The organism is Nocardia pseudovaccinii, assembly GCF_050942345.1.
In the GTDB taxonomy this organism is placed as follows: Bacteria; Actinomycetota; Actinomycetes; order Mycobacteriales; family Mycobacteriaceae; genus Nocardia; species Nocardia pseudovaccinii.
Genome location: NZ_CP192074.1, coordinates 3325859 through 3382720, shown reverse-complemented (window position 1 = coordinate 3382720; position 56862 = coordinate 3325859). Strand labels below are relative to the sequence as shown.

The following is a 56862-nucleotide window of genomic DNA, read 5'->3' as shown; positions in this document are numbered from 1 at the left end:
GCTTCGACGTCGTCATGGGTGATGACCAGTCCACGCCGCAGGGCGCGTTGACCGCGGCGCAGAAGTTGGTGCAGCAGGATCACGTCTACGCGGTACTGCCGGTGAGCACGTACTTCTACGGCGCGGGGCAGTACGCGGGCACCCAGGCGAGCAAGACGCCGTTCCTCGGCGCCGGCTTCGACGGCGGCGAGCAGTGGTTCAACCCGAAGTACGACAACCTATTCGCCGCGACGGGTGGTACCGACTACAACAAGACCGCGACGACCCTGGGTGACTACTGGAAGAAGATCGGCGGAACCAAGGCCGCCGTGCTCTCCTACAACACCCCGAGTGCCACGAAGTCGGCGGAAGGCGCGGCACTGTCGGCCGAACATGCTGGGCTGACGCGCGGTTATGTCAACATCCGTATTCCGTTCGGGACCACCGATGTCGGTCCCTACGTCCTCGGCATCAAGGAATCCGGTGCCGATGTGCTGTACGCGCCGGTCATTCCGGATACCGGGTTCGCGCTCATGACCGGACTGCGGCAGGCCGGAGTCGAGATGAAGTCCGTGCTGCTGGCCACCGGCTACGGGGCGGATCTGCTGAAGTCGCCGCCCGCGATCGCGGCGGGCCAGGGCGTCGGCTTCATGACTTCCTTTGCACCGACGGAAATGAATACCGAAGCGACCCGGGCGTTTTCGGCGGCGCTGAAGCAATACGCGGGCTCGGAGACCGGTATCCCGTCCTTCTCGATGGCGGTGGGCTGGGTCAGCGCCGACCTGCTGATCGAGGGGCTCGAGAAGGCCGGTTGCAACGCCAGCCAGGAACAGTTGATGTCCGCGCTGCGTACCGACAAGACCTGGACCGCCGGTGGATTGTTTCCGAAACCTGCCGATTTCGAGAACCGCGGCTCCTACTCCGTCGGCTCCCCGGGCAACTGCACCTTCATCTCCATCCTGCGCGGCGACAAGTTCGTGCCGGACACGAATGGCGCTCCGGCCTGCGGCGAGCAGATTCCGGATCTGAAGGTCGTGCCGAAGTAGACGTCCCTCCACATCGAAGTCCGAGGGATCCGAAAGAAAGAGAAACACAGGATGAGGAAAACCGCAGCCGCCGGTGTGTTACTGGCAACCGCGCTCGCTGTCACCGCACAGGCCGGTGTCGCCGCACCACAGGCCGACGACGGCGTCCATTACACGGCGAACGTCACCGACAAATCGACGATCATCAGCACCGATGCCGGTTCGATGGCCGTGGAGGACGGGGTATTCAAGATCAAGGCAGCCAATGGGGTCACCCTCGCCGGTGCCGAATTGGCTTTCCGGGTGGACGATTTCGTCTTCCCCATCGCCGCGGAGATCACCGATCGCACCGCCACACTGACCCCGCAGTTCGATCGTGAACACGCGGTGTACAAGCCGGTCGCCCTGCCCTACGAGGACCAGGCCCCCTGGAAGACCCAGTACGACCGGGAACAGGCCGCGTTCGGCCGAATGTTGGGCACCGTCACGATGGGTGCGACCATCGGCTCATTGGTCGGCGGCATCAGCGGCGGGGCCGTCGGCTGTGTCCTGGGCGGCATTGCCGGTGCCACCGTCGCCTCGGCGACGATCGTCGGATTGTTCGGTGCGTTCATTCCCGCCGCGGCCATCGGCTGTCTCGGCGGAATCGTGGCCATCGGCGCACTGGGCACCCTGGCCGGACAGATTCTGGTGACCGCGCCGATCGCGATCATGGCGGCCGTCCAGTACTTCACCACGATCAACTCGCCGATGCCCGCACCGAAGTAGCCCGAATCGGGAAGACCTGACAGGGACGCCCGCATCGCTACAGCGAGCACTCTGGCCGCCACAACCAGAGTGCTCGCTCGATCGATGAGATCGCTCAGTCAGCATTCCAAAGCGCGGATGATCGCCGTGGAGTGTTTGTGCGTCCAGTCCAGGCGGGTATCACGCACGACGGCGTGAGCCTTCGCCACCTTGACACGTGCCTTGTCCCGGTTGCAGCTGCCTTTCTGTTTGCGGCTCAACGCTTTCTGCGCCGTCCGGAGACGACGTTCGGCGCGCCGGAAGAACCGTGGGCTTGCGATCGTGGTGCCATCGGACAGCACCGCGAACGTTGTCAGTCCGAGGTCGATCCCCACCTCTGTATCGACTTCGGGCAGCGGCTGATCACTGGTTTGCACGACGAACGATGCGAAATACCGTCCAGCGGCATCTCGGATGATAGTGACCGACGATGGTGTCGACGGCAGCTCCCGCGACCACCGCACCGCGATATTGCCGATCTTCGGTAGCCGCAGCTTCCCACCATCAGTGACCGCGAAGCGAGCGTTGGTGGTGAACCGGATGCTCTGCCGATTGTCTTTGCGGGACCGGTAGCAGGGCCGGGAAACCTTACGCCCCTTTCGTTTCCCGCTGAGTGAGGCGAAGAAGTTGCGGTATGCGGTGTTCAGGTCCGCCAGCGCTTGCTGCAACACCACCGCCGACACCTCACCAAGCCACGACCGCTCCGGGGTTTTCTTCGCAGCGGTAAGCCCGCGAGAGCGTGGCATCGCTCAGATACGGCTCGCCTGCGGCTCGCGCATCCTGCCGTGCGCGTAGCGCGTCGTTGAACACCACTCGCGCGCACCCGAATGCCCGTGACAGCGCTTGCTGCTGTCGGGGTGTCGGGTATACGCGAAAGTTGTACCGCAACTGCACATCTCACACGTTACAGATGGCTGGGCTCGTATTTCGCGGGTTCGATCTGTGACACGCCGCTGTCGATGTTGACACAGGCCCTCCGCGCTCGGCGGTTCGACGCCCGACCCCCGCAGCGCCCAGTCCTTCGTCCGGCCTCTCGATCACGGCCACTCAGACCGTGATGACCAGTGCCGACCCCATGCCGCCGCCCGCGCACATGGCCGCGACCGCGGTACCGCCGCCGCGACGGCGCAATTCATGGGCCAGGGTCACCACCATCCGGGTGCCGGTGGTCGCGATCGGATGGCCGAGGCTGCAACCGCTGCCGAACGGATTGACCCGCTCGGGATCCAGGCCCAACCCACGCACGGCGGCCACGGTCACCGATGCGAAGGCCTCGTTGATCTCGAACAGATCCACATCGCCGATGCCGATTCCGGCGCGGTCCAACGCCTTTCGGATCGCCTCGATCGGCGCGAGGCCGGTGCGCACCGGATCGACGCCGACGCTCGCCCACGACCGCACGGTGGCCAGCGGTGCGAGCCCGTGTTCGGCCGCCAGTTCGGAACTGGCGACGACCACCGCGGCCGCACCGTCGTTCAATCCGCTGGAGTTACCGGCGGTGATCGAGAAGCCCTCGATCTCCGGATGCAGCGGCTTCAGCGCCGCGAGTTTCGCCATTGTGGAGCCGCGGCGCGGATGTTCGTCGACGTCGAAAACCGAGACCCCGCCGTCCCGATCGGTGACCTTGACCGGGACGATCTCGTCGAGGAACCGTCCGGCGTCGATCGCCGCGATGGCCCGCTCGTGCGAACCGAGGGCCCAGGCGTCCATCTCCTCCCTGGACACCCCGGCCAGCCGCGCCGTATTCCAACCGACGAGCATCGCCATATCGTTGCTCGGCGCCTCCGGCGTCGACACATGCGACGGCGAACTCCACGGGTCTTGCCAGTCGTCGGTACCGGGAATCCGCCGCCGCGAAACGGGAGCGGTCGAGAACGACTGGGTCCCACCGGCGATCACCGCACGATCCATCCCGGCCAGCACGCTCCCGGCGGCGGTCGCGATACTCGCCAATCCGGAGGCACAGTGCCGGTTGTGCGCCAAGCCGGGAACATGTGTCAGCCCGGCCTCGATCGCGGCATATCTGGCGATATCGCCGCCACCGGCCACCGATTCGCCGAGCACGACGTCATCGATCAGCTCCGGCGGCACGCCGCTGCGTTGCGCCGCCTCCCGAACAACGACGGTGGCGAGATCGAAGGCGCTGGTGTCGCGCAGGGTGCCCTTGCGGGCGGTGCCGATGGCGGTACGGCAGGCGGAGAGCAAAACGGCGTCAGTCATATAATTCGTTGTACTCTATTACCGCGCCGCCTGAAAGATGCGCGGCGAAAAGCGTGGTGAATCTCGACTCGAGATGTAAAAAAGGATACCTTCGCAATGACGTTTATGTCTTCGGCATCGGGTGGTGACTGATGAACTTCGAGCTCAGCGACGAGCAGACGATGTTGTGCGCTGCCTCGCGCGACCTACTGTCGGACCGGGCGCCGATCGCGGCGTTACGGACCTGGATGGAGCGCGACGAAGACGTCGACCCGCAGCTGTGGCGGCTCACCGCCGAGCTCGGTTGGCCCGGCCTGGCGCTACCCGAGGAGTACGGCGGTGCGGGCCAGGGGCTGGTCGAGCTGACACTGGTTGCCGAGGAGATCGGGCGCGGGCTCGCACGCGGCCCGTTCATCTCGACCGCCGTCGTCGGTGCCGCGATCGCCGCGGCGGGTGCACCCGCACTGCGGGCCGAGGTGCTGCCCGCGCTTGCCGATGGATCCGGTTGGGCCACGTGGGCTTTCGCGGAACCGCGGGCACCGTGGACCCTGGACGGGGTGCATGCCGAAGCCCGCAGCGACGGGGACGAGTTCATTCTCGATGGGGTCAAGACCGCGGTGCAGGATGCGGGCGGCGCCCGCTGGCTGCTGGTCACCGCGCGGCACGAAGGCGTTCCGACATCATTTCTCGTCGACCGGGACAGCGCCGGGGTCACCGTGCGGCGTCAGCAGGTCCTGGATCTGACGCGCGCGTTCTACGAGGTCCGGCTCGAGCGGGTGCGCGTCCCGGCCCAGCGCCGCCTCGAGGTCGGGCCCGCCGAGGTGCAACGGCTGCTCGACTACGCCTCCGTACTGCGATGTGCCGATGCCGTCGGGGTCATCGCGCGCATGCTCGAACTCACCGTCGAATACACCGAGGCCCGCGTGCAATTCGGGCGGCCGATCGGCACCTTCCAGGCCGTCAAGCACGCGTGCGCCGACATGGCGATGTTCGTGCACGGCGCCCGCGCGGCCACCTACTACGCGGCGATGGCCGCCGATGCCGATGACGCCACGCGCGCGGCCTGCGTCGCGGCCTCCTATACCTCTTCCGCCGCTGGGGAAGTCACGGCCCGTGCCCTGCAATTACACGGTGGCATCGGCTTCACCTGGGAGCACGACCTGCATCTCTACCTGCGCCGAGCCGAGACCGACGCCGTCCTCTACGGCGGCGTCACCGTCCATCGGGACCGGCTGTGCACCCTGCTGCAACAGTCCCCCGCATCCGTCTGAACGAGAAGGAATCCTATGGAAATCAAGGGTAAGAAGGTCGTCGTATTCGGCGGCGCCTCCGGTATGGGCCGGGCCAGTGCCGAACTGCTCGCGGCGCGTGGCGCCGATGTCGCCGTGCTGGACCGTCCAGGTACGGCGGGCGCCGAGGTCGCCGCCGCACTCGGCGCCAGCTTTTACCCCGTCGACATCACCGACTTCGCGGCGACCGAGCAGGCACTCGCCGACGCCGTGGATTCCCTTGGCGGACTCCATGTCTCGATCACCACGGCGGGCGGCGGCAAGGCCAAGCGCACGCTCGGCAAGGACGGTCCGCACGATCTCGAGACCTTCCGTCAGGTGCTCGACCTCAACGCCGTCGCGACCTTCAATATCAGCAGGCTCGCCGCGGCGCATATGAGCCGCAACGAGCCGGAGGATCCGGAGGACACCGGCGAACGCGGCGTCATCATCAACACCTCCTCGATCGCGGCCTTCGAAGGTCAGATCGGTCAGGTCGCCTACACCGCCTCCAAAGCCGCCATCGCGGCTATGTGCCTGACCATGGCCCGTGATCTCGGCTCCCTCGGCATTCGGGTACTCGCCATCGCGCCCAGCCTGTTCGAAACCGGTATAACGGCCAAGATCCCGGACGAGGCGCGGGCGCAGCTGGTCAAGGACGCCGCCTTCCCCAAACGGCTCGGCCGTCCCGAGGAGTACGCCAAACTCGCCCTCGCCATCATCGACAACCCGATGCTGAACGGCCAGTGCCTGCGTCTCGATGCGGGCCAGCGGTTCGCCCCGAAATAGTCGCGGTTTCGAACACGAAAGTTCAAGTCGGGCATCGTATTACGGTGCCCTGTTCGAAGGAGGGACGCGATGTCCGAACATGAGGGCAAGATCGCGGTGATCACCGGAGGTGGCCGCGGCTTCGGTAAGGCATTCGGCACCGCATTGTCGGAACTGGGCGCGCACGTCGTGCTCGCCGATATCGACGGCGAGGTCGCCGAATCCGCAGCCGCGGAACTGATCGCGCAGGGCCGCAATGCGACCGGCGTGGCCTGCGATGTCGCCGACGAGGACGGCGTCGCCGCGATGATCGACGCGGTCGCCGAACGCCACGGCGGTATCGACATCCTGGTCAACAATGCGGGCCTGCACGCCGCATACAACAGGCCGTTCACCGAACTCGGCCTGGCCAAGGTCCGGCGAGTGTTCGATGTCAATGTCATGGGCGTGGTCAACTGCACGCTCGCGGCACACAAGGCGATGACCGGGCGCGAGGGCGCATCGATCGTCAATATCTCGTCGTCGGCGGCCTACGCCAACCGCACCGTCTACGGCGTCTCCAAACTCGCCGTGCGCGGCCTGACCATGTCCTTCGCCCGCGAATTCGCCCCCGACGGCATCCGTGTCAACGCGATCGCACCCGGTTTGATCTTCACCGAAACCATTCGGGCCGAACTCGCTCGCGACGAGGCCGAGCGCGTCATGGGTCAGCAGATTCTCCAGCGCGAGGGCGAGGAGCGCGACATCGTCGAGGCACTGCTCTACCTGGTCTCGTCGAAGGCGTCCTTCGTCACCGGTGAAACACTCCGTGTGACAGGCGGTTTCGCACTTTCGGTCTAACGTTGCGCCGAATTGTTCTGCGCATCAACAACTGTGGCCGGGTCTCGCAATACTTATTGCGAGACCCGGCCGCGGTTTCGGGTCAGCGCGCCGCCCAGTGCTCGTCGACGAATCGTCGGATTTCCCCGGCCCTTTCCCGGTCCTCCGGTGCGGTCCCGAGGAACATGCCGTGACCCGCGGCTTCGAAGACATGCAGGTCCGCTCCGACACCGGCCGCGCGCAGCTTCCGGTGCAGGCGCACGGTGTCCGACAACAACACATCGCGGGTGCCGCTCAGCAGCAGGGTCGGCGGGAAGCCCTTCGTGAAATCCCCGAACAGCGGCGACAGATACGGGTCACGCAGATCGTGCCCCGCCGCGTACAGCAGGATGGCGGGCATCAAGCTCCCGATCTGCACATTATCGAGGCCCTGGTTGGTCTGCCACGTGTCACCCGACTCGGTGAGATCGACTGCGGGCGTACCCAATACCGCCGCGGCGGGCAGTGGGAGACCTTCGTCGCGAGCCCGCAGGATCAGCGCGACAGCCAGATTCGCTCCGGCCGAAGTGCCGCCGACGATGATCTCCTCCGGACGATATTCCTTCAGCAGGGCGCGGTAGGTGGCCAGACAGTCGTCGAGCGCGGCCGGAAACGGGTGGTCGGGCGGCATCCGATAATCGACCGACCAGGTCCGGGCCGCTACCGAAGCGGCCGCGCCGACACCCATCGCGCGGCAGATCTCGCCGCCGCACAGGATCCAGGACCCACCATGGAGATCGAGATACACCCGACGGTCTTCATCGGCGACTGCCTCGGGGGTGATCACATAGACCTTGGCGCCGCCGGTATCGATCTCCGATACCGAAGGACCGGGCGCATCGGTCGCCCCGCCCCGCATCGCCAGCATTCCGAGCACTTCGGCGTCCGTCGATGCGATCATGTCCCGCCAGCCCTGGACGTCGTTCAGCGCCGGATATTCCGGCGACGGCCCGAGCATGCCCCGCGCCAGTATCGTTCGCGCCTGCTCGCTCACCGACGTCGGCACCGGTATATCCCGCGCCGGTACGTGCAAGGTCGGCCGCGAATCACGCACCTGTATTCCTCCGACTCGTCATCGATCGAGTTGAACGGTACCTACCGATAAAGACGCTGCCGGTTTCGTGCAACCCGCACGAAACCGGCAGCCGCCACCAGAGTTATGCGGTCGCAGGCTCCGCCTCGACAGCTTCCTTCGCGGCGAGTTCGGCTTCCTCACCCTTGATCGCCTTCAGCAGTACCAGCGGCGTCGCGACCTTCCAGACGAGGTAGGCGATCGCCGGAATGCCCTGGGCCAGAATGCCGTTCCACGCGAACGGGCCGGTCTTGTTCAGGAAGACGAAGGCGCCCGAGATGAGCAGGACACCCAGGAGCATGCTCAGGTGCGCGTACCAGCGCGGGAAAATCGGCTTGTCGCGCTGGTCGAAGTAGGAAGCGAACCCGATCGACCAGACCTGCAGTACGAAAATACAGGCGTTGCCCACATACATCAGCCAGAAGATGTCGGTCATCGCGGACAGGACATCAGGGGAATGGCTTTCCGGCCGATATGCGGCGGCGGCCAGAATCGCCAAGGGGTAGAAGAAGCCAGTCGGCGCGACGACGCCGGTGGTCAGCTGAACCATCGACAGCCAGCCCCAGCCGCCCTCGACCCGCTTCATCTGCATGCTGGTCGCGACGACGTATGGATATTCGAATGGCACGGTCAGCACCATGATGGCCACACACAGCAGAATCCCGTGCTGATGCTCGACCAGGAAGTCGCGAACCTCATTCGCGGACATCGTCGGACTCATGGGCGAGAGCAAGTCGCCGACACCGTAGGCGACCAGCATCAGTACGAGGACCAGGAATCCGCTCCACGCCGACCAGCGCTGTAATCTGAAATAGATTGATTTCTTCAACGGATCTCCTTCGATCTCTGCACTCATCGCCAGCAATTCCGTCCCGAGGACGAAAGCTCCCCTAGTGTGATGACCCGCACATTCGACCGTCGGCGAACTTCCGCAGAGCGGGACGGCCGCACAGCCGCCCCATCGTCGGAGCCGCGCATTCCCGTTCAGCGGCAGCCGCGTGCGAGCCGGTCGTGTTCCGGCTGGAGTACGCGGTGCTCAGGGCGCAGGATTACGGCATGGACAACGATGTAGCCGAGGCGGTGCGCGGGCTGCTGCCGGAACTGGCCGAACGCGCGGCGCAGGTCGACGTGACCGGCGAAATACCGGAACAGACGATGACCGACCTCATCGCCGCAGGCGTCTTTCGGCTGCTGCAACCGAAGTGGAGCGGGGGCCTGGAAGCCGATCCGAATCAGTTCTACGACGTGGTCCGGATGATCGCGGGCGTCTGCGGCTCCACCGGATGGGTGGCCTCGGTGCTCGGGGTAGTTCCCTGGCATGTGGCGCTTTTCGACGAGCGCGCCCAACGCGAGGTGTGGTCGGGGGGATGGCAGCCGACGGAGTCGGCGGGGCGGGTAAGCCCAGATCACCCCAACGCGCTGATCTGTCCGTCCTATGCGCCGGTCGGCCGGTTGACGCCGGTCGAAGGGGGCTACGAACTCAGCGGACGGTGGCGCTTCGCATCCGGCTGCGCACACGCGTCATGGGCGGTACTCGGCGGCACCGTCTACGCCGAGAACGGTGATCCGGTGGATATCGTGTCCGCGCTGGTACCGCGGACGGATTACCGCATCGACAAGGTGTGGGACTCCGTGGGCCTGCGCGGCACCGGCAGCCATGACCTGCACATCGATCGCATATTCGTCCCGGAATACCGGACGACGCGCAACTACGACGTCACCCACCGGCGTGGCCCGGGCCAGAAACTGAATACCGGTCCGCTGTATCGCATGCCGTTCGGCACGATGTACAGCTATTCGGTCACCGCGCCGATGATCGGTTTGGCGGAAGGCTGCCTGGAGAAATTTCTCACACGCATGCGCAATCTCAACCGACCGAGTTTCGGTGGCGGCAGCCTCAGCACGGACCGGTCCGTGCAGATCGCCGTGGCGCGGGCCGAATCCGATGTCGACGCCGCCGTCCTGCAGCTGCACCGGAACCTGCAGGACCTGTACGAACGTGCGCGCCGCCGCGAGGACATCCCGATGGAGTTGCGGCTGCGCGGCCGCCGGGATCAGGTGTGCGGCACCGAGCGTGCGATCACCGCGATCGATCTGGTTTTCCAGGCCGCGGGCGGCATGTCACGACGCCGTGGCAACCCGATCGAACGGGCCTGGAGGGACGCGCATACGGGCAGTATTCATGCCGGTAACGATGTCGAATCGTCGCTGGCGCTGTGCGGCCGCGGCTCGTTCGGGTTGTACGTCGACGACATGCTGGTCTGAACAGACGACGACCCCAATGGCCTGCCCTGCCATTGGGGTCGTCGAATTGCGCACTGCTACATCGGGTTCAGGTGACTACCAGCCGACGAGCTGGTCCATCACCAGCGACGCGCTGGCGAGGTAGTCGCCGTACCCACCGCGGAAGAACAGCAGCGGAGTACGCACCGACTCCACCCGCAGTTCGTGCACCTGCCCGACGACCAGAACGTGGTCACCGATCTCGACGATCTGGGCAACGGTGCAGTCCACCCACGCGACAACGCCGTCCAATACCGGATTGCCCAATGCGGACGACTGCCACGTCACACCCTCGAACCGGTCGCCACCCCTGGACGCCATTCGCCGCGACACATGTTCCTGGTTGCCCGCCAACGCATTTGCGCAGAACCGCCCGGTCTCGCGGATGCGTTGCAAGGTTGTCGACGACGTGTCCACCAGGAACGACACCAGGGGCGGGTCGAGCGAGACGGAGGTGAACGTCCCTACGATGAACCCGTGCGGGCGCTGATCATCGTCGAGGGTGGTGATCGCGACCACGCTCGTGGGGAAATGGCCGAGCACATTCCGGAAGTGGCGCGTATTGATGGCCACCACCGTCTCCTGCGTTGATCGGATCTCGCTCATATCCGTCCTCCCTATCCGCTCGTGTCAGACCATCACGACCATCGACGGCGGCAGCTCGAGCCCCATCTTGACCAGTGCGTTCGCGTGATAGGCCGTACCGGGAACGTGGACCATGTGCTGCAGTGCCATATGCGCGTCACGCCAGTACCGCTGGATCGGGTTACTCCGCCGACCGGCGTTTCCACCGGAGCGGGCGAAGATCTCGTCCAATGCCGAAACCGCCCGCCAGGCACAGCGGACCTGATTGCGACGGATATCCAACCGGTCCTCCAGCGTGATCGGTTGCCCGGACTCGAGCTGGTCATACAGCCGACTGACGCCGTTGATCAGCTGAATCCGTGAAGCCTCGATCTCCGAAGCCGCCTCACCCGCGGCGTAGAGCGTGTACGGATCGTCGCGCACCTGGACACCGGTCACCGCGACGCGCTCGCGCTGCTGGTCCAGATGCACACGCAGTCCGCCCTCGCAGATCCCGATGACCGCGGAGGTCAACCCGAGCGGGAACATGGTCGTGAACGGCAGCTTGTACACCGCGTCGGTAAGGCCGCGCTTTTCTGCCGCCGCACCCTGCATGATCTCGTCCTGGACGATGACGCGGTAGTCGGGCAGGAACGCCCCCTCGATCACCACGTCCTTACTGCCGGTACCCGACAGGCCGACCACGTCCCAGGAATCGTCGATGATCTTGTAGTCCGCACGCGGGACGACCACATGCAGCACGGTCGGCGGCCCGGCGGGCTTGCCGGTGCCGTCACCGAGCAGGGCGCCGAGGAAGACCCACTCGCAGTGGTCTGTGCCAGAGGAGAACGGCCATCGCCCACTGAGCCGGTAACCGCCCTCCACCGGATCGGCGACGCCCATCGGCATGTAGGGCGAGGCGATCCAGGTGTCCGGGTTTTCACCCCAAACCTCTTGTGGCAGACGGGGATCCATCTGCGCCATCTCCCACGGATGAACGCCGACGACGCCGCACACCCAGCCCGCGGCGGGGTCGTGCTGCGCGACCGCCATCACCGCTTCGGCGAAATCACGCGGGTGCGCTTGGTAACCACCGAACTCCTTGGGCTGCAGCAGCCGCATCACCCCCGCCGAACGCAGCAGTTCGGCGGTCTTATCGCTCAGCTTGCCGAGCTTCTCGTTCTCCTCGGCGAGTGCGGCCAGTTCCGGCCCCAGCTCCTCGACACGTTGGACTACTTCGTGTGCCACGACGCACACCTCCTACTTACTGGGAAACTACAGGTGCCGCCGCGACGGCCACCGAAAGTGCCGATCTGGCGAGGGGATTGGCTCATTGTGATTCCTTGGTCCATTCGGTCACCACGGACTTTCCGCTCACTGGAAAGACGCGTGGTGCGTTGGCGTCGGGCGGACTATGAGGCGGTTGGTTTACGGGTGAGGAATTCGATCGCCACCCGCTCGAAATCGGACTTGCGCTCGATCTGCACCCAGTGCCCGCAGCGGGCGAAGGTGTGCAACTCGACATCGGGCAGCCACCGGTTCGCGAAGTGCGCCTGGTCGTAGGGCAGCATCCGGTCGTCGCGACCCCACAGCATCAGCGTCGGAGTCGTGATGGTGGCTGCCTTGGTCCACAGCGGCGTATACGTCTGGCGCAGCTTCGGATCGAACATCGAACCGAAGATCGCCTTCATCCGATCGAGCACGCCCTCGGCGGTGGCATTGCGCATGCGTTCGTCGACGAGCTCGTCGGTGATCAGCGCGGGGTTGAACACCATCGCCTTGATCCAGGCGATCATCCGATCGCGGGTGGGATCCCCGAGGAATTCGAACAATCGCTGAAAGCCCTCGCTGGGGTCGGCCTGGAAGATTCCGACCGAAAGTCCGCCCGAGCCCATGATGGCCATCCGGCGCACTCGTTCGGGATGCAGGGCGGCCAATTCCGCCACCACCGCTCCGCCCATGGAGTTGCCGATGAACACCGCCGAATCGATGCCGAGGTGATCCATCAGCCGCGCGATCCACTTCGCGGCGACCACCGGGTAGATCTCGTCGAGTTCGGGCAGCGCGCTACCACCGAAGCCCGGCAGATCGGGTGCGATCACCCGGAACTGCTCACCGAGGACCGGCAGATTGTGCTGAAAGTTCGACCAGGCGCTGACACCGGGACCCGAACCGTGCAACAGAATCAGCGGCTCACCCGCACCCACCTCGTGGTAGTTGAAGGTGAGCCCGTCGACATCAGCGGTCCGCTGCGTCATTTCAGACCCGCGGACGGCGAAGTGCTGAGGAATCCGGCGCCAGGGCCGACGTCGAGGACGTCGCCGTACCAGGTCTGGCCGTACTGCAGCTCGGGCACCTTCCACTCGAGCGCCTGCCAGTCCGGATCCATGATCAGGTACCCGCCGGAGTAGAGCTCGACGCGGTGACCGGAGCCGGGATCGTGGATGTAGAGGTACATCGCCTGGCCGATGCCATGCTTGCCCGGACCGTGCCCGTAGTCGATCTCGAGATCACGGATCTCGTCCGCGGCCCGCAGAATGTCGTGGTAGTTCTCGATATTGAAGGCGATGTGGTGGAACCGCGCCTTCGCGTCCTCACCGTTCACCCCGATCGCGATGTCGTGCACCTGCGGGGTGACCGACAGCCAGGACGCCATGAGGGTCTCCGGGAACTGCGGGATCATCGCAAACTCACGGCGCTTGAAGCCCAGCGCGTCCTGCAGCCACTGCTCGGATTGGTTCACCGTGCTCGCGCTGGTCTGCACGTTCAGATGGTCGAGGCGGCGCACGCCGAAACCGCGGCGGCGCGAGCTGTTACTCGGCAGCTTCGAGCGCAATTCCTCTGGCGCGAGCGGCTTTTCGATGTCGTAGTAGAGCTCGAACGGGTGCTCACTGCCCGGCACCAGGAACCGGATCGCGGTGCCGCGGCCCACCTCGTGCCCGGCGGGCAGCTCTATCGTCTCGATCTCCTGCCGCTGGAGCTGCTCGTAGAACAGCTCGACATCCTGCGGGCGCTGGACCCGGAAGCTGTAGGTGTTCACCGTGGCCTCGTCCTGCTGGGTCAGCACGAGCGAGTGGTGGGTGAGCTCCTGGTAGCCGCGCAGGTAGGCCACGCCGTCGTCGGTCTGCGCGACGACCTCCATGCCGAGCAGGTCGCGGAAGAACCCCAGCGAACGCTCCAGGTCCGTCGTGCCGAGATTGATGCCACCCGCGTGGGCGATCCGAGGGCCGGGATCGTAGTCGTGGGAAAGAGTCATGCGAGCTCTCCTTGAAATCGATTGACGGCCAGGAACGCTAATTCGTGTGGCGTGCGCCACCAGGAGAATTTCCGCCCACCGGAAGCCGTGCGGTCGCGGTGGCCGGAGGAGGCACTGCTTCCGCACAGCGGGAACAGATCCCGGCCCGATTGCCGCAGCCCCCACACTCGGGAGGTCTACGCCCCGGGTGACCCAGGTCACTGGGCGGGCGATGGCAGGAGATTCGCGGTCTGGAAGCAAGGAGATGGATATGCCCGCTGACGAGGAAACCTACGACGTCGTGGTCGTCGGGTCCGGAGGAGGGCTGGTCGGCGCTTATGCCGCCGCGTCTCGTGGCCTGCGCACACTCGTCATCGAGAAGACCGATCGCTTCGGCGGCACGACCGCCTATTCCGGTGCGGGACTGTGGTTTCCGGGCAGTGCCCCGCTGCGGCGCGCGGGCGTCGAGAACGATGCCGAAACGGTGCGCGGCTACCTCCGGGAGATCGTCGACGATCCATCCCGCGAAGTCATGCAGGACGCCTACCTGCGCACCGGGCCGCAGCTGATCGACGAAATCGAGCAGAACCCGTGGTTCGGGTCCTTCACCTACCAGCCAGTGCCCGACTACTTCGCGGAGAAGCCGGGCGCGACGGCCGCGGGCAACACCATCTTCCCGGCCGAGATCGAGGCCGCCGAGCTCGGTGATCTCGCCCCGCTGATCCGCGACCTGCTCCCCAACGAGCTCTCGGGCGCGGAAGCCGGACCACTGCTCACCGGCGGCCGCGCCCTCATCGCGCGAGCACTGAAGGCGTTCCTCGAGACCGGGAACGGCTCCTACAAACTCGAGACCGCGCTCGAGAGCCTGATCGTCGAGGGCGACCGGGTGGTCGGCGTAGAGGCGGTCAGCAAGGGCGAGCGCGTCCGGATTCGCGCTACCCGCGGCGTCATCCTCGCCGCGGGCGGATTCGAGCGCAATCGCGAGCTGCGCGAGAAGCACAAGGTCGCCCCGTATCACGGCGACTGGTCCGACGGCGCTCCCGGAAACACCGGCGACGCGCTGCAGGCGGCCGTCGCGATCGGAGCAGCTACCGAGTTGCTGGATCAAGCCTGGTACGTACCCGGTGTTGTACAGCCCGGCGGACGGCCGGTCTTCCACACCGGTACGCGCAGCGGCATCTGGGTCAACAGCGTGGGCGAGCGCTTCATGAACGAACTGCTGCCCTACGACCGGGCCGGGCGCGAGATGCTGCGGCAGCACAAGGAGACCGGCGTCGCGCACATTCCGTGCCACTGGATCTTCGATCAGCGCCACATCGACCGGGACAGCTTCGGCGGCGACCCGGCCGTGCCGCCCCGCCCCGAGTGGTTCGAATCGGGTGCGCTGCGCAAGGCCGACACCATCGAGGAGCTGGCCGACCTCATCGCCGTGCCCGCCGAGAACCTCCGCAAGTCGATCGAAGAGTTCAACTCCTATGCCGACCAGGGGGTCGACGAGAAGTTCCACCGGGGCGAGACCGTCTGGGACCAGATGGCCCAGTACATCGTCGGATTCCCCGCTGGACCCGTGATGAACTACGTGAATCCACTCGACAACGGCTACCCGAACCCCCTGGTGGCGCCGATCGACACTCCGCCCTACTACACCGCCACAGTCGCGCTTGCCGACATCGGCACCAAGGGCGGCCTGAAGACCGACGAGAACGCCCGCGTACTGCGCGAGGACGGCGAGCCGATCGCGGGCCTGTACGCCAGCGGCAACACGATGGCCGCCATGTCCGGCCGGGTGTACCCGGGCGCGGGGACACCGGTCGGCTCCTCCCTGGTCTTCTCGTATCTCGCGGCGCTCGACCTCGCAGGCGCCGCCGAGTGACAGGCGCCCGATGACCGAGATTGCTTGAGCACGAGCAATATTCAGTAACCTGAGCCTCGGCCGGGGGCGAACAACTCCCGGCCGATACCAGGAGCGCCCGGCGGCGAGTAACAGTCGGGATACAGATCAGTACCCTCTTTTCCGGCAAAATTCTCTGTACCGATCTGTATAAATTTGAGCGATTTCCGCCGAAACAGTGCCTTCGCGTGGTTAGACTGGCCGCTGAAGTTCGAGTCTCCGAAGTAAGGAGGCGCTGAAATGACCTCGATGTTGAGGATCAGTGAAGCTGCCGACGCCGCAGAGCAGTCTGCGTTATCCCCCTCGCTGGTAGAACGCATGACGTTGATCATGGAATCGTTCGGGGGCGCGCAGACGCGCCTCACGCTCGAGGAGGTCAGCGGCCGGACCAACATACCCCGGTCCTCGACCCACCGCATTCTGAAACATCTCGTTCAGCTGCGCTGGTTGGAGCGCGACGGCAGGGAGTACGGCCTCGGATCCCTGGCATTGGGTCTCGGCGGACGAGAAGACGGCCACAACGCATTGCGCGCCGCGGCATTCCCACTGCTGCACGCGCTGGCGGTGCGCACCGAGATGGTCGTGCACCTGGCCGTATTGGACGGCACCGAGGTCTACTACCTGGATAAATTCGGTGGCCGGGCCGCGGTGGAAATTCCGTCGCGAGTCGGTGGCCGAGCCCCCGCCCACTGCACGGCCATCGGCAAAAGCATGCTCGCGTGGTTGTCACCCGAGCGGGTCGACAAACAGTTCAAGGGCGCGATCCAGAAGCGAACCACCCGGAGCATCAGCGATATCGGGATCCTGCACCAGGAATTGAGCCGGATCCGGGCGCGCAACGGCCTCGCCTTCGAGCGCGGCGAATGTTATTCGCATATCGCCTGTGTCGGTGCGGCGGTGCGCGGGCCGGACGGGCCGATCGGCGCGATATCCATCGTCTGCGACGCCCAGGCCGCACTCGAACGACTGGCGCCACTGGTCGCCAATACCGCGCACGCGATATCGGAGAAGCTGTTCGGCGTCGCGCCGCAGCCGGACCGGCCACGTCACGTTCCGGCCGCGCCACGGATCGCGTTGCCCAGCGAAGCGCTCGGCGAGTTGGTCGCCATGGGCGAGCGGGGCGCGTGGTTCTGAAATAGCGAACAGCCCCGCACCACCATCGGTGCGGGGCCGCCGAATTCCCTTATTCTGCCTGCGCTTTCGGCCGCCAACTCACGGCGAGCAAAATCGCCGCGCCGCCGACTCCACCGATCACCGCGATGGCCAGTCCGAGACCACCGTCGAGGGTCGCGTCGATGCCGAGCGCACGATCCAATGACGCCTTGCCCGGCCCGATGGCTGCGATACAGGCGGCCACCACCGCCAGCATCAGCACGTATTCGTAGCCGTCCTTGAATACGAAGAAGCCGTTCTTCCGATGCGCGATGACCGCGGCCACCGCCATGCTGCCGACGATGAACGCCGCCACGGGCGCGGTGAGCAGTCCGGCCGCGAAGGCGATTCCGGCTGCCAACTCCCCCGCACCGCTCAATGCCGCATGGACCCGGGGCGGCCGCAGCCCCATCGAGGCGAACCAGCCCGCCGTACCGGCCACACCACCCGGGCCGAACAGGTGGTTATAGCCGTGGGCGGCCATGGTCAGGCCTACCACCAGCCGGAGCGCCAGGATCGCGGTATCGATCATTGTCATGCGAAAAGAGACTCCTCATTGTCGATATTCGGCTACGACGTCCACAGCCGCGCACAGGGCAGCGGAAGCAGCCCCTCGTAAAGCTCGGTATCGATGTCGACGTCGACGCCCAATCCCCGCACGGCCGCCGCGAAACACTCGGCGGCCTCCCGGGCCGCGCGATACTGCAGCGTGGGGTGCCCACGAAAACGCACTCGGATACGGCAATCGTCGCAACGCGGGCGGGACCGCCGCAGCGATATCGGCTGCCAGTCGGGCTGGCGCTCGAACACCGTCGATGTGTCGTATCGGGCCATTGTCGTTTCCTCGTCGTGCAACTATCGGTGCGCCGCTTCCCGCACGAGAGCAGATGAAACGGCGACCAATTCAGTGCACTTAATATAGTCTCAGCGATTGGGCGCGAGTAGACGAGTGTGACCCACGCCACAAATATCTCGAGGACTATCGACGGGTACCGGCGGGCAGCAATTGCGTCAGAAATGACAGCGGCGTCCGGCGCAGCGCCGGATCGGTACCGGTGAGCGCGACGATGGCGGGCTCGATGGCGGCTCCGGCATCGGCCGCCAACCGCGGCAGGCCGAGTTCGGCGCACTGCGCCAATACCGGATCCAGCACGGCGATGGCCTCTTCCAAGCGGTCTGCGGTTGCCAGGCAGCACGCCGATAGCAGTCGCGCGTCCAATAACGCCCGCGGGCGGCGCTGGCGCTCGAGGCCGCGCACCAGCCGCTCGGCCAATACGGTGGCAGTCTCGGCGGCCCCGGCCGAGCGATCCGCCAGAAGCAGCCGTATTGCCGAATCCCACTGGATTTCCGAGGTAAGGATGGTGATTCCATCTCCTTCGGCGCGGTAGGGCTCGAGCCGCTCCAGTGCCGCGGCCTCGTCCGCGGCGATGGGCAGGCCGAGCCGGATTCGCTCGTTGACGATGCGGGCGGCCAACCGGGGCAGCGCGAGACTGCGGGCCATCTTCGCGCCCTCGGCAAGTCGCTCCCGCGCCGCTCCGAGATCGCCCCGCAGCGCCGCGATCCGCGCGCCGATTCCATATGCTGCCGACACGAATTCGACCGCTCCACCCTCGGGCCCCGCCTTGACGCTCTCGTCGAGCAGCGCCTCCGCTTCGTCGAGCTCGCCCCGCCAATAACACATCGCACCGAGCAGTGCGCCCGTCATACGCGTGATGTAGGAATAGCGACCCGTTTCCAGTGCCAGCGACCGAGCGGTTTCCAGATGCGCCTGCGCCGCCGCGATATCGAGTTGCTCGAAGGCGGCCACACCGGTCAAGCCGTAGCTGTGCAGCAAGCCGGTCGGCCCCTTGACCCGGGCCCGATGCGGCGCCACCCACCGCTGCCACCGGTACACCTCGTCGAAGTCGAACCGATAGAGGGCGGCTGCCGATCCGACCCCCGCCGCGATGGTCGCGATGAACGGGTCGACCTCCGACTCGAGCCGATGCACGACGTACTCCGGCAATTCCGCGAATCGGTCAGCGGTGAGTCGGCACGCGGCCCGCGCCAGCGCGGCCTCGAGTTGGAGTTCGGCGGTGTCGTCCGCATCCGGCCGATCGGCGCCGAGCACCGCGTCGACCCGATCCAGGGCCGCCTCGGCGGCAACCGGCCGCTGCAGCGAGATATTGCCCCAAGCCACGAACAGTTGCAGGCGCGCACTCGATACCGCGACCGCGGTCGGCAGTTTGGCAACCAGCCCGAGCAGGGTGGCCGTCCGGGCACTCTCCAGCAGTTCCGTCGCGCGCTCCTCGATCAGGCGCAGCGCACCCGCCGAATCGCGGGCGGCCAGTGCGTGATCCACCGCTTCGTTCAACATCGCGTGGTCGGCGAACCAGTCGGCCGCGATGCGATGCAGCCGGATGCATCTATCGGGATCCTGTTCGGCGAGCCTGCGGCGCAGGAAATCGCCGAACATGCGGTGATAGCGGAACCACTCGAAGTGGTCGCCGACATGGTCGCGCAAGTCGGCATTGCGCAGGAACAGATCTCGCGCCTTGACCTGCTGCAACAGTTTTGGGGCCGAGGGGCCCGACAGCGCTTCGGCCAGTCCGGCGCAGATCTTCTCGGTGATCGAGGTCGCCAGCAGAAAGTCCAGCAGGTCCGGATCGAGCGTATCGAGCACGTTTTCGACGAGGTACTCGCCGATCGCCTCATGCCGGCCCGAGAGTTGATCGATGAATTCGGCGGGATCACTGCTGCCGCGCAGCGACAGTGAAGCGAGTTGCAGCGCCGCGATCCAGCCTTCGGTCGAGTCGAGCAGTTCGGCGACCTGCGATCTGCCCAGCGTCAGACGATTGATGTCGAGCAGGAAGGCCGCCGATTCGGCATCGTCGAATCGCAAGTCGCCGGAATCTATTTCGACCAGTTCGTCGCCGACGCGCATCCGGCTGAGCGGCAATCCCGCACGCGTTCGGCAGGTGACGATCACCTGCAGGTGATGACATCCGTTGTCCAGCAGGAATTCCATGGCGGCGCGGGTACCGGCATCGGTGACCAGGTGCCAGTCGTCGATGACGACGGCGAGCGGCGCACCGCTGTCGTGCACTTCATCGATGAGCGATGCCAGCACGTATCGAGTGGCATCGTTGGAACGCTCCTCCAGCATCGTCACCAGTCCGCCGGCCAGATCCTGGCGAGCCCGGCGAATCGCCTCGACCAGGTGGGCGAGGAACCAGACGACATTGTTGTCGTCGTGGTCGATCGTCAACCACGCGACCGACATCCCCTGTGCGGTAAGAACATCGCGCCACTGCGCGGCCAGTGTGCTCTTGCCGAAGCCCGGCGGCGCGTGGATGAGCAGCAGTCGGCGATTGCCGCCCTCCTGTAGTTTGCGCAGCAGCCGCGGCCGGTCCACCAAGGGGCGGCCCGAGGTCGGCGGACGATATTTGGTCGACGCGACCGGCGGTGGCACGGTGGTCCGCGGGCCGGTCCCGCGCTGTGCGGGCACCATTATCGGCCCGGACCGCGGTTCGTGCGCATCCCCGGGCACCGCCATGGCGTCCACATCGAGCCCGCAATTCCGTTGGACATCGCGCAGCAGATAGCCGAATTCGACTGCCGTACGCGGTCTTCGGTCCGGATCGGTGGCCATCGCGGCTTCGATCGCGGCGCGGAGTTCGGCGGGGACGTCGACTTCACCCAGGTCGGGCCCGGGTGTCGAGGTGACTCGAACGAAATGCGCGAGCACGGCCTCACCGGACTGGCGTTCGACGGCCGCGTGCCCGGTCAGCAGGCAGAACATGGTGGCGCCGAGGCTGTAAACGTCCGAAACCGCAGTCGGCGGCGCGCCCCGCAGCACCTCGGGTGCGATGAATGCCGGTGTACCGGTGATGTGTCCGGCAGAGGTCTCGAATCCACCGCCGATATGCGCGATGCCGAAGTCCGCCAGCTGCGGCTCACCGTAATCGGTCACCAGAATGTTCGCGGGCTTCACATCCCGGTGCAGCGTACCCGTCGCATGCGCCGCAGCGAGCGCCCCGGCGATCTTCACCCCGATCGACAGCAACTCCTGCCACGGCAGCGGTCCCGTCGCGCGCAGTCGCGCATCAAGCGATCCGCGCGAATGAAAGGGCATGACGATGAACGGACGACCGTCGGCGATCACATCGGCCTGATGCACCGCAACGATATTGGGGTGACCCGAGAGCCGACCGAGCGCATGCTGTTCCCGGACGAAGCGCTCGCGTTCGTCGCCGCTGATCTCCGAGGTCAGCACCTTGACCGCGACCGTGCGATCGAGCGAGGGCTCGAGACACCGATAGACGACGCCGAAACCCCCGCGGCCGATCTCCTCGGCATCCTCGAATCCGGCGGCGGTCAGTTCGGCGGCGATCCCGAACCGGATATCGCGCTGAGTGCGTTCGTTCTCGTGGTCGGACATGGCGAATCGGCTAATCGACCGGCGTCGATCCGCGCGAACCCCCGCAGCCGCAATGTCCGACCATACGATCACCTCTCGAGGCAAAACCGCCGACCCCGACCTGCCGATCATAGTCGGGAAAGCCGAGCTCCGGTGGGGTCGCCGAGGCAGTGCCGGGATTCCGGAAAGCCGTTGCGGACGCGATCTCCAGACGTACTCGAGATCGTTCCGCTCACCGGGATCCGACACGCCGTCGCCGGGCGCTCGCTATCGTCCAGTATTTGTCATCAACCGACGAAGTCCATCGGCGAGGAGTACCGGATGTGTGACGAACAGGGCGTTGTGCACGAGTCCGACCTGGTGATCGCTGACGTCCTGGTGGAAGAGGTCTCGATCGACGGTATGTGCGGCGTCTACTGACCCGAATACACCAGGTCACCCTCCACAATGGTCGCCACGACGATCTCGGCATCGAGGTGATGGGCAGCCTCGTCCGGCGGCAGCGACAGCAGTGTCAGGTCGGCGACCGCGCCCGGTGTGATCCGGCGCGGCGTCGCCGGGCTGTCGGGTGCGCCGAAGAACAGTGCCAGCGCGTTGCGGACCGACACCGCTTCCGCGGCATGGAATTCCGTCGGCCGATGTACCGCGGCACGCACTACCGACCACGGATCGGGTGCACCGAATGGCGCATCGGACCCGGCTGCGACGCCAACCCCGGCATCGAAGAGTGAACGCAGTCGCCACAGATCGGGCAGATCCTCCGCGGGCACCTCGTCGCGGTACTGCTCGGCTCGTTCGACCACGAAATGCGGCTGGGTGACGACCGAAACTCGCTGCCCGCGTAGCCAATCCAGCGATTCGTGCGGGATCACCGCACCGTGTTCGATCCGATCCCCCGCTCGCACACCGGCCAGGTCCAGCGCGGCCATGGTCAAGATGAACTGCACCCGCGTGACGCAGTGCACCGCCACAGCCCGATCTGCCGCATGAATCGCGCGCAGCCGGTCGGCGAATTCGTCGAAAGGGGGTAGATCGAAATCGTCGAGCACGATCTTGGTGGGGCCCAACGTGAATCGTGTGCCGCTGGGCTCCAGCACTTCGGGAGGAGCCATGCAGTGCACCCGCTGGACGATCCGCCCGGTTTCGACCGTCTCGGCCAGTTGGTCGATATCGGACTGTGCGAGCCCCGGGGTCGCGTCGGTGAATCCGGTTATGCCCATCGTCGCGGCGGCGGCGCTCAGTGCCGCCAGATCCGTGGTCCGCGAGTCGATTCGCTCCCCCAGCCAGGAGTCGAGTCGGCGCAGCCGCCCGGTCGGCCGTCCGGTCTCGTCACGTTCCACACCCTGCGCGTCATTGCTGTCCAGGCCGACCAGCTCGCATGCCATCGAGTTGAGCTGCCACAGCACACCCGTGCGGTGCTGCACGCGCACGGGACGGTGCGGGAGCATCCGGTCCAGCACCGCGCGATCGAGGGGCCCAGCTACCGATTCGTGGTATCCGGTGCCGCGAATCCACTTGCCAGGAAGCAGCTTTCGATCGGCTTCCTGTAGTCGCGCCGCCAACTCGGTTGCGGTGCGCACCTGCGGCGGGCCCAGTGGAACCGAATCGTAGGTCGCGGCGAGTGAACGCAGATGGATGTGGTGGTCGTGCAGTCCGGGCAGCAACCAGCCACCGCCCGCGTAGATCTCGTCCTCACCCGGCAGGCGAACCAACCCGGTCGCGCATTCGGTGATGACACCGCCGTGGGTGCGCACGTCCATCCGGCCCGAACCGAATACCTCGGCGTCACGAATCAACATGAGGCACAACTCGTTTCATTCCACCCAGTGGCGGCACCCGCGGACGTAGCACCCGCTGCGAACGACCGTGATATGGGCATTCGACAACCCAATCCGCACCATCGGCAAGCACTCGATGCGGTCCATGGGTGAGCGCGGGGGCCGAGGCGAAGGCGGCGGCGGTGGCGCGCATGGACAGGTCGATCAACTGTCCCCCGCCACCGAGAACGGCGCAGCATACCGCCAGTGCCGCACAGATTCCGGTGAGTGGATCGGCGATGGCGTCACCGCAGAACACCGGCTCTCCCCCGTCCCAGCCGACCAGGCCGCCCGCCACCGCCGCATCGTCGCCGAACGCCACGCGCATCGGCTCGGCGCGTCCGTATCCCGTCAGGCTCAACCAGACCTGCCCGTCGCGATGCACACGTTCCCCGGGAGCCAGCCCCAGTTGAGCCAGCGCTCGCGGCCGTGATGCCTCGATCACCACGTCCGCGGTGGACACCAACTCGCGCAGCGTTTCCTGCCCCGCGCCTGTATGGAAGTCGACGGCGATCTGTTCATGGCCGCGGTGGAGCCAGTCGAAGAAGCGAGGGTCACCGCGGCGAGCGCCATCCGGGCGTCGCGTGCTCTCCACCTTGATCACCCGCGCGCCTGCGCGGCCGAGCAGGTGGGCACACAGCGGTCCCGCCCACATCGAGGACAGATCGACGACCACCAACCCATCCAGCCGCGCTCCGACGACCGGTTGGGCTATCCGGCTTGTCTGCCACGGGCATTGGGGACCGGGCGTCGCGGATGGTGCGGCCGATGATCCGGCGACAGGGTGTGCCGCGTCGTCGGGCACCCCAGTGCCAGGGTGCGCGTCGAAAGGGTGTGCGGCGGCGTCCGCGTCGACAGGCAGCGCAGCGGCGGAAGGCGCGGCAGCGGACGACGCGGCGGCGGGGCGGGCAGCAGCGGAGGCGTCGGCAGACACCGCAGCGGCAGGGGGCGCAGTAGCAGGGGGCGCGGCAGCAGACGGCGCGTCGGCAGGGCGGGCAGCAGCGGAGGCGTCGGCAGACACCGCAGCGGCAGGGGGCGCAGTAGCAGGGGGCGCGGCAGCGGACGACGCGTCGGCGGGGCGGGCAGCAGCGGAGGCGTCGGCAGACACCGCAGCGGCAGGGGGCGCGGCAGCGGACAGCGCGTCGGCAAGGCGCGCGTCGGCAGGCAGCGAGTCGGCAGGGTACGCGGCGGATGGCAGCGCGGCGGCGGGAACGCCGAGTAACTGCGCTCGGTCGGCGAGGTCGGTTGCGGTCCACGCATGGGCGGCCGTGGTGAGCGTTTCCCACGGATCGTCGGCCACCGAATCCATCCCCAGGATCGCGGGCACCGAGTCGATATCGTCTTGGCGGCTCAAGGTGATCGCGCACCAACCGTCGGAGGTGCGCAGCAAGCGACCGGCTCCGCCCGCCGTCTGCCGACCGCCGCGCCGTAGGTTCAGCAATCCGGCTCGACCGGCCAGGAGCAGCCCCGGATCGGCGCGGACCTCGGAGCCGATCTGCGCGGTGATTCGCGCCAGCGCCGCGGTGGTTTCGAGGAGTAGTCCGTATGCCGCCGCGGGCGAGACAGTGGGAGCGCCATCAGGGTGTCCGGTCAGATCCATGGCGCCGGACGCGGCCCAGGCGAGCGCCGCGCACTCCGGCTGCGCTTCGACCGGGCGCGACAGGACATCCGACGGGCACAGCGACCGCACCCAATCCCGCAGCACCGCTGCCGTAGCCGAGGTATTCGTGTGCGATCAACTCCTCGTCTGTTCCACCGCGTCGACCATGCCCCACTCGAGCGCGGCCGCCGCGGTCAATCGCTGTTCGGTCAGCATCAACCAGGCCGCGCGCCAGCGGCCGATCCGCCGCGGCACGCTGACGGTACCGCCCGCTCCGGGCACCAGGCCCATCCGCAGTTCCGGGAATGCGAAGTAGGTGTCGGGGGCGGCGATCACCGTGCCCGCGAACGCGGCCACCTCCGCGCCCGCACCGATGCATGCTCCATGGGCGCGCACCGTGACCCGGTCCCGGATGCGGTCGATGATCCGCCACGGCGCCCGGTCCAGCCGGACCAGATACGCGGCCACCAGATCCGTCGCCGTACCGAATTCGTCCAGATCGCCGCCGCTGCTGAAAACCGGTCCCGCCCCGTTGATTTCGACGGTGGTGAGCGTGGAATCGAGGTCGGCCAGGCGCACCGCCTCCAGCAACTCCTCACGCAGCCGCGTGCTGAGTGCGTTGCGCCGCTGCGGGTGATTCAGCGTGATCGTCAGGCGATCGTTGTCGCGGTGTGTCCGGACCAATGCATGCTCCGGCGGCGCGACCGTGCGCGGCGCGCCACGCTCGGCCAGCCAGCGCTCGAATTCGGTGCCACCGAGGAGCATCGAGTACAGCGCCGCCTCCGCCGCCAGCGCGGGCACGGTCGGCAACCGCACCGTTTGGCGCAGCAACTGTCCACACGCGACGGCCGCGCGGGGCGAATGTCGCACCGCCGCCCCCAGCAGCTCGAGTGCGGCATCGATGTCGTCCACCACAACGGCCTGCGGCACCGAGTTCGCCGTAGCGTCCGCGGCGAGGGTGAGCGTCGCCGCCGCCAGCAGTGGCGTCAGGCCGGGTGTCACCGGCCCACGCAGCACCCCGATGACGAGCGGTAGCGCCTGATTCATCCGCTCGGCGGTCCTGGCGATTCGGTCCGGTGTTTCCCTGCCGAATGCGTCCAGCGCGACCACCACCATGGGTGTCGCGGGAGTTCCGTCCGCGGTGAGCTGCACCGCGAACTCGTCGAACAAATCGATCCCCGAATCCGGCATAACTAAAAACTAACCGCGTCGATGAGAGGGACCAACCGCATCGACGCTCCAGTCGTTCATGGCCGGAACCGACCGGAAAGAGTATACCTAATCTGGTTAGAGTAGCTCATGTCCGATTCTCGACCCGGAAGGCCGACAATGACCGATCAGCCCGATGTCCTCGTGGAACGCACCGACACGATCGTGCGGCTGACCCTCAACCGCCCCGACCGGCTCAACGCCCTTACGGGCGACATGATGAACGAGGCCGCGGCCGTCGTCGAGAAATTCGGCGACGATCCGACCGTTCGGGTATTCGTCGTGACCGGCAATGGGCGGGCATTCAGCTCGGGAGCGGATCTTTCCAACTCGGCCAGTAATGGTCCGCAGGTCGCGACGCTCGACGCGGCGAACCGGTTGATCCGTGCCCTGCGCGCCGCACCCCAACCGGTGCTCGCGGCGATCAACGGTCCCGCTGTCGGCGTCGGATGTTCACTGGCCCTGGCCGCGGACATCACCGTCGCCCGGGAATCCGCCTACTTCCTGCTCGCCTTCGCCAATGTCGGTCTGATGCCCGATGGCGGTGCCACCGCCATGGTCCCGGCTCTGATCGGATATGCCCGCGCAGCCCGCATGGCCATGCTGGCCGAACGCATTCCCGCACCGCTGGCTGCCGAATGGGGCCTGATCGGCCAGGTGGTGCCCGATACCGACTACGATGCCGAAATCGCAAGGCTGGCAACCAAGCTCGCCAACGGGCCGACGGCGGCATACACCCGCACCAAGCGCGCGTTCAACGCGATGGCCCTGGCCCAACTCGACCAGGCGCTCGACCTGGAACGCGTAGGTCAGTCCGCCCTCTTCGAGACCGCTGATGTCACCGAGGGCATCGCGGCGTTCAAAGCCAAGCGCACGCCAGGTTTCATCGGACGCTGAGCGAGTTCGTCAGATACCACAAAAATAGCGGAACCTGTTACAGATGCTTCACAAAAGCCCTGCTCAGCATGGATAGTGCGGCGCGACTGCGTGATTGACACCGAGGAGGGCGACTCGTAGCTTCGGCGGACCGGAACGGGAATCCGGCCCGACGAAGGGAACTCAGCGTGATACGGCGTGCGTGGTCAGATCTCTGGTCGGTAAGAACATGGTGGCGCGCAATAACTTCGGCGATGGCGGGTGTCGCGGCGGCAGCCGTGCTGGTGCCCGCGCACGCGGAGCCGAGCGACGCCGCGCGAACGGAAGTGCCGGTGATCTCCACATCGGCGATCGCATCGGTCACCGAATCCGTGGTAACCGTGCGGATTCCGCTGCCGGAGTCGGTCGGACCGCATCCGAGCACGTGCGACCAACTGTCGTATCTGCGCTACCGCGACATCGACGGTCCGCGTCGCTCAGCCGATGCGGACGCCGTTCTGGTCGCCCAGCCCGGCATATTCGAAGGTGCGGGAGCGTTCGACAGCGTCGCCCGCAATACCGTGGCCGCGGCCGCGAAAGTCGGTCGGCACGTGGAATTCTGGGCGCTGGATCGCCGTTCCAACTGCCTCGAGGACCACACCGGAATCCACGCCGCCCTCGCCGACGGAGATGTCCATCGCGCTGTCGACTACTACTACCGCAATGCCGAGATCGACGGTCACCGGTTCGACGGCTACCTGCTCGACGACCGTTCGGCCTGGCTCGGCCACCTCGGCATCGCACAAACCGTGCAGGACGAATTCGACCTGCTCACCGCCGAACTGCCGGATCCCGCGATGCGCGGACAGAAGGTGCTGTGCGGCGGCCACTCGCTCGGTGGCATCGTCACCGGCGTCTTCGCCGAATGGGATTTCGACGGCGTCGCCGGTGGTGATCAATGCGCGGGCTATTTCGCACTGGACTCCGCGATCGACACCTCGCTCTCCGCACTCAACGGCATCCCGGACATGGTCGATCTGTCCATCGGCGGCCGCGGCTACGATGCCGTGACGGCCGGGCTCGTCAGCGGCGCACTCCCGCGAGTGCTGGCACTACCGGCGGTCATCAACCCGGAGACGATGAACCTGCTCGGCATCGCGGGGCTGGCCGCATATCTGGCGCCGGACACCGAATCGGATCTGGCACAAGACATTCCGAACAGCCTCAATCAGGAAGCCACCTATCGGGTGCTGATGTCACGCGATGCCGCGACCGCGGCCACCGGCTCACCATCGGTCCGCGACTTCCGAGTCACCAACGCCGCCGTGCTCGGTGCCTTCCTCGACGCCAACTCCCAGCCACTCGCACTGCTGCAAACCGGGTTCGGATTCTTCGACGGTGGACCGGTGGCCGAGAAGAACTTCCCGGTTCCCGGCGACATCGCCGCGATACCCGCGCTGCACGGACTGACCGGCACCATGCTCGGTCCCGATCGCAAGGCGATCCCGGCAGCCCCCGACGGACCGCTCTACACCTGGCGCGACTACGACCGGCTCGCCGATGTCGCCATACCGGTCGACAGCCACGGGGTCCCGTTCACCGATTCCGGACAGGAGGTAACCGATCTGCGGGACCTCTCGCGCAGTCTGGCGGCACAGCCCTTGGACTTCACCGAGTGGTACTTCCCGACCGAACTGGCCGCCGATACCTACCAACTGCACGCCCCCGACATCGCTCGGCACACCACCCATCCCGGCGCCATAGACGCCCACCCCACCGTCAACCTGATCGGCGGCTCCGGAATCGCCATCGCCAGCGGACATCCCGGTCGCGGCAGCACCGTGGTCGCGCCCGGCTACCACCACCTCGACGTACTCACCGCCGCCACGAACCAGAACAACGGGCGACCCGAGATCGTCTCCACGACACTCGCTCAGTTCGCTCTCACCACCACTGGTCCCCATTGATCGGAGGTGTACCCAGGTACACCATCGTTTCGGGACCTCACTCCCTGGGCTCGCTTCTCCGGCGAGGGCATCGTTGATGCCAACGAAGTCGTCGGCCCCCGCACCGAGCCGACGGTGAACCCAGAGAGGACGGCCAGCATGGCAACGATGAAGTCGGTTCAGACCAGCACACCCGGCGCGATCACAGTGGTCGAGGAGCAGCGCCCGACGCCAGGCCCGGCCGATGTGCTGGTGCGGGTCCGGGCGTGTGGAATCTGTGGCACCGACGCGACCTTCGTGCACATGGGCGGTATGCCGAAGGTGCTCGGGCCGCAGGTCAAGGCCGAGGCCCTGACGCCGGACCAGATGCGTCCGGTGGTGCTCGGCCACGAACCGGCAGGCGAGATCGTCGAGGTCGGCGCCGATGTCACCGGACTGCGGATCGGTGATCACGTCGTGGTCAATCCGCAGGCCGCCCCGTCGGGCATCATCGGTTGCGGCGGACCGCTGGGCGGTATGAGCGAATTTCTGCTGATCGAGAATGCCCAGGTCGGCTCGAGCGTCGCCATCGTGCCGGATTCAGTGCCCTTCGCCGTGGCCGCGCTCAACGAGCCGATGGCCGTATCGCGGCACGCGGTGAACCGCTCCGAGGCGAAGCCGGGTGATAAGGCGATCGTCTTCGGTGCGGGCCCGATCGGGCTCGGTGCGGTGATCTGGCTGAAGCTGCGCGGCGTCGAGCACGTCGTCGTCGCCGATGTGATCGCCTCGCGGCTCGACACCGCCCTCGCGGTTGGCGCGGACGCGGTCATCGACTCCGCCACCGAGGATGTCGCCGCCCGTCTCGGTGAACTGCATGGTTACGGGAGCAATGCCCTCGGCGCACCGCGCCCCGACACCGACATCTACATCGATGCGGCCGGAGTAGCCGCCGTCGTCAATATCGCCCTCGCCAACGGCAAGTGGGGTGCCAAGCTGGTCACCGTCGCCGTGCACAAGAGGCCCGAGCCGATCGACCTCGGCGCCATCCTGCGCAACGAGATGACCATCATCGGATCTCAGGGCTACCCCACCGAGATTTTCGAGGTCACTCCCGAGATCGCCGAGCATGCCGACCGCTTCGCCCGGCTCATCAGTCACCAGGTTCCCTTCGCCGATGTACAGAAGGCGTTCGAAATGGCCCTCACCCCTGGCGCGGCGGAAAAAGTGGTCGTCACCTACGAATGAGCCGCAGTCTGCTTCCGCTCGCCGGGATCGGTGCTGGCGGGCCAGGTCCAGCTGAAATAGCATTCTCTGAAATTAGAGAACCATTCTCACACCTGGCCCCGACCGACAAGGACTGTGCATGACCGAAGTTACGGCGCGCCCAGAGCCCACCCTCCGCACCACTGCAGGTGCGGTCCGTGGGCGACGGGAGAACGGATTGGTCGTATTCCGCGGGATTCCCTTCGCGCAGCCACCGATCGGTGCTGCGCGCTTCGCGGCACCGCGGGCGGTCGCCGAGTGGGACGGCGTGCGCGATGCCTTCGAGTTCGGACCGCCGCCGCCGCAGGAGACCTCGTTCGGCAACCGCTCCGGCGGTGTCGTCCTGCCGAAGGGCGACGACTGGCTCACCGTGAACGTCTGGACACCCGATCCCGACCCGGCTGCCCGTCGGCCGGTGCTGGTCTGGATCTACGGCGGCGCCTACAAGCTCGGTTTCTCCGGCAGTCCCGGCTATGACGCGCAACATATCGCGCGCGACGGCGACCTCGTGGTCGTCACGCTCAACTACCGGCTCGGTATCGAGGGTTTCGCGCGCATCGACGGCGCACCGGCCAACCGTGGCCTGCTCGACCAGGTCGCCGCCCTCGAGTGGGTGCGCGAGAACATCACCGCATTCGGCGGGGATCCCGATCAGGTCACCGTCTGCGGGGAATCCGCCGGTGCCGGGTCCATCGCGGCGCTACTGGCCATGCCGAGCGCGGCCGGGCTGTTCCGGCGCGCGATCCTGCAAAGCCTGCCGGGCACGTTCTTCTCCGAGGAGCTCGCCACCGATATCGCGACCGCCATCGCCGGACAAATCGATCTGCGGCCGACCGTGACGGACCTGTCAGGTGTCGATCCATGGCAGTTGACCGACGCGGGAGCCGCGGTCGGCGCATCGATGCGGCGATACGAGCGATGGGGCGCGGTGGCCCACACCATTACCGCGTTCTCGCCCGTGGTCGACGGTGACGTACTGCCGAAGGCACCGTGGCGAGCGCTCGCGGAAGGCTCCGCGCGCGATGTCACGGTGGTCGTCGGGCACAACCGGGACGAATTCCGGCTGTTCCTCGCCCTCGGCGGGCAACTCGGCACGATCGATGACACACAGGCCTCGCACGCGCTGCAGATGTTCGGCCCGGGGTCCGACGGTGCGCACGCATACCGCACGGCATTCCCGTCCGCCGGGCCGGAAGAGCTGTTCGAACTGGTTCAGACGGATTGGCTGTTCCGGATGCCCGCACTGCACCTGGCCGATGCCCAGGCCGCGGGCGGTGGCCGCGCCCATCTGTACGAGCTGACCTGGCCCGCGCCCGGCAACGGCGGCGTCCTCGGCGCCTGCCACGGCCTCGACGGACCACTGTTGTTCGCCGCCTTCGGCGCCCAGCTCGGCCCGCTGCTCCTCGGCCCAGAACCGTCGGCCGAGGCCCGGGAACTGTCGGCTTATATGCGTGCGCGCTGGAGCGGGTTCGTCAGGACCGGCGAACCGGGCTGGGCCGCTTACGATTCGGAGCAGCGCCTGACTCATATCCTCGATACGAAACCTTCGGTCGTCGCCTACCCCGAGGAAACCTCTCGCGGTCTGTGGCGCGACCACGTCTTCTCGGCGCTGCCACTGCTCGGTTAGCGCTCGCTCGGTGCGGTGCTCGCGGCGGTATAGCGCTCGCGGCGAGGCCGCACCGAGGATGGCCGGGCAGATCAACCGGCTCAGACCTCAGCGCACTTCCCCGAAATCGGGTCAGCCCGATCGAAGACCGGATTCGGCCCACCGGCCGACCCGCGGACCGCGGCACCATCTCCAGACCGGCCGCGACGCCCAGCCGGGTGACCGCACTGCCGATATTCCCGCTACCGATGATTCCGAGAGTCTTTGTCATGCGGGCTCTTTCGCCGGTATCCGTAGCGCAGCCGACCCGGCGATCGGACCAGCTGCACTACGAAACCAGCGGGGCGATCACCGGAGCACAGCCGGTGATCGCCCCGCTGGGGCAACTGCGTGAGGGTTACGAATGGGCCGGAGCCGCAGGCGCATCGGTGCCGTGCTGAGCCTGCAACTGGTTGTACTTCTGCGTTCCGGCGGCAAGACCGACCGGGATAGCCAGGGCGAGACCGCCGACTGTAGCTCCGAAGCCGCCCACCGCGACCGCACCGATCAGGCAGGTCGCCGCGAGCGCGGGGACCGTCAGCACGCCCGCCGACACCAGCGACATCAGAGTGCCGCCCGTTGCCATGCCGAACGGACAACCCACCACGGCACCGAGCACCGAACCCACCGCGGAACCCACCGCGAAGGCGGCGCCCATATGCGGATTCGCAGCCTCGACAGCCTGATTGAAGTTCGACATAGGATCGCCCGCCACCGGCGCCGCGGCCGCGGTGATCGGAAGCGCCGCAGCTGTGGTCGGCGAGTCGGAGACAGCCGGTGCCGAGCTGGCATCGTCCTGGATCGGAGATCCGGCAACCGTCCGGCCCGTAGCATCACGGACGTCGAATTGGCCCTGCTGCATGACTACAGTGCCGAAAGGCGTGCTGAGCACCGACTTTCCGACGGCGAGGTCGTCGCTGAAATGCACGCCGGGCGCGACGTCGGTGGTGACGGATTGATTCTGCTTGGCATCGACGGCAACTGCGGTATCCGCGTCGGCGCGCGCGGTACCGGCGGCGATCGCGACCGCTGCCGCGGTCAATGTGGTGACGGCCATACCACGAGTCTTGAGGTTCATTGTTATCTCTCTCCTGGGTCGGGTGAGCTATTGGGCCGAATCGGGATTCGGGACCTCTTGCGCGATCAGCCCCTTGGAGTGCAGCGAGTTGTATTGCTGGCCAAAGGCATTGCTCATCGCGGGTGAGCCGGTCACGATGCTGCCGACGGTGCCACCCAGGAAGCCGAGGGTGCTCGCACCGATGATGCAGCCGCCGACGATCCCGACCGGTGTCAATACGGCCGTCGGGAGCGTGAGGGCACCGCCGGTCACCGCACCCAACGGGCACCCGACGAGCACGCCGATCGTCGTCCCGACCACCCGGCCTCCCGTGGAATCGTTGGCGAAGGCGCCGGTGATCGCGGTGAACGCGTTCATGTATTCCTGCCCGGGATCTGCGGGCCCGGCACTGGGCTGCTGCTGGGAACTATCGACCGCGACCGAGGATGCGGTCGCGGCCTGATCCGCCTCGGCCGTCGCGGTTCCGGCACAAATCGTGCTGGCCACGATCGCAACGGCCGCCCATCCGGCCGCCTTGGGTATCTGATGCATGTTGCTGCCTCACTGATATTTGAGCTGAAGAAGAGCGAGAATCACGATCTCATAGAACGAGAATGCTGATGCCATCAAAGATGCAGCCAAGAAATAGAAAGACATCATGCCTATATGCAAGAACGGCATGGCTATGCACCGCGTAGGCACCGACGGTTGGCACGCGTCGTCCGCGACGGTTCACAGCTACTGCCCCTCAGCGGTCTTCTTCTGGCGAACGGCCGCCGCGGTGCGGTTCCTCATCTTCACGATAACTGACTTCTTCCCTACGCGAATCTCTCTCTCCATTGAGAGAATGTCATTCTTACAAGGGATGCGGGCAGTTAGAGGTGCTTTTGCGAATATTTGGCGACTACTGCTGTCCTGGCAGCAAGGTGAGGAACAGCGCGTGCGCCTCGGCGCACAGTCGGTCGCCGTCGTGCAGGGTCGCGACCAAGAAGATCTTGCGCCCCTCCTGCCGCTCGACCCTGGCGCGAATGGTCAGCTCTGTGTCGAGCGGGGTGATGGACCGGTAGTCGATGGTCAGTGAAGCGGTACGGATCGCCGCCCCCGAATAGGCGACCCCGCTCATGCCGAGCACAGTGTCGAAGGCGAGCGCGATATGACCGCCGTGCACCGCCGTATTGCCGCCGAGATGGAAGCGGCGAAAGGTAATACGAGCCGACACGCCGTCGCGGTCGGAGCGGTCGACGACGAACGGCGGCAGGGTGATATTGCCGTTCGCGGGCAGGTCGGATCGAACCCAAGTGGGCACCGACCACTCGTCGACCAGGACCGTGTCCAACAGGCCGTTGAGCTCCTTCAGCGTGGTGATCGTCTCGAGCGCCACATCATCGGAGGGGCTGGCCAGTCGCACACGGTCCATCAGGCCGCGAATCTGTTCGATGAACTCCCCGTAGTGCGAACCGCCACGGGAGATGTCGGGCGTGCGATCCAGCGACGGAGACCGTGCCGGCCGAAACCCACCTTCGTGGTGCTCTTCGGTGGGTAACGGCTCGAACTGGCTCTCATTCATGAGAATTACATTATCGCCCGGCGCTGCCGCACAACGGACCGCCGCCCGCCCTACGAGACGGCGGCACCGTCGTGGGTGATCGACTTTCCGTTCAACTGGTCGCCCAGCTGCGCGAGATCGTAGGACTGCCTGGCCAGCCAGAAGCGCAGGAATCCGGTCAGCGAATAGCGCAGGAACAGCGCAGATCCCACCACGCTCGCCGCCACGCCGCCGAGTGCGAGGGTTATCGCATCACGTTGTGCCAGTGGGTCTTTGGTGCCATGCGACATGAAGTACGCCACCACCGCCACCAGTAGGCCGAGCACCATGAGGGTCACTCCGGTGCGCAGCCACAGCACGGCACGGCCGGCCGCGGGGTCGGGAATCTTGGCTTCGTCGAGTTCGCGGACGAAGCGGTCCGCGCGTGTTTCGGTCATTCGGAGCTTCCTAGGTAGAGGGCCGCCAGTTCGTCGCGGATGCTGTCGGGGTGGCCTTGTTTTTCGATGCGACCGCGCACGAGCACGGCCGCGTGGTCGGCGATATCCAGTACCGCCGCGGCGAACTGCTCGACGACCAGGACCGCCACGCCCTGGCGGGCGATTTCGGCGACCTGCTCGTAGAGCTGACCGACCACCAGCGGCGCCAACCCCATGGACAGCTCGTCGAGCATGAGCACCGCCGGATCGGTGGCCAGGCCGCGGGCCAGGGCGAGCATCTGCTGTTCGCCGCCGGACATGGTGCCCGCCGTCTGATCGGCCCGCTTCCCGAGAATCGGGAAGCGGGTGAAGGCGATCTCCTGGATCTCCTCGCGGGAGCGACCCGTGAAGGTCATCATCAGCAGGTTGTCGCGGACCGACAGATTGGGGAATACGCCGCGCCCCTCCGGGATCAAGCACACCCCGGCCCTGGCCAGGTCGCGTGGGTCAGCACCGGTCATATCGCGCCCGCCCAACCGCAGTTGGCCGGACGCGACCGGATGCACACCGGCGGCGACCTGCAGTGTGGTGGTCTTGCCCGCGCCGTTCGGCCCGAGCAACGCGACCACCTGACCACCGACGACGCTCAGATCGATGCCGTGCAGCACCGTGATCGCGTCATAGGCCGCACGCGCCTCGCGCAGTTCCAACAGTGGATCTGCGACGAGATCCGTTGTCGGCGTGACTGTTTCGACACTGTCCACGATCATGCCGCCCCCAGATAGGCCGCGAGCACGGTTTCGTCGCGCCGGATCACCTCGGGTGGGCCCGAGGCGATGACCTTGCCGAGGTCGAGTACATAGACCTCGTCACAGACATTCATGACCAACCCCATATCGTGTTCGACCAGCAGCACCGCTGTCCCGTCGGCGGCCAGCGAACGCAGTAGCGCCGCGAATCGTTCGGTCTCGCTGTGGTCCTGACCGGCCGCGGGTTCATCGAGCAGGATGAGCTCGGGTCGCGCGGCAAGGGCCCGGCCGACCTCGATCAACCGGCCGGTCCCCGTCGGTAGCGCGTCGGCACTGCTGTCGGCGACTTCGCGCAGGTCCAACCGTTCGATGATCTCGTCGACGACCCGGGCGGCATGCCGGCGCTGCGGCCCGAGTTCCGCGGCGACCAGCAGATTGTCGCGAACGCTCAAGCGTCCGAACAGTTCCAGTCGCTGAAAGGTGCGGGCCATCCCGAGCCGGGCGCGGCGGCCGGTACCGAGCCGGGTGACATCGCGCCCGTTGATCAGCACGCGCCCCGAGGCCGGTTTGCGCAGACCGCAGATCACGTCGAAGAACGTGCTCTTGCCCGCACCGTTCGGACCGATCAATCCGGTGACATGACCGGCTTCGGCCACCAACCCCGCGCCGTCGAGCGCGCGGTGGCCGCCGAAGACGACGCTCACATCCTCAACTTGCAGCAGCGGTGGCACGGCTCAACACCTCCTCGTCCTGGGTACGCCATGGCCGCCGAATCCCCCACCATTCGACCGGTAGTTCGGGTTCGGCCGGCACACGCTGCCGCGCGATCCAGACGCGGGCACCGATGACGACGAGCACCAGTCCGAAGAACAAATGCCAGCCGGTGATCACATCAGCCAGTCGAAGCACCCACAGCAGCACCGAGACGACCAGCACCACCGGCATTACCACTCGATCGCGGAGCATCGGCAGCCATTCTTCCCGCATGGTGGCAATCGCACCTTGACCGAGCATGCCGCCAGCGAAGGCGATACCGCCCAGTGACGGCAGCACCTGGGACAGATTCAACAGCGATGGCCACAGCACCGGAATCACCAGCAGCGGCCCGGCGTAGGCCGCTCCGGTGAAGAAGCCGCTGCCGACCGCGCCGAGACCGGCGATCACCACGATCAGGAAGATCGGCAACCCGGAAACCAGGTTGAAGTGATCGGAGGTGACCGCACGCAACTGCATGCCGTACAGCGCACCGCCGAGTCCGGCGATCGCCGCGGAGAGCGCGAACACCAGCACCTTCGCCATCAGCAGATTGCCGCCGAGGGTCGCGTACGCGGCCTCGCTGTCGCGCATCGCGATCAATCGCCGCCCGAACCGGCTGCGCCGCAGCATCGCTATCGCGAAGCCCGCCGCCGCCAGGCATACCGCCGCGAAGACGGTCACCTGGGCGGTGCTGTCGAGGTGCAGGCCGAACAGGTGCGGACCGACCAGACTCACCGAGCCCTGTTCGAAGAAGTTGATCTTCGTGCCGAATAGGTGCACGGTCGGCAAGGTGAATACCCACCGGTCGAGCACGACCGCGAAAGCGACCGTCGCCAGGGCCAGATAGACCCCGGACAGCCGGAGCGCGGGCAATGCGATCACCGCACCCACCGCACCCGCGACCGCCATTGCCAGCAGCAATGCCCACCACTGCCCGTCCGCGCCGTACTGGGCATAGATGACCGCCCCGACTCCGGCGATGCTGAGCTGACACAGCGAGATCTGCCCCGCGTATCCGGCCAGCGGTACGAACGACAACCCGATCACACCGAAGGCGAAGATCTGCCCGTAGGTGATCAGATCGGCCTCGCCGAGGACAGTGGCCAGCACGACGCCGAGCGCCACGACCACCGCCGCGAAGGCGGCCGATCCCGAAACCGTCGGCAGCGGCACCGGACTGAGGCGCCGATCCCGGCCGCGCAGCCGTCCGTGCGGGAACAGCAGCAGCGCGATGAACAACAGCAGCGCGGGTGCGGCCAGCCGCAGACCCGGTAGATATTCGTTCTGCGGCAGGTAGCCGGTGAGGTAACTCTCCAGACAGCCGACCACGATCGCGCCGAGGAAGGTCATCGGCAGGCTGCGCAACCGGCCGAAGATCGCCGCGGTGTAGGCGCTGACGATCAGCAGCGACAACTGTGGCGCGTCGAGCGCGACGGTCGGCGCCACCAGGATGCCGCCGATCGCCGCCAACTCGATGCCCAGAATCCACGCGACTCGGTTCGCCCGCCGCGGGTCGGCGCCGGTCAGACCCACCAGCGCACGATCGTCGACCGTGGCCCGCATCTCCGCACCGGTCCTGGTGCGGTACAGCAGGATCCGCAGGCCGACGGCAACCGCGATCGCGACCACCATCGTCAATGCCTGATGCCAGGTGATGGTGATGACGCCGAAGTGCATCGGCCGCTGTTCGGCGAAGAACTTCGGCAGGGTGCGGGCCGTGTTGGGGTCCCACACCCATTGGGCGAGCAGGATCAGACCACTCAGCAGGGCAATGGTCATCACCAACTTCTCCGCATCGCCGAGGCCTTGGGTAGGGGCCAACGCCCACGCGAAGAACAAGCCGAACAGCGGCGCGAATACCAGCAGCACCGCGGCGATCGCCAACGGCGCGGGCACGCCCCAGCCGATGTTCAACTGCCAGTACACGAATGCCGACATCATGCCTGCCGCCCCGTGCGCGAAATTGAATACGCCGGTGGTGGTGTAGGTGAGCACCAGGCCGCTACCGATGATCGCGTAGATCGCCGCGGTGCTCAGCCCGACGATGCCGAAGGCGAGGAATTGCTCCATTTGCCGAACGACTCCGCTACTTCAAGTCGCTCATGCTGAGCCCGACATCGGCGAGGGTCATGGCCTTGCCGTAGTCGTTCTTGTACACGTACGCGTCCATGTCGCAGCGGTATGGCCCGGTATCGGGTTTGAAACCGGTGGCCTGCTGCCAGCCCTGCGGAGTCGCCTGCACGATGTTGTAGCACTTCGGCAACGCTCCGGCCGGCCGCAGATCAACCGGTGCCTGCAGGCCGCCCGCGGTCCACGCCGTCTCCTTGCTGGCGGCGTCGTACACGCATTTGCGGGTCAACTGATCACCGCAGCTCGCAGCCGATTTGGCGAAAAGCAGCCACTCGGAGAACGCACGCAGCGCCGGATAGGTGACATCCTTACCGGGGGCGTACTTGGCGAACAGGTCCTTCACCAGCTTGACATCGGGCACCGTCGCGGACGCCTCGAGCGGCGCGATGCCACTGAGATCGGCGAAATTGTTCTGCGCCGCGAGGGATTTGCCCGCCAGCTCCAGGAACTGCGAGTTGTAGGCGTTGCTGTTGGCGTCGACCCAGTCCAGCTTGTAATCCATCCCGGTCAGCACATCCTCGAGCTTGGCCAGGCTGCGGAAATCGCCGAGGAAGATCAGCCCCTTGACGCCCTTGCTCTTGATCGACTGCGCATACGGCGTCCAGTCCGCGACGCCGGTGGCCGGATAGAGCTCGTTGTACACCACCGAGGCGTTCATCGCGCTCAGCGATTCCTGGAATTTGGGCACCATCGCCTTGGTCACCGGCGAATCGCCGGTGATGATGCCGACCGCACCTGCCGAGGCGGGGTAGGTCGTGAGCAGCCACTGGTGGTATGCGGTGTAGATGTCGTAGGGGCGGGAGGCCGACGCGCCGCCGCCGACCTGTAGGTCGGATCCCGAGTTCTTCACATCGACGACCTGCGCCGGAAACTCCGGCAGCAAGCACTTCAACCGATCCTCGACGCCGAGCGAATCCAGTGCGGCGCCGCCACCGACCAGCGCGAAGTCCTCGCGGCAGGCCTCGATCATGCGCTGGCGGACTTGCATGAGCTTCGCATCGCGCACGGTGGCCACCAGCTTGCGCCCGCCGATACCGCCGGCCGCATTGCACCAGGAGGTGAAAACATTTGCCGCATCGACGAATTCGGTGTTCTTGGTGAAACCGACGTCACTGAAGACACCGACCTTGATCTCGCCCGCGGTCACGCCCTGCGCGGACGAACTCGACGGCTTACCGGCCTGGCAGACATTCTTCAGATCACCGAAGTCGCCCGACGCGGTCGAGCTGGTGGTGTTGGTGCCCTCGACTTCCTCACCACCACGACTACAGCCGGCTGCCAGCAGCGCGGCTGCCAGCAGCGCAACGAGTATTCGCTGCGATTTCACGTTTCCTCCTCTATGGGACGCCACCACGATCGGTCGAGGCCCGCGTCCCTGTTCTTCATCGAGCGGCGCCCCTACCGGATCTGGTGCTCTCGCCACTGGGAAAGCAGCTTTCCATATAGGGAGAATCAGGAGGGCCGATTTGGAAAATGTGGTCTACATCGAACTTCGGGCACCGCCCGACCAAGCCCACCCCACGACAACCCATCAGCACGCGATTGCCTCTAGACAGGAATGAGAATAGGATTCTCACAAATAGTGAAGGAGGATCTCATGTCGGCCCAAACCCCGTTGCCGTATCCGCTGTTCGACGCGGACAACCACATGTACGAGACCAAGGAAGCACTGACCCGACACCTGCCCAAGCGGTACGAGGGCATCATCCAGTACGTCGAGGTCAACGGCCGGACCAAGATCGCGGTGCGGGGGCAGATCAGCCAGTACATCCCCAATCCCACCTTCTCGGTGGTCGCGCGTCCGGGTGCCATGGAGGATTACTTCAAGAACGGCAACCCGGAGGGCAAGAGCCGCCGCGAGATCTTCGGCGAGCCGATGAAGGCCATCGACGCCTTCCGTGAGCCCGGGCCGCGCCTGGCGCTCATGGACGAGCTGAAGGTCGACCGGAGCTTGATGTTCCCCACCCTGGCCAGCCTCGTGGAGGAGCGCCTGCGCGATGATCCCGAAGCCATCCACGCCATCGTCCATTCGCTGAACCAGTGGATGCTCGAGACCTGGTCGTTCAATTACAAGGACCGGATTTTCGCGGTTCCGGTCATCACCCTGCCGATCGTCGAGGAGGCGATCAAGGAGCTGGAGTGGGTCGTCGAGCACGGTGCCAAGGCGATCCTGATCCGCCCCGCTCCGGTGCCGGGCTTCCGCGGCCCGCGCTCGTTCGCGCTCCCGGAATTCGATCCGTTCTGGAAGCGGGTCGTCGAGCTCGGCGTCGCCGTGACCATGCACACCTCCGACAGCGGCTACGCCCGCTATACCCAGGAATGGGACGGCGCGAACGCCGAGATGCTGCCGTTCGTCACCAATGCCTTCAGCATGGTCAACGAATGGCGACCGGTGGAGGACGCCGTGACCTCGCTGCTGTGCCACGGTGCGCTGCTGCGGCATCCGGAGCTGAAGGTTGCCATCATCGAAAGCGGCGCTGCCTGGCTGGGCCCGCTCATGAACAAACTGTCCGAAACCTTCAAGAAGGCGCCCGAAGGCTTCGGCATGCAGAATCCGATCGAGACCATCAAAAACCAGATCTTCGTCAGCCCCTTCTACGAGGAGGGGGTGAGCGACCTGATCGACCTCATCGGCGTGGATCGGGTGCTGTTCGGATCCGACTACCCGCACCCCGAGGGCCTGGCCCAGCCGACCCACTTCGCCGATATGCTCACCCATCTGCCGGTCGAGGATCAGGCCAAGATCATGGGCGGCAACCTGGCGGGTCTGCTCGGCGTATGAGTGGTCAGGCCCGGAGGCGGCAGCGAAGCGTAACCACGCAGGGCCCCGCTCATACGCCAAGTTGGCACAGCGTATGACCTGGGAGACCATCCCGCAGATGGTCATGAGTGCGGCCGACCGCTTCGGCACCGCCGAAGCGGTCGTGGACGGACCATTGCGGATCAGCTTCACCGAACTTGCGCAACGGGTCCGCCGGGCCGCGGGCGCCTTCGCGAACGCCGGAGTCGAATCCGGTGACCGCGTGGCGATCTGGGCGCCCAATTCGGCCGAGTGGATCATCGCGGCGTTCGGGTTGCTGACCGCGGGCGGGGTGCTCGTCCCGGTCAACACCCGGTTCAAGGCCGAGGAGGCCGACGATATCGTGCGCCGTAGCGGTGCGAAACTGCTGCTGGTGCAGCAGGGCTTCCTCGGCGTGGACTACGCGGGTCCGGACGGCGTGCCGGTGATCGACCTGAAGTCGGACTTCCTGTCCAGCGGTGCGCCGGTCGAACGGCAGGTGCGTGGCACGGATATCGCCGACATCATCTATACCTCGGGCACAACCGGAAAGCCCAAGGGCGCCATGATGAATCATCTGCAGACCCTGCGGCTGTATTCGGAGTGGTGTGAGCTGGCCGATCTGCGGGAGGGCGATCGCTATCTGATCGTCAATCCGTTCTTCCACACGTTCGGATACAAGGCCGGGATCATCGCGTCGCTCATCCGCGGCGCGACGATCCTCCCGGTCCCGGTCTTCGATGTCGATCGGGTGCTCGAGTTGGTCGAGCGCGAGCGGGTGACGATGCTGCCCGGTCCGCCGACCCTCTATCACTCGCTACTGGAGGCCAAGGACCGTTACGAGCTGTCGTCGCTGCGGACGGCGGTCACCGGTGCCGCCGATATTCCGGTCGAACTGATCCGCCGGGTGCACGAGGAGTTGCCGTTCCGATCGATCATGACCGGATACGGGCTCACCGAGGCGGGCACCGCGACGGCGTCACGGCCCGGCGACACCTTCGAGCAGATCGCGACCACCGTCGGAACCGCCTGCGACGGCATCGAAGTGCGCATCGCCGATGACGGCGAGGTGCTCGTCCGCGGGTACTCCGTCATGCAGGGCTACCTCGACGATCCCGAGGCGACCGCCGCGGCCGTCGACCCCGAGGGCTGGCTGCACACCGGCGACCTCGGCAGCCTGGATTCCGACGGACGGCTGCGGATCATCGGCCGTAAGAAGGACATGTTCATCGTCGGCGGCTTCAATGCCTATCCGGCCGAGATCGAAGGCGTTCTCCTCGAGCATCCGGCCGTCGCGCAGGTGGCGGTGGTCGGCGTTCCCGACGATCGGCTCGGGCAAGTCGGCAAGGCGTTCGTGGTAGCCACCGGACCGATCTCCGAACAAGAACTGATCGGCTGGGCCAAGACCCGCATGGCGGGTTACAAGGTCCCGCGTTTCGCGGATTTCCGGGAAGCGCTGCCGTTGAACGCCACCGGGAAGGTGATGAAGGATCAGCTGCGGTAGGCCTACCGCAGGTTCCCGATCACCTTCGCGCCGAATTCGGCCAATGTCTCCGGTGCGGCGAAATCGGTGAACCACACGTAGAACCGCTCGACGCCGCGCTCGACGAGGTCGCCGAAGTGCGCGACGAGTTGCGCGGCGTCACCGACGACAAGGCCGTCACCCAGCTGACCGAATCGCCGAGTGCTGCGCGCGTGCACCTCCGCGGCATCCCGGCCGTGGCCGACGAAACCGACCATCTGCTGGACGGATACCCGCGCCGACCCGATCTCGGGTCGCAGTTCGGTCAGCCGATTCAGTTGCGGCGCAGGTAGATTCCACCAGGTCGCATAGCCACGCACCAATTCCAGCATGGGTGCGCTCGTGCCGCCGATGACAATCGGAATCGGTGTACTCGGCGCCGGTACCTGCACCGGCCCCTCGGTATTCGGTGCGCCCCAATACTGGTGCAGCAGTTCCAGACTGCGCCGCAGCCGATCCCGTCGCGCGGGCGCCCGGTCCCGGGTGATGTCGAATCCCACCAGCTCGTGCGGTACCGAACCGGCGCCGAGGCCGAGTTCGAACCTGCCGCCCGATGCCTCCTGCAGCGTCACCGCCTCCTTGGCGAGTACCGCCGGATGCCGGAACGAGTCGCACAACACCAGATGTCCGATCCGCAGCCGCTCGGTTCGCGCGGCCACCCATGCGGCCACCGTCATCGCCTCCCAGAGCGGCAATTGTTCGGCACCGGGCGCAACCAGATGATCGATGAACGCGATGCCGTCGAACCCGCTGGCCTCGGCCACGCGGGCCCGTTCCACGATGTCGTCGGCGCGCAATTTGATCTGCGGCAAGAACAGAAACCACTCGGGCGTCGGATTGTTCACAGTGCCAGGCCACCGTCGACAGCGACCGTCGCACCGGTCATCGCGCTGCTGTCCGGCCCGGCCAGAAACGCCAGCACGCCGGCGATCTCACCCGGATCGAGCAACCGTCCGATCGGCTGTTGGCCGACGAATCCCGTCACGTCGGGCAGCCGGTAGAGGCGCGCGATCTCGGCAAGCAGCGCGGTATCGGCGGAGCCGGGACTCACCGCGTTCGCGGTTACCCCGGTACCGCCGAGCTCGGCGCCCAGTGCCCGAATCAGCCCTGTCACACCGGCTTTCGCCGCACAGTAGACGGCGAGCTGCGGCAGCCCCTTCGTCGCGGCGGCCGAGGCGACGGCCAGGAACCGCCCCGATCGCGGTGCGGGCCGGGCCAGCAGTGCCGGAACCGCCGCCCGCGCCAGATTCACGACCCCGCCCAGGCAGACGTCCAGGACCGCGCGCTCCTGCTCGATCGGCATCTCCCACAACGGAACTCCACCGGCGATCACCCCGGCTGCCGCGACCACCGCATCCAGCCCACCCCAAGTACCGACCGCCTCGGCCACCGCGGCCTGCAGTGCCGACGGATCGCGCACGTCCGCGATATACGGTCGCACCGCACCGACTCGGTTCACCCGGCTGCTCGCCTCGGTCGCCACCGCGACAAGTTCCTGTCTGCTCCCCATCGGATAGGGCAGCGCGGGATCATCGCTCGCCAGATCCACCGCGAGCACCGACCAGCCCCGAGACGCCAATTCCAGCACCGTCGCCGCCCCGATCCCCCGCGCGGCGCCAGTGACCAGTGCGACCCGCCGATGCTCCGAACGCGAGGTCACGCCGACCTCCGAACCGCCGGATACTGGGCAACCGATCGGCGCCGATACTCCGACGGCAGTTGGGTGAACAGTTCCGAGTTCCGCCGAATGGGTTCGAATCCGCCTGCGGCACGGATGTTTCCGGCGCGGAAGCGGTCCTCGCCTGCGAACGGACAGGCGAAGACGTCGCCGACCGGGTCGATCAGACACCCCACCCGCGAATCTCCGGTCAGCACATCGTGTTCGCGCAGCCAGGCGTCGATCACCCACTGCTGATCCGCCGTCGGATGCAGTTCGTCCCAGCCACGGCCCGACGGCAGCAACCGGGTCAGCCGCAGCCGAGCGCCGAACATATCGGCAATCGCCTCGAGCGCATCCAGACTGCCGACGTTATGTCGGGTCGCCGCGACGGACAGCTCGAATCCATAGACGCCGGACGACGCGAGCAACTCCATCGCGCGCACCGCCGCCCGGTATGCCCCGCTGCCGCGCACCGCGTCGTTGACCGCCTCGGTCGCGCCGTCGAGGCAGATCCGCACGTCGATATCGCCGTTTCCGGCGATCCGCCGCGCGGCATGGGGAGTGATCCGAATTCCATTGGTGGAGAACTTCACTCCGATGTGCTTGGCGGTGGCGTAGTCGACCAGTTCCCAGAAGTCCGAGCGTACGGTCGGCTCGCCGCCGCCGATATCGACGCGGCCAATCCGCATCCGCTCGAATTCATCGATCAGGGCCTTGCATTCGGCGGTGCTCAGCTCGCGCGGATCGCGTCCGCGAGTGCCGGACGAGCAATGGATGCAGGACAGATCGCAGGCGTGGGTCAACTCCCAGGTCAGGCAGGTCGGTGCGGCGACGGATTCGCTGGCGTTGTCGATCATGGGGACTCCCGCGTCATTGCTTGCGCCACCGAAGTGGGAAATGCTGTTCTCGCCACAGGGTAATGACATTCTGCAACGGAAACAAGGAAGGCGGGGCCCACCTATTCGGTATCAGGCGACGGCTTCCTCGCCGACGAGGGTGGTGCGGTGCATCAACCGGCGCGAGCTCACCTCGTAGTGCTGGGCGCGGTGCAGCATGCCGGTGTTGTCCCACACCACCAGATCGCCGGGCCGCCATTGATGCCGCAGGGCGAACTGCGGCTGGGTGGACCAGTCGAGCAACCGATCCAGCAGCGCCCGGCTCTCGTCCGCCGACATGCCGACGACCTGCGCCGCGGTCGCGCCGATCAGCAGCGACTTGCGTCCGTTCTTGCGAGTCCACACCAGCGGATGCACCCGGGTCGGCACCTTCGCCCATGCGGCCCGCTCCCGATCCGTCGGATCCGGATTGGCCAGCGACTGCGCATGCGCGAAACTGTGCACCACTCGCAGGGTTTCGAGTTCGGCCCGCTCCGCATCCGGCAGCGCCGCGTAGGCGGCGAAAGTGTTGGCGAATTCGGTGCCACCGCCGTCGGCGGCCACCTCGAGCGCGGTCAGCAGGGTGGCCTGCTGCGGGACCGCATCGGTCGCACCATCGATATGCCAGAAGAAGGTGCCCTCCCGATAGGCGGCCAGCACGCTCTTGGCCGGATCACGGGTGATTGCCGATACCTCCGGATGCGCCTTCTCGCCACCGAACGGCGCGACCACGACCTCACCGAGCAGGCGACTCAGCGCAACGAGCGCATCGTCATCGATGTGGGCGTCGCGGTAGATCACCACCCCGTAGCGGTCGAGCGCCGCGCGCAGGTCGTCGGCAACGCGCCGATCGGCGAGTTGCCTGCCGGACAGGCCGGTGATTTCCAGTCCGATGTGGTCGGTCACGGGGATGGCGGTGACGGTCATGATGCGCCTCTTCGGTACGGCAGCATGCGGGTCGATGCCCTGCGAGTGCTGAACTAGTGCCCAAACTTGATATGTGCATATGCTTAACACCGTGACGGATGACAGGTCAAGGGGCCGGGCGAGCACGGACGAGTCGGCGACCACGCGCGGCACCGCCCGGGTACGCCGGATCGGCGCGCAGGATTCGGCCACCCGACTCGCCATCCTCGACGCCACCGCGCAGATCATGCTCGAGCAGGGACATGCCGCGGCGACGTCACGGCGGGTCGCCGCGCTGGCCGGGGTCAAACCCGCACTGGTGCACTACTACTTCCCGACCATGGACGACCTGTTCCTGGCGGTATTCCGCCGCGGCGCGGAGGCCAACCTGGAGCGGCAGCGCCAAGCCATGTTCTCCGAGCAGCCGCTGCATGCGCTCTGGCAGCTCAGCCGGGAACCGTACGGCACCCGGCTCCAGCAGGAATTCATGGCGCTGGCCAACCAGCGCCCGGCCATCCGGACCGAAATCGCCTCCTACATCGAACGTTTCCGCGATATCCAGGTGACCGCGCTGACCTTCATCGCCAGGGCGAGCGGCCTCGACCTCACCGAACTGCCGCCGGTGGTGATTTCACTGCTCATCGCCAGCGTGTCCGGCGTCATCGCGACCGAGGATGCCGTCGGCGTCACGCTCGGCCACGCGGATCTGGTCGCATTCGTCGAGCAGTACCTGGACAGGTTCGAGGCGACGGCCTCCGAACGCACCGCGATCGAGGCCGCGGATTCGTGATCCGCGGCATGCGCTCAGTCCGAGTTTGAGCACCAGTTCAGCACCCGCGTCGGGGTAGCCCCCGGCTCCGCAAGCTCGTTGTCGATATCCGGTGGGAATTTGTCGACCGCGCCCGCGCGCAGGGTGTATGGTCGATCTCACTGCGAGAGTGGCATTCTCCCAAATGAAGATTGACCATCTCTCCGCTTGTCCAGATCGGGGTGACGCACACCCCCGGCGTCGCACGAACAGCGAGGAGTCACGTGAACATCGACGACATGATCCTGGTGAGCATCGACGACCACGTCGTCGAGCCGCTCGATATGTTCGACGGCCGGGTGCCGAAGAAGTGGGCCGATCTGGCGCCGAAGGTGATCGTCGACGAAAAGGGCGTCGACCGGTGGGTCTACCGTGGCAAACCGACGGGTGTCACCGGACTCAACGCGGTCGTTTCCTGGCCGCCGGAGGAGTGGGGGTACGACCCGGCCGGTTACGCGGAAATGCGGCCCGGCGTCTACGACATCCACGCCCGCATACGGGATATGAACGCCAACGGCATCCTGGCCTCGATGTGCTTCCCCACCTTCGCCGGATTCAGCGCCGGCCACCTGAGTCACTTCAAGGACGAGATCACCGTCGCGATGATCCAGGCATACAACGACTGGCATCTCGAGGGCTGGTGCGACGTCTACCCGGGCCGGTTCATCCCGAACGCTATTCTGCCGCTGTGGGATCCGCAGCTGGCCGTCGCCGAGATCCACCGCGTCGCCGTCAAGGGCTTCCGCGGCGTCACGATGGCAGAACTGCCGCACCTGCAGGGCAGCCCCAGCTATTTCGACGAGGACTTCTGGGGACCGGTCTTCGGGGCGCTGAACGAAACCGGTTTGGTCATGAACCTGCATATCGGCACCGGATTCGGGGCGCTCAAGCTGGCGCCGGACGCGCCGATCGACAATCTGATGTGCCTGGCGCCGACGGTCTCCCAGATCACCGTCCAGGATCTGCTGTGGGGCCCGGCATTTCGCAACTACCCCAATCTGAAGGTGGCGCTGTCGGAAGGCGGCATCGGCTGGATCCCGTTCTTCCTGGATCGCTCCGATCGCCACTACACCAACCAGAGGTGGCTGCAGCGCGACTTCGGCGGCAAGCTGCCGAGCGAGGTCTTCCGCGAGCACGTGATCGCCTGCTACGTCACCGACCCGACCGCACTCACCTATCGCGACGCAGTCGGGATGGACATCATCGCGTGGGAATGCGACTACCCGCACTCGGACTCGCTGTGGCCCGACGCACCCGAATTCGTGCTGAAGGAGCTGAACGCCGCCCACGCCGACGACTCCGATATCAACAAGATCACCTGGCAGAACGCCTGCCGTTTCCTGAATTTCGATCCGTTCGAGCACACCCCGAAAGAGCAGGCCACCGTCGGTGCGCTGCGCGCGAAGGCCGCGGGTTGGGATACCTCGACGACGACGCGGCAGCAATACGCCGAAGCCTATGCCCAGCAGGCACACTGATCGAGGAAGACGATATGCAGTTGATGGTTTTCTCCCGCCCGCAGCCCGGCCGGGACGAGGAATACAACACCTGGTACGGCGAGGTCCACGTACCCGAGATGCTCGCCATCGATGGCGTGAAATCCTGTACGCGCCATCGTCTTCGGACCCCCCAGGACCAGCCCGCCGAATATCTGGCCGTCTACGACATCGACGGTGATATCGACACCGTGATGAAGGAACTGATGGCCCGGTCCAAGGACGGCCGGATGCGGCTCAGCCCGTCGATCGATCCGGCCAACACGCGGATGACGATCTGGGAGCCGATCTGACCCGCAGCCTACGGGCAATTATCGACAAAGAATGTAGGTGATCGCGCATGTTGACGCTGCGTGACGGGGAACAGATGCCGCTGATCGATACCAGCGTCCATATCTTCTTCCGGTCGAATCCGGATTTCCGGAATTTCCTGCGCGAGCCCTTTCGCAGCCGTGGGATTCCGGATGTGGAGATGGACTGGTACGGCGCGCCGGGCGGGGAATACGCGCCCGGCACCACCGGGCCGGGTGGTCACTATCCCGGCTCGGACCCGAATGTCGTCGGTCGGCATCTGTTCGATCAGCGTGGCGTCGATACCGCGATCCTGCACCCGATGACGCGTGGCATTCTCCCGGACCGGCACCTGAATACGGCCGTCCTGGCGGCCCATAACGAGATGATGGTGACCCGCTGGCTGGAATCGGGTCACTACGCCGACCGATATCGCGGCACGCTGCGGGTGAATCCGGACGATATCTCCGGTGCGGTGCGCGAAATCATGCGCTGGCAGGGACATCCGCGGATCGTGCAGCTCGGCATCCCGCTGCAATCGCGGGAACTGTACGGGAAACCGCAGTACTGGCCACTGTGGGAGGCGGCGCAGGAAGCCGGGTGGCCGGTGGCGATACATATCGAGACCGGCAGCGGGATCGAATTGCCGCCGACGCCGTCCGGGCATCCGCGCACCTACGAGCAGTACGCGGCATTCATGCCGCTCAATTACATCTATCACCTGCTCAATATGATCGCCGAGGGCGTATTCGAGCGGTTTCCGAAGCTGCAGTTCGTCTTTGCCGACGGCGCAGCGGACATGCTGACACCGTTCATGTGGCGGATGGACACCTTCGGCCGGCCGCATCTGGAGCAGACCCCGTGGGCGCCGCGCATGCCGAGCGACTATCTGCCCGACCACGTGTATTTCGTACAGGGCCGCATGGACGGACCCGGTGAGGCCGAATTCGCCGGTGACTGGCTGAGTTTCACCGGTAAAGAGAACATGATCATGTTCGGCTCCAGCTATCCGCACTGGCAACTCGCCGATCCGGCGCTGCTGCCGTCGGCCTGGAGTGCCGAACAACTCGCCAAGGTCTGCTGGCGCAATGCCGCCGAGCTCTACGGCATAGACGTCCCCACCGCGGCCGTGCGGTGACTCCCCTGCTGGATGAGCGGAGGCAACGATGACACAGGCAGCTACTCGACCGCGGGTGCCGAGCACCGAGCTGGTTCCGGTGCGAGTCGTCGACTCTGATGTGCACCCGGTTCCCCGGCCGGGCCAGATACTGGAATATCTGCCGGAGCCGTACCGGAGCAAGATCATGTCCCACAAGGTGGGCAGCACGATCTATTACGACGCACCGGATTTCGCGCACGCATTCGCGATGCGGGTCGACGCGTTCACCCCCGACGGCGGCTTTCCCGGCAGCGATCCGGATGTTGCATTCCAGCAGTTGATCATGGAGGCCGGTTCGGATATCGCGATCCTGGAGCCGGGTATCAAGGCCGAACGGCTGCCGGAATGGACGCAGGCCATCTGCGGCGCGCACAACACCTGGCTGGCCGAGCATTGGCTCGACGGCCACAACAACTGGCATCAGCGCTGGCGCGGATCGATCTGCGCGGCGGCCGAGGACCCGGCGGGCGCGGTCCGCGAGATCGAGAAGTGGGCCGGACATCCGTATATGGCGCAGATCCTCGTCCGCGCCGAGCCGCGGCCCGCGTGGGGCGATCCGCGCTACGACCCGGTATGGAAAACGGCTGTCCGCCACGACATTCCGGTCAGTTGCCACCTGTCCCGCGGTTTCGCCGAGACGCTGCCCGCGCCGCCGGTCGGCATACCGAGTTACAACCACGATTTCATGGTCAGCTATTCACTTCTGGCCGCCAACCAGGTGATGAGCCTGATCTTCGACGGCGTCTTCGACCGGTTCCCGAACCTGCGGATAGTGCTCGTGGAACATGCCTTCACATGGATCCTGCCGCTGATGTGGCGGATGGACGCCATCTACGCGGCGCGTAAACCATGGCTGGACATCAAGCGCAAGCCGTCGGAATACGTCAAGGAGCACATCAAATTCACCACCCAGCCGCTGGATCATCCGGAGGACAAGGCCGAGCTGACCAAGGCGCTGGAATGGATGGAGTGCGAGAAGATCCTGTTGTTCTCCTCGGACTATCCGCACTGGACCTTCGACGATCCCCGCTGGCTGATCAAGCATCTGCCCGCGCCCGCGAGGGAAGCGATCATGTATCGCAACGGAATTCAGACCTATCACCTGCCGGAGTCGGTGCCGGCGCTACCCGGACAGACGAGGGTGTGGTGAGGTGAGCGAACCGAGACTGGCACGCGGTCGTGAGCACATAGTGGCCACCGTGGCCGAGATTCCGCCCGGCACACACAAACTCGTGCCGATCGGGCGGTACGGCGTCGGCGTCTACAACGTCAACGGCACCTTCTACGCGATCACCAACTACTGTCCGCACGAGGGCGGACCGCTGTGCTCGGGGCGGGTCCGGGGACGCACCGTGGTCGACGAGTCCGCGCCGGGCGATGCGGTGATGGTGCGCGATCAGGAATTCGTCTACTGCCCGTGGCATCAGTGGGGTTTCGAACTCGCCACCGGCACCACCGCGGTCAAACCGGAGTGGAGCATCCGCACCTATCCGGTGCGAGTGGTCGGCGAGGATATTCTGGTCACCGCCTGAAGGAGCAATGATGCCCACGGTCGAAGTCAACGGCGGCGATATCGTCTACGAAATCCTCGGCACCACAGGTCAATTGATCGTCTTGACGCCGGGCGGGCGGTACAGCAAGGATTTTCGCGGCGTGCGGCCACTGGCCGATGCGCTGGTCGCAGGCGGTCACCGGGTGCTGCTGTGGGACCGGCCCAATTGCGGCGCGTCCGATGTGCAGTTCTTCGGCCCGACGGAATCGCATATGCGGGCGGAGAGTCTGTACGGACTGCTGCGGGCCCTCGATACCGGACCGGTCGTACTGGCCGGTGGCTCCAGTGGTGCCCGCGATTCGATGATCACCACACTCCTGTACCCGGATATGGTCACCGAGCTGATCCTGTGGAATATCGTCGGCGGCGTGCCTGGCCTGTTCAACCTCGGCGCTTATTATGTGCTGCCGAACTTGATCGCCCTGCGCGGCAAGGGAATCGAGAGTCTGCTCGAGCTGCCGGAGTGGCAGGAGCGCATCGAACAGAACCCGAAGAACCGCGACCGCTTGCTCGCCCTGGACCGGGCCGAACTGAATCGAGTGCTGCTGCGCTGGCTCGACGCCTACGTACCCAAGCCGGGACAGACCATCCCGGGCGTCCCCGATGATCTGTTCGCCGACATCACGATTCCCACCCTGATCATTCGCGGCGGCAAAGATGATCCGGACCATCCCAAGCGCACATCGCTCGAAGTGCACTGTCTCATCGAGGGTTCCACGCTCATCGAGCCGCCGTGGCCGGAGGATGCCTGGGAGCGCTCGTTCGAGGCGCGCGCCCGCGGGGAGGACGTCGGCGGATTCGATACCTGGGTACTGGCCGCACCGGCCATCCTGGACTTCATCGCGGGTTGAGCCGCTCAGTCCACGATCACCTGGACCTCACAGTTCAGCGCAGCCTCCAGTGCGGTCCGAATCCGGCTCTCCGGAATACCTCCGATATCCGCGGCCGCGAGCCGCACGGTGACGATGTCGTAACCCTCGCCACTGTCGACCCGGGACAATTCCCCGGCAATTCCGAAACCTGCCAATACGCCGTGCGCATCGTCGTCGGTGCCGTGACTGACGAAGGTGGCCGGACCGATTTCCGGCCGCGTGCCGAATACGTCGGCACACAATGCGGCGACGGTCTCGCGTAGTTCGGCGGCGTCGGTGCCGGGCAGCGAAACCCGCAGTTCCCGATGTTGCTCGGTCGGCATCGAAAGCACCCGCATTCCGCTCTTGTTCGCCTGTGCCGCAAAGTATTCCGAGCGTTGGCGCAGGGTTTCCGGCGGCAGTTCGCGCGCCGGATCGACCGTGACTCGAACGACCGCGATCCGCATGTCCTCAGCACCCGAGATCGGCGAGCAGCCGCTCGCTTTCGGTCCAGAGGCGGGTGGCGGCGGCATCGTCGAGGGCGACGGGGGCCGGTGTTTCCACCGTCTTCTGGTAGAAGTAACGCCCGCCGTCGCGACCGCCCTCGGGATCGGTGGCCAGCCACACCAGGGTGTCGGCCGGTTCATCCGGAGGCACCGTATCGGCCGCGGCCATGTGGGCTCGCATCGCCGCATCGCCGTGTGTGGCGAAGTTACTGGCCACGACACCCGGATGCATGGCCTGCGCGACGATGCCGTCAGGCGCCGCACGTCGCGCCAGTTCGCGGGTGAACAGAATATTGGCGAGTTTCGCACGGCAGTAGGCCGCGGTCGGGTGAAACTCGTTCAGGCTCTGCGGATCCGCCCAATCGAAGCCCTCGGTCGCACGGTGCGCGCTCGACGATACGGCGAGTACACGCACCGATCCGGATGGCAGGCCCGCCGCGCTCTTCCGCAGCAGCGGCATCAGTTCTCTGGTGAGCAGGAACGGGGCGAGGTGGTTGGCCGCGAAGGTCGCCTCGGCGCCTTCGGCGGTGATGTTCTGCCGGTCTCGCACGCCACCCGCATTGTTGACAAGCACATCCAGACGCGTTGTCCGGCTGGCGATCTCGGCGGCCACGCGCACCACCTCCGTCATCAGGGTGAAGTCTGCGCGCACCATGTCGAAGCCGCCGCCGTCGCGCACGGCGGCCGTGATCCGCGTTCGCGCGGCCGCACAACGCTGTAAATCGCGACCGACACCGATCACCTGCCAGCCGCGTGCCACCAGCTTTTCGGCGGTCGATGCGCCGATACCGGAGCTGGCCCCGGTCACCACCGCGACCGGACGATCTGCCTCGAATGTCAAAGTCATTGCCTTTCAGTCATTTCAGCGGGGCCGCAGGCCGTCGAGCAGGAGGCCGACGGTGAATTGGACCCGCTCGTCGAGCTGTTCGGGAGTTGGCGGGCGACCGGCCACGATGGAGCGCACCTGGCCGCCGACGACCATGCTCATAAAGGCGCGGGCGGCCTGCCCGGAGTTGGTCGGCGCGATCGTCCCGGCGGCGATAGCGCGGTCGAGGACACCGGCTACGAAGTCGACCACCGGTCCGGCGCTCAGGTCGTAGTTGGCGACGAAGATCTCGGGGAAGCGATAGCTCTCGGTATTGATAATGCGTTGCAGGCGAAGTCCGTTCGGCGTCATCACCTGATCGATCCGCAGCCGGGCGACCGCGGTCAGCGTCTCGGCCAGATCGCCGTTGTCGAAGCCCGTGAGCACGTCCGCGGGTACGACCTGCCGCTCGATGGCGCGCCGGACGGCGGCGAGAAACAGCGACGCCTTATCGGGATAGCGGGCGTAGACGGTGCGTTTGGTCATATTCACGCGACCGGCGATCATCTCGATCGTCGCCAGCTCGTAGCCGTGCTCCAGGAACAGATCCAGTGCGGTGTCGAGCAATTCCTCGTGCCGCGCCTCGGCCTGTGCCCGGGTAGGCCGCCCGGCCGCGCGCCGAATGGGCGGTCCGACCTCCGTCATCGCCGCCTCCGCGAAATTGCCGCTTGCGTCATCGTGCCTCCGATCGCTAATAATGATACGCATGAGTTGCCATTTTTCCAGTGGGCAACGTCACCGGGAAGGACCCCCGTGAGCTCAGCCATCGAAACCCTGACACAACTGGCCGACGCCGCCGATCGCTTCGACCACTCCGCCGCCGACCTGCGGGAAACCCAGGTCGCGGCACTCGACGAAAAACTCCGACAGCACCACGACCGGATCAAGCTGCTCGGACACCGGGCACGAGAAGCCGGTATCACCGAGATCCGCGACCGCGCGGATATGGTGCCGCTGCTGTTCCCGCACTCGGTCTACAAGAGCTATCCGGAAAGCTTTCTGATCGAGGAGAAGTGGGATCGGCTCGGCAAGTGGCTCGCCACCGTATCGCCCTACCCCATCAGCCCGATCGAGACCTCGGAGATCGCCGATATCGACGACTGGATCGGGCGGCTGCAGGCCGCGGGGCATTACGTCTCCTGTTCCAGCGGAACGACAGGTAAGTCGGCCATGCTGCTCGCCTCGGAGCGGGATATGGAATGGTCGCGCAAGGATACGGTCAATGTCTTCTCCTGGGGTTCGGGTGTGCGGCCCGCACAGGACCGGCGGATGGTCGGGATCGCCGCCACCGCATCCGTCCCGAAGAACACGGTCATCGCCGCGGCCCAGCAGGCGGCGTTCGGTGATCCGGCCAAAGAGCGTTTCCGCCTGCCCATTCCACCGATCACCGTCGGGTCACTGACCAGAATGGTGGTGCTGCGCAAGAAGATCGCCGACGGCACCGCGCGACCGGAGGAACTGGCCGATTTCGACCGAACCTCCCGGGAGCGGCAGGAGGCGCTCGACAAGGCGATGATCGCCGGTGCCGAAGCGCTCGTGCGATACCGCGCGGACAAGCTCTATATCTCGGGCATGTGGAATGCGCTCTATCAGGTGGCCGCGATCGTCCGGGATATGGGCTACTCCGCCGCGGACTTCCACCCCGACAACTGCCTCTACGTCGGCGGCGGGCTCAAGCGCGCCCAATTGCCGCCGGATTACCAGCAATTCGTCCACCAGACCTTCAATATCCCGGCCGACCGGGACTTCCAGAATTACTCGATGCAAGAACTCAATTCCGGAATGCCCAAGTGCCGCAAGGGCGATCGCTATCACATACCACCATGGATCGTGCCGTTCATACTCGACGAGGACGGTGCGACACTGCTGCCGCACGAATCCGGTGAAATCGAAGGCCGCGCCGCATTTTTCGATCTCTCGCTGGACGGACGCTGGGGCGGGATCATCACCGGCGACAAGATCGCACTCGACGTCGACCCCTGCGCCTGTGGCAACAAGGGCCCGTCGGTCCGCAATGACATCGTCCGATACGCCGATATCAAGGGCGACGACAAGATCGGCTGCGCCGGAACCGTCGACGCGTACGTAAGGGGCCTCTCTTGACCATCGCAGACACCGTGGCGGCCGCGCCGTTCTTCCTGCGCGGCGAATTGCTCGAGGGTGACGACGTCACGCATCGCTCGCGCGATCTCGGCGTCACCTTCGCGACACCGCACATCCCCATGGACCGCGCGGTGCATCCGCGCAGCGAGGTGCCGCCGCTGCTGAACGTTCCGCTCGCGGAGATCATCGATTTCCTCGTCGAGACCGGCCGACAACTGCGCGCCCCCGAAAACCCGTTCGTACGCGACTGCATAGACCGGATGTCGTCCACCCATGTGCTGCCGCGCGCCGTGCTGCAGGCACAGGTCATGGGTGCGGCGGGCTATCTCGACAAGCGGCTGCTCGAGACCGTGGTCGAACAGAACTTTCCGAACCCGCGGGCGCTTGACGAGTGGATTCCCAAGCGGGACTTCACCGGTCGCCAGAGTTTCGTGCGGGCATTCGCACCCCGGCTGATTCACGTACTGCCCGGCAACTCCCCCGGCGTCGCGGTGAAATCCATTGCCCACGGCGCACTGGTCAAGGCGGTCAATCTGTTCAAGATGTCGTCGAGTGATCCGTTCACCACGGTCGCGATCCTGCGGACCATGGCCGATATCGATCCCGAACACGCCATTGTGCGGTCGATGTCCGCGCTCTACTGGCGCGGCGGCGACGACGCGGTGGAGCGGGTGCTGTACCGGCCGCAGTATTTCGACAAGATCGTCGCCTGGGGTGGCGGCGATGCGATCGATAACGTGATCAAATACCTCGGGCCGGGCTTCCAACTGGTGTCCTTCGACCCGAAGACGTCGATCTCGATGGTCGGCCGGGAGGCGTTCGCCTCGGACGAGGCCCTGGACCGCGCCGCCGAACTCGCGGCCACCGATGTAATGGTGCTCAACCAGGAGGCCTGCGTCGCAAGCCGGTTCGTCTATGTCGAGGCCGATCAGGCCGACGCCGACCGCTTCTGCGCCCGGCTGCACGCCCGCATCGTCGACAAGGCCACCGGTTCGGGCGACACCCGACCGCTCGATATCGATTTGCGCGAGCAGATCGATAC

54 protein-coding genes (2 of these 54 only partly in view) are annotated in these 56862 nt (G+C 66.1%); 24 read left to right on the top strand and 30 right to left on the bottom strand.

Features of this window, described 5'->3' with window-relative positions:
- Together ACQPZ2_RS15090 and ACQPZ2_RS15085 are read left to right on the top strand one after the other, a co-directional pair.
- Positions 1 to 1025, top strand: partial view of an ABC transporter substrate-binding protein gene (locus ACQPZ2_RS15090; RefSeq protein WP_063039293.1) — the 3' portion only. 220 nt of this gene lie to the left of the window's left edge; 1025 of the gene's 1245 nt are visible here — the last part of the coding sequence; its start codon lies beyond the left edge, outside the window; it ends in the stop codon at positions 1023 to 1025.
- A gap of 51 nt (positions 1026 to 1076) precedes the next feature.
- Positions 1077 to 1772: a hypothetical protein gene (locus tag ACQPZ2_RS15085; protein ID WP_433526110.1), complete on the top strand. Its 696-nt coding sequence runs from the start codon at positions 1077 to 1079 to the stop codon at positions 1770 to 1772.
- 98 nt (positions 1773 to 1870) lie between these two features.
- Here the strand turns inward: ACQPZ2_RS15085 and ACQPZ2_RS15080 are convergent, their stop codons facing one another.
- From ACQPZ2_RS15080 to ACQPZ2_RS15070, 3 genes are all read right to left on the bottom strand, one after another.
- Positions 1871 to 2464 carry an RNA-guided endonuclease InsQ/TnpB family protein gene (locus tag ACQPZ2_RS15080; protein ID WP_433526109.1) on the bottom strand — a complete coding sequence of 198 codons (594 nt, stop codon included), beginning with the start codon at positions 2462 to 2464 and terminating at the stop codon, positions 1871 to 1873.
- Positions 2465 to 2474: 10 nt separating this feature from the next.
- Complete coding sequence (locus tag ACQPZ2_RS15075; RefSeq protein ID WP_433526108.1) at positions 2475 to 2684, bottom strand: helix-turn-helix domain-containing protein; 210 nt, start codon at positions 2682 to 2684, stop codon at positions 2475 to 2477.
- A 153-nt stretch (positions 2685 to 2837) separates the two neighbouring features.
- Positions 2838 to 4010 carry a thiolase family protein gene (locus ACQPZ2_RS15070; RefSeq protein WP_063039297.1) on the bottom strand — a complete coding sequence of 391 codons (1173 nt, stop codon included), beginning with the start codon at positions 4008 to 4010 and terminating at the stop codon, positions 2838 to 2840.
- 131 nt (positions 4011 to 4141) lie between these two features.
- Here ACQPZ2_RS15070 and ACQPZ2_RS15065 point away from each other — a divergent pair, with 131 nt between their 5' ends.
- The 3 genes from ACQPZ2_RS15065 to ACQPZ2_RS15055 all read left to right on the top strand — a co-directional run bounded on the left by ACQPZ2_RS15065 (position 4142) and on the right by ACQPZ2_RS15055 (position 6865).
- Positions 4142 to 5260, top strand: coding sequence for an acyl-CoA dehydrogenase family protein (locus tag ACQPZ2_RS15065; protein ID WP_433526107.1), 1119 nt, complete (start codon positions 4142 to 4144; stop codon positions 5258 to 5260).
- Between the two features lie 15 nt (positions 5261 to 5275).
- On the top strand, positions 5276 to 6046 hold the full coding sequence (locus ACQPZ2_RS15060) for an SDR family NAD(P)-dependent oxidoreductase (protein WP_433526106.1): 771 nt from the start codon (positions 5276 to 5278) through the stop codon (positions 6044 to 6046).
- 69 nt (positions 6047 to 6115) lie between these two features.
- Entirely contained in the window at positions 6116 to 6865 is a 750-nt protein-coding gene (locus ACQPZ2_RS15055) for an SDR family NAD(P)-dependent oxidoreductase (protein ID WP_433526105.1), read from the top strand.
- A gap of 82 nt (positions 6866 to 6947) precedes the next feature.
- Here the strand turns inward: ACQPZ2_RS15055 and ACQPZ2_RS15050 are convergent, their stop codons facing one another.
- Together ACQPZ2_RS15050 and ACQPZ2_RS15045 are read right to left on the bottom strand one after the other, a co-directional pair.
- A complete protein-coding gene (locus tag ACQPZ2_RS15050) occupies positions 6948 to 7937 on the bottom strand; it encodes an alpha/beta hydrolase (RefSeq protein ID WP_433526104.1) in 990 nt (329 codons plus the stop codon).
- 103 nt (positions 7938 to 8040) lie between these two features.
- Positions 8041 to 8784 (bottom strand): hypothetical protein, encoded by a 744-nt coding sequence (locus tag ACQPZ2_RS15045; protein ID WP_433526103.1) that lies wholly within the window; start codon positions 8782 to 8784, stop codon positions 8041 to 8043.
- Between the two features lie 227 nt (positions 8785 to 9011).
- Between ACQPZ2_RS15045 and hsaA the strand changes: the two genes are divergently transcribed.
- Positions 9012 to 10220 (top strand): 3-hydroxy-9,10-secoandrosta-1,3,5(10)-triene-9,17-dione monooxygenase oxygenase subunit, encoded by a 1209-nt coding sequence (hsaA, locus tag ACQPZ2_RS15040; protein WP_433526102.1) that lies wholly within the window; start codon positions 9012 to 9014, stop codon positions 10218 to 10220.
- 75 nt (positions 10221 to 10295) lie between these two features.
- Here hsaA and ACQPZ2_RS15035 read toward each other — a convergent pair whose 3' ends face one another.
- From ACQPZ2_RS15035 to ACQPZ2_RS15020, 4 genes are all read right to left on the bottom strand, one after another.
- On the bottom strand, positions 10296 to 10844 hold the full coding sequence (locus tag ACQPZ2_RS15035; protein WP_433526101.1) for a flavin reductase family protein: 549 nt from the start codon (positions 10842 to 10844) through the stop codon (positions 10296 to 10298).
- 24 nt (positions 10845 to 10868) lie between these two features.
- Positions 10869 to 12050 (bottom strand): hydroxylase, encoded by a 1182-nt coding sequence (locus ACQPZ2_RS15030; RefSeq protein ID WP_433526100.1) that lies wholly within the window; start codon positions 12048 to 12050, stop codon positions 10869 to 10871.
- 164 nt (positions 12051 to 12214) lie between these two features.
- Positions 12215 to 13060, bottom strand: coding sequence for an alpha/beta fold hydrolase (locus ACQPZ2_RS15025; RefSeq protein ID WP_433526099.1), 846 nt, complete (start codon positions 13058 to 13060; stop codon positions 12215 to 12217).
- On the bottom strand, positions 13057 to 14058 hold the full coding sequence (locus tag ACQPZ2_RS15020; protein ID WP_433526098.1) for a VOC family protein: 1002 nt from the start codon (positions 14056 to 14058) through the stop codon (positions 13057 to 13059). Before ACQPZ2_RS15020 ends, ACQPZ2_RS15025 begins: the two co-directional genes overlap by 4 nt.
- Before the next feature lie 250 nt (positions 14059 to 14308).
- Here ACQPZ2_RS15020 and ACQPZ2_RS15015 point away from each other — a divergent pair, with 250 nt between their 5' ends.
- Both ACQPZ2_RS15015 and ACQPZ2_RS15010 read left to right on the top strand, forming a co-directional pair.
- On the top strand, positions 14309 to 15910 hold the full coding sequence (locus tag ACQPZ2_RS15015) for an FAD-dependent oxidoreductase (protein ID WP_433526097.1): 1602 nt from the start codon (positions 14309 to 14311) through the stop codon (positions 15908 to 15910).
- 258 nt (positions 15911 to 16168) lie between these two features.
- Positions 16169 to 17062 (top strand): IclR family transcriptional regulator, encoded by an 894-nt coding sequence (locus tag ACQPZ2_RS15010; RefSeq protein ID WP_433526096.1) that lies wholly within the window; start codon positions 16169 to 16171, stop codon positions 17060 to 17062.
- Positions 17063 to 17111: 49 nt separating this feature from the next.
- Here ACQPZ2_RS15010 and ACQPZ2_RS15005 read toward each other — a convergent pair whose 3' ends face one another.
- From ACQPZ2_RS15005 to ACQPZ2_RS14995, 3 genes are all read right to left on the bottom strand, one after another.
- A complete protein-coding gene (locus ACQPZ2_RS15005) occupies positions 17112 to 17618 on the bottom strand; it encodes a DoxX family protein (RefSeq protein WP_433526095.1) in 507 nt (168 codons plus the stop codon).
- 32 nt (positions 17619 to 17650) lie between these two features.
- Positions 17651 to 17914, bottom strand: a complete 264-nt coding sequence (locus ACQPZ2_RS15000) for a hypothetical protein (protein WP_433526094.1) — start codon at positions 17912 to 17914, stop codon at positions 17651 to 17653.
- A gap of 145 nt (positions 17915 to 18059) precedes the next feature.
- Entirely contained in the window at positions 18060 to 21500 is a 3441-nt protein-coding gene (locus ACQPZ2_RS14995) for a protein kinase domain-containing protein (RefSeq protein ID WP_433526093.1), read from the bottom strand.
- Between the two features lie 300 nt (positions 21501 to 21800).
- Between ACQPZ2_RS14995 and mftA the strand changes: the two genes are divergently transcribed.
- The gene (gene mftA, locus ACQPZ2_RS14990; RefSeq protein ID WP_433526092.1) at positions 21801 to 21899 is read left to right on the top strand and encodes a mycofactocin precursor MftA; all 99 of its coding nucleotides are present in this window, start codon (positions 21801 to 21803) and stop codon (positions 21897 to 21899) included.
- On the opposite strand, the gene ACQPZ2_RS14985 is transcribed toward mftA, so the two are convergent.
- From ACQPZ2_RS14985 to ACQPZ2_RS14975, 3 genes are read right to left on the bottom strand one after another with little or no spacing between them, the layout of a single operon-like run.
- Positions 21893 to 23278 carry an amidohydrolase family protein gene (locus ACQPZ2_RS14985; RefSeq protein WP_433526091.1) on the bottom strand — a complete coding sequence of 462 codons (1386 nt, stop codon included), beginning with the start codon at positions 23276 to 23278 and terminating at the stop codon, positions 21893 to 21895. The genes mftA and ACQPZ2_RS14985 overlap by 7 nt on opposite strands.
- Positions 23265 to 25001 (bottom strand): CoA transferase, encoded by a 1737-nt coding sequence (locus ACQPZ2_RS14980; protein WP_433526090.1) that lies wholly within the window; start codon positions 24999 to 25001, stop codon positions 23265 to 23267. Before ACQPZ2_RS14980 ends, ACQPZ2_RS14985 begins: the two co-directional genes overlap by 14 nt.
- A gap of 30 nt (positions 25002 to 25031) precedes the next feature.
- Positions 25032 to 26087, bottom strand: coding sequence for an enoyl-CoA hydratase/isomerase family protein (locus tag ACQPZ2_RS14975; RefSeq protein ID WP_433526089.1), 1056 nt, complete (start codon positions 26085 to 26087; stop codon positions 25032 to 25034).
- A gap of 138 nt (positions 26088 to 26225) precedes the next feature.
- Between ACQPZ2_RS14975 and ACQPZ2_RS14970 the strand changes: the two genes are divergently transcribed.
- From ACQPZ2_RS14970 to ACQPZ2_RS14955, 4 genes are all read left to right on the top strand, one after another.
- A complete protein-coding gene (locus tag ACQPZ2_RS14970; RefSeq protein ID WP_433526088.1) occupies positions 26226 to 27002 on the top strand; it encodes an enoyl-CoA hydratase in 777 nt (258 codons plus the stop codon).
- 233 nt (positions 27003 to 27235) lie between these two features.
- Positions 27236 to 28927 (top strand): hypothetical protein, encoded by a 1692-nt coding sequence (locus ACQPZ2_RS14965; RefSeq protein WP_433526087.1) that lies wholly within the window; start codon positions 27236 to 27238, stop codon positions 28925 to 28927.
- 147 nt (positions 28928 to 29074) lie between these two features.
- Positions 29075 to 30130, top strand: a complete 1056-nt coding sequence (locus ACQPZ2_RS14960; protein ID WP_433526086.1) for a zinc-dependent alcohol dehydrogenase — start codon at positions 29075 to 29077, stop codon at positions 30128 to 30130.
- 118 nt (positions 30131 to 30248) lie between these two features.
- On the top strand, positions 30249 to 31775 hold the full coding sequence (locus ACQPZ2_RS14955; protein WP_433526085.1) for a carboxylesterase/lipase family protein: 1527 nt from the start codon (positions 30249 to 30251) through the stop codon (positions 31773 to 31775).
- 376 nt (positions 31776 to 32151) lie between these two features.
- Here ACQPZ2_RS14955 and ACQPZ2_RS14950 read toward each other — a convergent pair whose 3' ends face one another.
- The 8 genes from ACQPZ2_RS14950 to ACQPZ2_RS14915 form a co-directional block, all read right to left on the bottom strand.
- Positions 32152 to 32871, bottom strand: a complete 720-nt coding sequence (locus tag ACQPZ2_RS14950; RefSeq protein WP_433526084.1) for a hypothetical protein — start codon at positions 32869 to 32871, stop codon at positions 32152 to 32154.
- Between the two features lie 27 nt (positions 32872 to 32898).
- The gene (locus ACQPZ2_RS14945; RefSeq protein WP_433526083.1) at positions 32899 to 33402 is read right to left on the bottom strand and encodes a hypothetical protein; all 504 of its coding nucleotides are present in this window, start codon (positions 33400 to 33402) and stop codon (positions 32899 to 32901) included.
- Positions 33403 to 33754: 352 nt separating this feature from the next.
- Positions 33755 to 34417 carry a PaaI family thioesterase gene (locus ACQPZ2_RS14940; RefSeq protein ID WP_433526082.1) on the bottom strand — a complete coding sequence of 221 codons (663 nt, stop codon included), beginning with the start codon at positions 34415 to 34417 and terminating at the stop codon, positions 33755 to 33757.
- 50 nt (positions 34418 to 34467) lie between these two features.
- Complete coding sequence (locus ACQPZ2_RS14935; protein ID WP_433526081.1) at positions 34468 to 34833, bottom strand: hypothetical protein; 366 nt, start codon at positions 34831 to 34833, stop codon at positions 34468 to 34470.
- Positions 34830 to 35582, bottom strand: a complete 753-nt coding sequence (locus ACQPZ2_RS14930) for an ABC transporter ATP-binding protein (protein WP_433526080.1) — start codon at positions 35580 to 35582, stop codon at positions 34830 to 34832. The genes ACQPZ2_RS14935 and ACQPZ2_RS14930 overlap by 4 nt, the downstream gene beginning before the upstream one ends.
- Complete coding sequence (locus ACQPZ2_RS14925; RefSeq protein WP_063039356.1) at positions 35579 to 36292, bottom strand: ABC transporter ATP-binding protein; 714 nt, start codon at positions 36290 to 36292, stop codon at positions 35579 to 35581. Before ACQPZ2_RS14925 ends, ACQPZ2_RS14930 begins: the two co-directional genes overlap by 4 nt.
- Entirely contained in the window at positions 36270 to 38387 is a 2118-nt protein-coding gene (locus ACQPZ2_RS14920; RefSeq protein WP_433526079.1) for an ABC transporter permease subunit, read from the bottom strand. The genes ACQPZ2_RS14925 and ACQPZ2_RS14920 overlap by 23 nt, the downstream gene beginning before the upstream one ends.
- A 16-nt stretch (positions 38388 to 38403) precedes the next feature.
- The gene (locus ACQPZ2_RS14915; RefSeq protein WP_433526078.1) at positions 38404 to 39774 is read right to left on the bottom strand and encodes an ABC transporter substrate-binding protein; all 1371 of its coding nucleotides are present in this window, start codon (positions 39772 to 39774) and stop codon (positions 38404 to 38406) included.
- Positions 39775 to 40044: 270 nt separating this feature from the next.
- Here ACQPZ2_RS14915 and ACQPZ2_RS14910 point away from each other — a divergent pair, with 270 nt between their 5' ends.
- Both ACQPZ2_RS14910 and ACQPZ2_RS14905 read left to right on the top strand, forming a co-directional pair.
- Entirely contained in the window at positions 40045 to 41229 is a 1185-nt protein-coding gene (locus tag ACQPZ2_RS14910) for an amidohydrolase family protein (protein WP_433526077.1), read from the top strand.
- Between the two features lie 73 nt (positions 41230 to 41302).
- The gene (locus tag ACQPZ2_RS14905) at positions 41303 to 42730 is read left to right on the top strand and encodes a FadD3 family acyl-CoA ligase (protein ID WP_433526076.1); all 1428 of its coding nucleotides are present in this window, start codon (positions 41303 to 41305) and stop codon (positions 42728 to 42730) included.
- Positions 42731 to 42732: 2 nt separating this feature from the next.
- On the opposite strand, the gene ACQPZ2_RS14900 is transcribed toward ACQPZ2_RS14905, so the two are convergent.
- From ACQPZ2_RS14900 to ACQPZ2_RS14885, 4 genes are all read right to left on the bottom strand, one after another.
- Positions 42733 to 43593 (bottom strand): LLM class flavin-dependent oxidoreductase, encoded by an 861-nt coding sequence (locus ACQPZ2_RS14900; protein WP_433526075.1) that lies wholly within the window; start codon positions 43591 to 43593, stop codon positions 42733 to 42735.
- Positions 43590 to 44408, bottom strand: coding sequence for a mycofactocin-coupled SDR family oxidoreductase (locus ACQPZ2_RS14895; protein ID WP_433526074.1), 819 nt, complete (start codon positions 44406 to 44408; stop codon positions 43590 to 43592). Before ACQPZ2_RS14895 ends, ACQPZ2_RS14900 begins: the two co-directional genes overlap by 4 nt.
- The gene (gene mftC / locus ACQPZ2_RS14890) at positions 44405 to 45265 is read right to left on the bottom strand and encodes a mycofactocin radical SAM maturase (protein WP_433526073.1); all 861 of its coding nucleotides are present in this window, start codon (positions 45263 to 45265) and stop codon (positions 44405 to 44407) included. Before mftC ends, ACQPZ2_RS14895 begins: the two co-directional genes overlap by 4 nt.
- Positions 45266 to 45376: 111 nt before the next feature.
- Positions 45377 to 46210 (bottom strand): TauD/TfdA dioxygenase family protein, encoded by an 834-nt coding sequence (locus ACQPZ2_RS14885; protein WP_433526072.1) that lies wholly within the window; start codon positions 46208 to 46210, stop codon positions 45377 to 45379.
- A gap of 169 nt (positions 46211 to 46379) precedes the next feature.
- Between ACQPZ2_RS14885 and ACQPZ2_RS14880 the strand changes: the two genes are divergently transcribed.
- The 7 genes from ACQPZ2_RS14880 to ACQPZ2_RS14850 all read left to right on the top strand — a co-directional run bounded on the left by ACQPZ2_RS14880 (position 46380) and on the right by ACQPZ2_RS14850 (position 52346).
- On the top strand, positions 46380 to 46979 hold the full coding sequence (locus ACQPZ2_RS14880) for a TetR/AcrR family transcriptional regulator (protein WP_433527431.1): 600 nt from the start codon (positions 46380 to 46382) through the stop codon (positions 46977 to 46979).
- 242 nt (positions 46980 to 47221) lie between these two features.
- On the top strand, positions 47222 to 48475 hold the full coding sequence (locus ACQPZ2_RS14875; protein WP_433526071.1) for an amidohydrolase family protein: 1254 nt from the start codon (positions 47222 to 47224) through the stop codon (positions 48473 to 48475).
- Positions 48476 to 48489: 14 nt separating this feature from the next.
- Positions 48490 to 48786, top strand: coding sequence for a hypothetical protein (locus tag ACQPZ2_RS14870; protein ID WP_433526070.1), 297 nt, complete (start codon positions 48490 to 48492; stop codon positions 48784 to 48786).
- Positions 48787 to 48833: 47 nt separating this feature from the next.
- A complete protein-coding gene (locus ACQPZ2_RS14865) occupies positions 48834 to 49922 on the top strand; it encodes an amidohydrolase family protein (RefSeq protein WP_433526069.1) in 1089 nt (362 codons plus the stop codon).
- Between the two features lie 28 nt (positions 49923 to 49950).
- Entirely contained in the window at positions 49951 to 51093 is a 1143-nt protein-coding gene (locus tag ACQPZ2_RS14860) for an amidohydrolase family protein (RefSeq protein ID WP_433526068.1), read from the top strand.
- A 1-nt stretch (position 51094) separates the two neighbouring features.
- Entirely contained in the window at positions 51095 to 51475 is a 381-nt protein-coding gene (locus tag ACQPZ2_RS14855) for a Rieske (2Fe-2S) protein (protein WP_433526067.1), read from the top strand.
- Positions 51476 to 51485: 10 nt separating this feature from the next.
- Positions 51486 to 52346, top strand: a complete 861-nt coding sequence (locus tag ACQPZ2_RS14850; RefSeq protein ID WP_433526066.1) for an alpha/beta fold hydrolase — start codon at positions 51486 to 51488, stop codon at positions 52344 to 52346.
- 5 nt (positions 52347 to 52351) lie between these two features.
- Here ACQPZ2_RS14850 and ACQPZ2_RS14845 read toward each other — a convergent pair whose 3' ends face one another.
- From ACQPZ2_RS14845 to ACQPZ2_RS14835, 3 genes are read right to left on the bottom strand one after another with little or no spacing between them, the layout of a single operon-like run.
- Positions 52352 to 52813, bottom strand: a complete 462-nt coding sequence (locus ACQPZ2_RS14845) for a hypothetical protein (RefSeq protein ID WP_433526065.1) — start codon at positions 52811 to 52813, stop codon at positions 52352 to 52354.
- A 4-nt stretch (positions 52814 to 52817) separates the two neighbouring features.
- Positions 52818 to 53699, bottom strand: a complete 882-nt coding sequence (locus tag ACQPZ2_RS14840) for an SDR family NAD(P)-dependent oxidoreductase (protein WP_433526064.1) — start codon at positions 53697 to 53699, stop codon at positions 52818 to 52820.
- 15 nt (positions 53700 to 53714) lie between these two features.
- Positions 53715 to 54362: a TetR/AcrR family transcriptional regulator gene (locus tag ACQPZ2_RS14835; protein WP_433526063.1), complete on the bottom strand. Its 648-nt coding sequence runs from the start codon at positions 54360 to 54362 to the stop codon at positions 53715 to 53717.
- A gap of 108 nt (positions 54363 to 54470) precedes the next feature.
- Here ACQPZ2_RS14835 and ACQPZ2_RS14830 point away from each other — a divergent pair, with 108 nt between their 5' ends.
- Both ACQPZ2_RS14830 and ACQPZ2_RS14825 read left to right on the top strand, forming a co-directional pair.
- A complete protein-coding gene (locus ACQPZ2_RS14830) occupies positions 54471 to 55820 on the top strand; it encodes a hypothetical protein (protein WP_433526062.1) in 1350 nt (449 codons plus the stop codon).
- Positions 55817 to 56862 carry the 5' portion of an acyl-CoA reductase gene (locus ACQPZ2_RS14825; RefSeq protein WP_433526061.1) on the top strand. 358 nt of this gene lie beyond the right edge of the window, so only the first 1046 of its 1404 coding nucleotides appear in the window; its start codon is at positions 55817 to 55819; the stop codon falls past the right edge of the window. Before ACQPZ2_RS14830 ends, ACQPZ2_RS14825 begins: the two co-directional genes overlap by 4 nt.

Bases quoted from the DNA above. Each gene is read 5' to 3' on its own strand.
- ACQPZ2_RS15015 (WP_433526097.1), top strand. From the start codon at position 14,309: ATGCCCGCTGACGAGGAAACCTACGACGTCGTGGTCGTCGGGTCCGGA.
- ACQPZ2_RS15065 (WP_433526107.1), top strand. From the start codon at position 4,142: ATGAACTTCGAGCTCAGCGACGAGCAGACGATGTTGTGCGCTGCCTCG.
- ACQPZ2_RS15070 (WP_063039297.1), bottom strand. From the start codon at position 4,010: ATGACTGACGCCGTTTTGCTCTCCGCCTGCCGTACCGCCATCGGCACC.
- ACQPZ2_RS14955 (WP_433526085.1), top strand. From the start codon at position 30,249: ATGACCGAAGTTACGGCGCGCCCAGAGCCCACCCTCCGCACCACTGCA.
- ACQPZ2_RS14985 (WP_433526091.1), bottom strand. From the start codon at position 23,278: ATGTTGATTCGTGACGCCGAGGTATTCGGTTCGGGCCGGATGGACGTG.
- ACQPZ2_RS14950 (WP_433526084.1), bottom strand. From the start codon at position 32,871: ATGAACCTCAAGACTCGTGGTATGGCCGTCACCACATTGACCGCGGCA.
- ACQPZ2_RS15005 (WP_433526095.1), bottom strand. From the start codon at position 17,618: ATGACAATGATCGATACCGCGATCCTGGCGCTCCGGCTGGTGGTAGGC.
- ACQPZ2_RS14860 (WP_433526068.1), top strand. From the start codon at position 49,951: ATGACACAGGCAGCTACTCGACCGCGGGTGCCGAGCACCGAGCTGGTT.
- ACQPZ2_RS15035 (WP_433526101.1), bottom strand. From the start codon at position 10,844: ATGAGCGAGATCCGATCAACGCAGGAGACGGTGGTGGCCATCAATACG.
- ACQPZ2_RS15020 (WP_433526098.1), bottom strand. From the start codon at position 14,058: ATGACTCTTTCCCACGACTACGATCCCGGCCCTCGGATCGCCCACGCG.
- ACQPZ2_RS14945 (WP_433526083.1), bottom strand. From the start codon at position 33,402: ATGCATCAGATACCCAAGGCGGCCGGATGGGCGGCCGTTGCGATCGTG.
- ACQPZ2_RS14940 (WP_433526082.1), bottom strand. From the start codon at position 34,417: ATGAATGAGAGCCAGTTCGAGCCGTTACCCACCGAAGAGCACCACGAA.
- ACQPZ2_RS15025 (WP_433526099.1), bottom strand. From the start codon at position 13,060: ATGACGCAGCGGACCGCTGATGTCGACGGGCTCACCTTCAACTACCAC.
- ACQPZ2_RS14905 (WP_433526076.1), top strand. From the start codon at position 41,303: ATGACCTGGGAGACCATCCCGCAGATGGTCATGAGTGCGGCCGACCGC.
- ACQPZ2_RS14995 (WP_433526093.1), bottom strand. From the start codon at position 21,500: ATGTCCGACCACGAGAACGAACGCACTCAGCGCGATATCCGGTTCGGG.
- ACQPZ2_RS14935 (WP_433526081.1), bottom strand. From the start codon at position 34,833: ATGACCGAAACACGCGCGGACCGCTTCGTCCGCGAACTCGACGAAGCC.
- ACQPZ2_RS14970 (WP_433526088.1), top strand. From the start codon at position 26,226: ATGACCGATCAGCCCGATGTCCTCGTGGAACGCACCGACACGATCGTG.
- ACQPZ2_RS15055 (WP_433526105.1), top strand. From the start codon at position 6,116: ATGTCCGAACATGAGGGCAAGATCGCGGTGATCACCGGAGGTGGCCGC.
- ACQPZ2_RS14885 (WP_433526072.1), bottom strand. From the start codon at position 46,210: ATGACCGTCACCGCCATCCCCGTGACCGACCACATCGGACTGGAAATC.
- ACQPZ2_RS14920 (WP_433526079.1), bottom strand. From the start codon at position 38,387: ATGGAGCAATTCCTCGCCTTCGGCATCGTCGGGCTGAGCACCGCGGCG.
- hsaA (WP_433526102.1), top strand. From the start codon at position 9,012: ATGGACAACGATGTAGCCGAGGCGGTGCGCGGGCTGCTGCCGGAACTG.
- mftC (WP_433526073.1), bottom strand. From the start codon at position 45,265: ATGATCGACAACGCCAGCGAATCCGTCGCCGCACCGACCTGCCTGACC.
- ACQPZ2_RS15000 (WP_433526094.1), bottom strand. From the start codon at position 17,914: ATGGCCCGATACGACACATCGACGGTGTTCGAGCGCCAGCCCGACTGG.
- ACQPZ2_RS14865 (WP_433526069.1), top strand. From the start codon at position 48,834: ATGTTGACGCTGCGTGACGGGGAACAGATGCCGCTGATCGATACCAGC.
- ACQPZ2_RS14850 (WP_433526066.1), top strand. From the start codon at position 51,486: ATGCCCACGGTCGAAGTCAACGGCGGCGATATCGTCTACGAAATCCTC.
- ACQPZ2_RS14965 (WP_433526087.1), top strand. From the start codon at position 27,236: ATGGCGGGTGTCGCGGCGGCAGCCGTGCTGGTGCCCGCGCACGCGGAG.
- ACQPZ2_RS15085 (WP_433526110.1), top strand. From the start codon at position 1,077: ATGAGGAAAACCGCAGCCGCCGGTGTGTTACTGGCAACCGCGCTCGCT.
- ACQPZ2_RS15060 (WP_433526106.1), top strand. From the start codon at position 5,276: ATGGAAATCAAGGGTAAGAAGGTCGTCGTATTCGGCGGCGCCTCCGGT.
- ACQPZ2_RS15010 (WP_433526096.1), top strand. From the start codon at position 16,169: ATGACCTCGATGTTGAGGATCAGTGAAGCTGCCGACGCCGCAGAGCAG.
- mftA (WP_433526092.1), top strand. From the start codon at position 21,801: ATGTGTGACGAACAGGGCGTTGTGCACGAGTCCGACCTGGTGATCGCT.
- ACQPZ2_RS14930 (WP_433526080.1), bottom strand. From the start codon at position 35,582: ATGATCGTGGACAGTGTCGAAACAGTCACGCCGACAACGGATCTCGTC.
- ACQPZ2_RS14840 (WP_433526064.1), bottom strand. From the start codon at position 53,699: ATGACTTTGACATTCGAGGCAGATCGTCCGGTCGCGGTGGTGACCGGG.
- ACQPZ2_RS14910 (WP_433526077.1), top strand. From the start codon at position 40,045: ATGTCGGCCCAAACCCCGTTGCCGTATCCGCTGTTCGACGCGGACAAC.
- ACQPZ2_RS14975 (WP_433526089.1), bottom strand. From the start codon at position 26,087: ATGCCGGATTCGGGGATCGATTTGTTCGACGAGTTCGCGGTGCAGCTC.
- ACQPZ2_RS14845 (WP_433526065.1), bottom strand. From the start codon at position 52,813: ATGCGGATCGCGGTCGTTCGAGTCACGGTCGATCCGGCGCGCGAACTG.
- ACQPZ2_RS14960 (WP_433526086.1), top strand. From the start codon at position 29,075: ATGAAGTCGGTTCAGACCAGCACACCCGGCGCGATCACAGTGGTCGAG.
- ACQPZ2_RS14835 (WP_433526063.1), bottom strand. From the start codon at position 54,362: ATGACGGAGGTCGGACCGCCCATTCGGCGCGCGGCCGGGCGGCCTACC.
- ACQPZ2_RS14870 (WP_433526070.1), top strand. From the start codon at position 48,490: ATGCAGTTGATGGTTTTCTCCCGCCCGCAGCCCGGCCGGGACGAGGAA.